Below are 57,671 nucleotides of genomic sequence, written 5' to 3'. Positions count from 1 at the left end.
GAGGCTTTATATATTCTAGGATATTTTATCCATTGTAAAGAGCCCTAACATTGCGTTTAGGCTCTTTTTGCTATACCATTGAGACATGATATATGATGGTTTATGGATTGTCATTGGAGGAGGAAATAAGTATGCCGAAGAAAGTAAAGGTAGCTGAACTTGTTAGACATTTCCAACTGGAAGTTCTATCGGGGGAAGATGGATTAAAACGATTAATTACCGTAGATGATTTGTATAGACCTGGCTTAGAAATGGCTGGCTATTTTCACTATCACCCAATCGAGCGCATTCAAATATTAGGTCGTACAGAGATTTCATTTATTAGTATGCTTCCGAGTGAAGAAAGACGCGAACGTATGCGCAAAATTTGTTTGGAAGAAACACCATGTATTCTTATTTCTCGCGGTTTGGAAGCACCAGCTGAGCTTATTGAATTTTCTAATGAAACTCAAATCCCTGTATTACGCAGTAATATTGCAACAACGATTCTATCTAGTCGCATTACAGATTTTCTTGAAAATAAATTAGCACCAACTGCCACCATTCATGGTGTACTAGTCGATGTGTATGGTGTAGGTATGCTAATTACTGGCGGTAGTGGTATCGGTAAAAGTGAAACTGCACTAGAATTAGTGAAGCGCGGACATCGATTAATTGCTGATGATGCGGTAGAAATTAGACAAACTTCAGATGGTAAGCTAACGGGTACAGCGCCTGAACTTATTCGTCATTTGCTGGAAATTCGTGGATTAGGTATTATCAATGTAATGACCTTGTTTGGCGCTGGTGCTGTTCGTACACAGAAACGGATTGGACTAGTTATTCGTCTGGAAAATTGGCAACAGGATAAACAATATGATCGTTTGGGACTTGATGAGGAAAAAACACAAATCATTGAGACGCATGTTCCACTTGTAACAATACCTGTAAGACCTGGACGTAACCTCGCTGTCATTATTGAAGTAGCAGCTATGAATTTCCGCTTGAAACGTATGGGCTACAATGCTGCCCTGCAATTTACGAATAAGCTAACGGAAACGATTGCCGATGATATGGAAGATTACGATTGAGTTAGAAGGTAAATGTTATTGCAATACGGTGATTAGAAAGGGTGAATGTAGTTGGAATTAGTGCTAAATCCGATTATGCTAGAAATCGGACCGTTGGTCATTCGTTGGTATGGTGTCATTCTCGCTTTAGGTGTAGTTGCAGGACTATTGTTAATAGTTCAAGAAGGTAAAAGGTTTGGAATTAAGTCTGATTTTTTTATGGATTTAGTATTAATAGGAGCCCCTACTGCAATTATTGCTGCACGGATTTATTATGTAGCATTCCAATGGGATCATTATAAAGATAATTTAATGGATGTATTCAAAATATGGGAAGGCGGCATTGCGATCTATGGCGCAGTAGCAGGGGCGCTTATATGTGGATACTTCTTCAGCAAAGCAAGAGGATATAGTTTCTGGAGAATTGCGGACATTTGCGCACCAGGTCTATTAATTGGTCAAATGATTGGACGTTGGGGTAACTTTGTTAACCAAGAGGCTTATGGTGGTCCAGTAGAGGAATCATTTTTAAGAGATACATTACATATTCCGGGCTTTATTGTAGAGCATATGTATATTGTTAAGGAAGGTGTATTTGTACACCCAACATTTTTGTATGAATCGTTATGGAGCTTAGTGGGACTAGTGATATTGTTTGTCATTCGTCGACGTAATTTCTTACGTGAAGGGGAAATAATCGCTACGTATATTGGTTGGTATTCTATTGGTCGTTTCTTCATAGAGGCGCTACGTACAGATAGTCTTGGCTTTGTTGGTCCAACGTGGTTAGCTAATCTAATTAATGGTTTGTGGACTCCGATGGAGCTTGTATTCCAACAAGGGTATATGTCACCATCATACGGAAATATTCGTAGTTCGCAGTTAGTAGCATTGCTGCTTGTTCTAGGAGCAATTATTTTCATTGTTGTGCGCCGTCTTAATATTAAATCAATTACGTACTACAATGATCCCCTTATTTGTACTAAGGTAGCCGCTGTTGTAGGAGTGGATCAAGTAGCAAATACAAATAGCGATACAAAGAAATCACCAAAGAAAAAAGCTGATAGTACAACTGCTATAGTTGATTCTAAAACGGATTCAACCAAGAAAACTGATAACCAAGGTTCAGATTCGAAGGCAGACCATCATTCTGATGGAGTTAGTCAAGCTGATTCATCAGGTGGAGATAGTGGTGGCGGAGAATAATTAACACAAATGATACGATTAAAGGATGGCATAAAATGAGAGCATACGATACTGTGCTATTTGATTTGGATGGCACAATACTAGATACAAATGAATTAATTATTAGATCATTTATTGAAGCGCTACAAGGTACGGTGGCTGATGATTTTAATCGGGATCATATTATTCCGTCGATGGGAGCACCGTTAGTAGATCAGATGAAACGTTTTTCAGGATTAGATGACGTCGAGCATCTTGTTGTGGCTTATCGTGAAGTTAACTTGCGTCTACATGATGAGTATGTAAAGGCTTTTGATTATGTAATAGAAGTGCTGGAACGTCTACAGACTGCTGGTGTGAAGATAGGTGTAGTAACTACGAAGATGCGTTTAACAACGGATCGTGGATTAGCCTTTGTTGATATCGCCAAATATATGGGGGCAGTCGTTACGATTGATGATGTTGTCAATGCTAAGCCTCATGCTGAGCCTGTTGAGAAGGCATTAGCGTTACTAGGCGTAGGTCCGGAAAAAGCATTGATGGTCGGTGATAGTACGGTAGATATACTGTCAGGCATTAATGCGGGAGTAGATACTGTAGCTGTAGCTTGGTCTATGAAGGGCGAACAGGTGTTGAAAGAAGCAGGAGCGACATATGTCATTCATGATATGCGCGATCTTTATGCGATAGTAGGATTGGAGATTAACTAATTTGCGGAAAATTACTCGGTATCCAGTAGAAGGACCTAATGCATTGTGGCAGGTCTATTCTACAGTGAGTTATTGGAAATCTATTCGTAACTTTATAGCTATTCAACTTGCGCGATACTGCCCTCATCTTCCGCTGAAAAATTGGATCTATCGGCGCATATTAGGTATGAAGGTCGGGAAACATACTGCATTTGCGTTAATGGTAATGGTGGATGTGTTTTTCCCTGAAAAGATTACTGTTGGTAACAATAGCATTATTGGATACAATACGACGATCTTGACGCATGAATATCTTATTAAAGAGTACCGCCTTGGTGAAGTGCATATTGGAGCTAATGTGATGATTGGTGCGAATTGTACGATACTACCAGGCGTTACTATCGGCGATAATGCTGTTATAGCGGCGGGCTCGCTTGTACATAAAGACGTAGTACCCAATAGCTTTGTAGGTGGTAATCCGATGACCGTAATAGCAAAGCAGAGGAACGAGTAAATGATATGCCCTTATTGCAAATATCTGACCATCAGATGTAGCGATAAGGGTATATTTGTATGCACTTGACTTTACTTATTATTACATGCTAAAATAGCAAAAACCTTTATTTTGTTAGCATGGTAATATAGCAACGCTTTAATATGATAAAGAACTGAGGAGAACGGATATGTCTAAGCCTAAAGTATTTGAAAAACCAATTGGTCTAAAGGATTATTTGCCGAGTGTTGTGAAAAAACTTCGTGCAGTTGAACATAAAGTATTGAATTGCATGGAAGGATGGGGCTACGAGCAAATTATTACCCCTACGATTGAGTTTTACGATACGGTCGGTGTCGCAAGCTCAACATCAGATGAGAAGCTATTTAAGTTGTTGAATAATCGCGGTACGACGCTTGTGCTGCGCTCTGATATGACGGCACCTATTGCAAGGGTTGTATCTTCTTTACTGAAAGATCAGCAATTTCCACTACGCTTATCGTATCATGCCAATGTGTTTCGTACGATTGAAGAAGAAGCGGGTCGCGAAGCTGAGTTTTTCCAGACAGGTGTAGAGCTTGTTGGAGATTCTTCGCCTGAGGCTGATGCTGAGGTTGTTGCATTAGCGATTGCTTCATTGAAAGCAGCAGGTGTGAAAAAGTTCAAAATTGCGATTGGCCATGTTGGTTTCTTGAACGGATTACTTGAAGAGGCATTGAAGGATCGTCTAGAGGATCAAGCTTCATTGAAGGAAAAGTTGTTAAGTAGAGATTATGTTGGTTATAGAGATCAGCTTAATGGGCTACAATTAACGGATTCCGTTCGCAAGGAGCTGTCAGATCTTCTGCGCTTACGTGGTGGAGAAGAAATTTGTGAACATGCATTAACAGTAAGCAGTAATGAGACAGCAAGAGAAGCTATTCAACATCTATGTGCGATTTGGGCAGTGCTTGAAGCGTATGGAGTGTGTGAGCATGTTCTCATTGACCTGACGATGATTGGTGACTTCTCCTATTATACAGGTATGACATTTGAAGGCTATGCAGCAGATCTAGGATTCCCGGTAGTAAGTGGCGGACGCTACGATAATTTGTTATCGCAATTCGGTAGACCGGCTCCAGCAACGGGATTTGCTTTGAAAACAACACGAATACTGGAATTACTAGGTAATGAACAAGAGGAACAAACAGACAAGACGTTAATTATATATGATGAGCAAGGTCGCTTAGAAGCGCTGCAGCAAGCTCAAGCATTAAGAAGTGAAGGAATGTATGTCATTACTAGTAAAGTGTCTGAGCTACCGGCAGGATTTGCGTTAGACGGCGAGATGTCATACCAAGGCGTAACGTACACTACGGTGAAGACATATATGGGCGAAGGAGGGAAAGCGTAATGAACGGAAATCATGAAAACGTGCTAAGAGTTGCCATGCCTAAAGGACGTATCTATAAGCAAGCATCCAAATTATTTCGCGATGCAGGGATACCAATTCCGACCGAATATGATGATACTCGTAAATTAATTATTGAACTTCCCGAAGCGAAGATGGAATTCATTATGGCGAAGCCTGTTGATGTTCCGACTTATGTTGAATATGGAGTAACAGATATCGGAATTGTCGGAAAAGATGTATTGATGGAAGAAAATAGAGATGTATACGAACTGCTCGATCTAGGTATTGCGAAATGCCGTATGAGTGTTATTGCCCTGCCAGATTGGAAGCAAACGTTTCATCCTCGAGTGGCGACGAAATATCCGAATGTTGCTTCTGCCTATTTCCGTGAGCTAGGTCAGCAAGTAGAAGTTATTAAATTAAATGGCTCTATCGAGCTAGCTCCAATGATCGGTCTTGCTGATCGCATCGTTGACATGGTCGAAACAGGCCAAACATTGAAAGAGAATGGTTTAGTGGAGCAAACAGAGATTTTCGAAATTACAAGTAGATTGATTGCCAATCGTGTGAGCTATAGAATGAAAAATGAACGTATTCAAAGCTTATGTGATTTGTTACAAGAGACGTTAGCAGCACGAGGTTAACTCATCATTTAGCAGGCAAAGAGTATGATCAATAAGTGATATATAGTATCATTACAGTTAGTGTATCTACATAATAATAAGACTAACTGTGAGTGGAAAGGAAGCATGATGACATGAGTATGCGATTATTAAAGCCTGAACAATTTGGCTTAAAGCGAGAAGTTGAATATGGCACACCAGAGCAAAATGCGGCGGTAGAGCAAATTGTAGCGGGTATTAAAATTAGTGGTGATGAAGCATTATTACAATATACAGAGCAATTCGATCATGTGAAACTAACAGCACAGCAGCTAAGAGTTACCGATGAAGAAATTCAAGCTGCCTATGCTCATGTCGAAGATGATTTTCTTATTGCGATACGTGAAGCAGCTCACAATATCCGGAAATTCCATGAAAAGCAACTGCGCAATTCTTGGATAGATCTGTCACCAGATGGTACGATGTTAGGGCAAATTATGCGACCGTTGAAGCGGGTAGGGGTCTATGTACCAGGTGGTAAAGCAGCATATCCTTCATCTGTATTGATGAATGTCATTCCGGCGCAAGTAGCTGGCGTTCCTGAAATCGTAATGGTCACTCCACCGTCAACTGGCGGCAAGGAAGGTATTGATCCTTATATCCTTGTAGCGGCAGCGGAAGCGGGTGTAAAGGAACTATATCGCGTTGGTGGTGCGCAAGCGATTGCGGCATTAGCTTATGGAACAGAAAGTATTACTCCAGTTGATAAAATATGCGGTCCAGGTAATATTTATGTTGCACTAGCTAAACGTACTGTATTTGGCGTTGTCGATATTGATAGCATTGCAGGACCTAGTGAAATTGTTGTATTAGCAGATGATACGGCTGATGTTCAATATATTGCTGCGGATCTACTTTCACAGGCTGAGCATGATGAGATGGCTTCTGCTATTCTAGTTACGCCATCTGTTGCGCTTGCTGAGGCGGTTATTGAAGAGGTGGAACGTCAGCTTGCGACATTGCCGCGTCATGATATTGCTCGAGCTTCCATTGATCAATATGGAGCTGTGTTACTAACAGAAAGCATTGAAGAAGGTATTAAAGTAGTGAATCAGCTTGCTCCGGAGCATCTTGAAATTATTACGGAAGATCCGATGAGCTTGTTAGCGTCTATTGAAAATGCAGGAGCGATCTTCCTTGGACCGTACAGTTCAGAGCCTGTGGGAGATTACTTCGCAGGACCGAATCATATTATTCCAACGAATGGAACGGCACGTTTCTCATCTCCTGTTAATGTAGACGACTTCTTGAAGAAATCAAGCTTAATCTACTATAGCAAACAAGCGTTAATGAGCAATGGAGACAAAATTATGACGCTTGCTCGTCATGAGGGGCTAGAAGGACATGCTCGCGCGATCGAAATGCGTTTGAATAAAGAAAGACAATAACCTATTTGCTAGCTTGTAGATGCCTATATAAAGCGTCTGTAAGCTAGCTTAACTTGGATGGAACGGATAAACCTACTTGAAAGCAAACATATAATAGAAAGAGGATGATTATAGATGACAGCACAATCTACTCGCGAAGCTTCTATTGTTCGCACAACGAAAGAAACAGATATTAAATTAGCCTTTAATGTTGATGGTCAAGGAGAATCAACTATTCAGACGGATGTTCCATTCCTTAATCATATGCTTGATGCATTTACGAAGCATGGTCATTTCAATTTGAATGTTGATGCAAGGGGTGATATTGAAATAGACGATCACCATACAGTTGAAGATATCGGCATTGTGCTTGGTCAAGCATTGCTGCAATCGCTAGGGGACAAATCCGGTATTAAGCGCTGTGCAAGTGTATTTGTTCCAATGGACGAAGCGTTAGCGCAAGTTATTGTTGATATTAGTAATCGCCCACACTTTGAATATCGTGCCCAGTATCCAGCTGCCCAAGTAGGAAGCTTTGCGGTTGATCTGGTTCATGAGTTTCTATGGAAATTCGCGCTAGAATCACGGATTACATTGCATGTTATCGTACATTATGGTTCTAATACGCATCATATGATTGAAGCTATATTCAAAGCATTAGGAAGAGCATTGGACGAAGCGACTAGTATTGATCCGAGGGTAAAGGGAGTTCCTTCCACAAAAGGCATCCTTTAATAAGGAAGTTCAAAAAATGGACTTTGATAACGATGGGTATGCTGACGTAGCATATTCGACATCGCATCTGAAGCGCTACTTGGAAAGTACGGTTCGCATGTACCAATAACGTACATTTGCGCTTCCGCCTTTCTCAAGTAGCGTTTCACCTGCTCGGTTCTGAAAGCCCACTTTTTGAACCTTCTTTGGAAGCCTATTGTAGGGGATGAAGAGTGAGAATAAGGAAAAAAGATTCCTTATTAGAGGAAGCTCAAAACATCCGACTGTGATCACGATGTAATACTGCGTAGATGATTTGGCGACGAATATGGAGCGAACACGCTCTACCTAGATAGAAAGTGGGATTTAACGATGATCGCAATTATTGACTATGGGATGGGTAATTTGCATTCTGTAAGTAAGGCAGTTGAGCGTCTGGGCTATGAAACGGTAGTAACAGGGGATGCTAACGCGATTATGTCTGCAGATGCTGTTATATTACCAGGAGTTGGCGCCTATGGTGATGCTATGCAGCATTTGCGTGAGACTGGACTTGCTGAGGTAACAAAGCAGTTTGCTGCAACGGGTAAGCCTTTGCTTGGTATCTGTCTAGGGATGCAATTGTTATTTGAGCAGAGCGAGGAATATGGTATACATCCAGGTCTTGGTCTGCTGCAAGGTGAAGTTATTCGCTTTAAGGGGGATTTCAAAATTCCCCATATGGGCTGGAATATGTTGCAGTTTTTGCAGCAATCCCCATTGTTTCATAACTTAACGGAAGGGCATGTATATTTCGTTCATTCGTATCATGTGCTACCGACTAATAAAGACAAATTGCTAGCGACTGGAGATTATTACGGACCGGTAACGGCAATCGTCGGCAAAAACAATATATACGGTATGCAATTTCACCCCGAAAAAAGTGGTGAGCTGGGCATGCAATTATTAAAAAACTTCTTAGCAATAGGTAGTTCAAAAAGCAGACTTTGATAACGATGATTATGCTATCGTAGCTTAGTCGACATCGCATATGAAGCTAATTTCCGAAAATACGGTTCGCATGTACCAATAACGTACACTTGCGCTTCCGCTTTTCAAAAATTTTCTCCATCTGCTCGGTTCTGAAAGCCCGCTTTTTGAACTTTTATTTTAAGCCTCGTGCAAGGGATTAAAAGACTTGTGCAAAAGATTAAAAGCCACGAGCAAGAACCATGGTCGCTCGTGTACTTGCAACGTACACGTTGCTGGGTAACTCGGGAAGTTGCAGAAAAAAATAGGAGGGGTAACGATGCTGGCTAAGAGAATTATTCCATGTCTCGATGTTAAGGATGGTCGTGTTGTAAAGGGAGTTAATTTCGTTAATTTGCGTGATGCTGGAGATCCTGTTGAACTAGCTGCAACGTACGATCAAGAGGGGGCTGATGAGCTAGTATTTCTTGATATTTCAGCTTCTGTAGAAGGACGTGCAACGATGATTGAGGTCGTTCGTCGTACGGCAGGGGAAATTACAATTCCATTTACAGTTGGTGGCGGGATATCAAGTGTTGATGATATGACACGTATATTGCGCGCCGGGGCAGATAAGATCGGGATTAATACGGCGGCTGTGCTTACACCTGAACTGATTACGGAAGGGTCACGCCGATTTGGAGCGCAATGTATCGTTGTTGCCATTGATGCTCGTTATAATAAAGAATGGCAGGACTGGGAAGTATATACACATGGCGGTCGCAAGCCGACGGGTATGCATGCTGTTGAATGGGCTCGCAAGGTTGAAGAACTTGGAGCAGGTGAAATATTGCTAACAAGTATGGATGCAGATGGTACGAAGGATGGCTTTGATATTGGCTTAACAAAAGCTGTTGCAGATGCGGTAGGCATTCCTGTTATCGCTTCAGGTGGAGCGGGTAAGGTTGAGCACTTTGCTGAAGTATTCAAAGAAGCAAATGCAGATGCCGGGCTTGCAGCGACAATATTCCACTACAAGGAAATGACAATAGCTGAAGTGAAGGAAGATCTGCGTTCAAAAGGAGTAGAGGTACGATGAGTTTGAACGATATTAAATGGGATAGTAACGGGTTAGTACCCACAGTTGTCCAGGATGCGCAAAGTAAAGAAGTGCTTATGCTTGCTTATATGAATGAACAATCATTATCGTTGTCTCAGGAGTCAGGCTACACTTGGTTCTGGAGCCGTTCTCGTAATGAACTATGGAATAAAGGCGCAACTAGCGGGCATAAGCAACGTATTGTAAGTATGTCTTATGATTGTGATGGTGACACTTTGCTTGTTAAGGTGATTCAGTCGGGTCCTGCCTGTCATACAGGTAGCTATAGCTGCTTTACGAATGAGCTTGAAATTGCTGATCAGCAAAGCGCACAACATGCACTAGTCAAGCAAGACCGTTTCAGTATGCTGACTCAGCTTGAGCAAACTATTGCACAGCGTCATGCTGAGCGTCCAGCAGGAACGTATACGACTTATTTATTCGACAAAGGTGTCGACAAAATTTTGAAGAAAATTGGCGAAGAAAGTGCGGAAGTTATTATCGCTACGAAAAATGATGATAATGATGAATTACGCTCAGAAGCGACCGATCTTATATACCATCTTTCGGTGTTAATGCGCGAGCGTGGGCTATCTTGGGATGATATTATGAGCGAGCTAAAATCGCGTGAAGGCAAGCAAACAACGAATAAAATGCGATAGTTTTTATTATTGTCGAAAAAAAGTATTAATCTCTTTTTGAATTATTGACAAATCAATGTATAATAAGACAAGAAGTAAGCTCATGTTTACATTTAATTTATATGGTTGAAACGCTCAGGAGGGTATCATGTTAAGCGACAAGGTGCGTATATTTTCGGGTTCATCCAATCCCGCTCTAGCTCAAAAGATTAGTGAACAACTTGGTGTACCGTTAGGGGCTATCAAACTTTCCCGCTTTAAGAGTGGTGAGATTTATGTCCACTATGAAGAGACGATTCGGAATTGTGATGTGTTCCTAGTACAATCTTTTTCTCATCCGATCAACGAGCACTTCATAGAATTGCTAGTTATGATCGATGCTGCGAAGCGTGCTTCAGCGCGTACGATTAATATTATTATGCCGTACTATGGCTATGCTCGTCAGGAGAGAAAAGCAGCTCCACGCGAACCAATCTCAGCTAAAATGTTAGCTGATGTATTAACGACTGTAGGAGCTACACGTGTAGTGACAATCGATTTACATGCACCGGCAATTCAAGGTTTCTTCAATATTCCAGTTGACCACTTGACGGCATTAGATCTTATTAGTTCTTATCTACAATCTAAGAATATTAAGAACCCGGTTGTGGTTTCACCAGATGCTGGTCGTGCATCTACAGCAGAAAAGCTAGCGAACTATTTGGATACATCATTTGCTATTATGATTAAAAAGCGTACGGCACACAATGAATCATCGATTACTCATGTTATTGGTGATGTTGCAGGTCAGACGCCAATCATTATTGAAGATATGATTGATACTGGTAGTACGATTGTTAATGTTGTGGAAAGCTTGAAGGAACACGGCGCTGAAGATGTGTATGTATGTGCGACCCACCCGTTATTCTCAGGTAATGCGATTACGAGATTAGATCACCCTAGTATCAAAGAAGTGATCGTAACCGATACTATTGCTTTACCAGAAAATACGCCAGATCGCTTCAAGATTCTGACAGTGGCACCACTATTAGCGGAAGCTACGAAAATTATTTTGGATGGTGGATCAATTAGTACACTATTCAAAAATAATGGTGTCTAGTAGCAGCGTTTCAAAAAAATGAGTTAAACATATAAGCCGCGGACGACTAGTCATCCGCGGTTTTTGTTTTCCAATTGTAGTTTTCAAGAGCGACTATGTTATAATCGAATCACTACAGAAGAAGGAGGTGCCTTGTTGATGAATAGAAACAAAAAGGTAGTAGGAGAAAATCGTAACATTATATCGATACAAATGGATGCTAACTTTTTCTATGAGCGAGCACTGCGCTCCTTGGATAGATTTCACTATGACAAGGCACTCAAATATTTTCAAAGAGCCGTCGATTATGAGCCAAGCAATCCTATTAACTATTGCAACATAGCCGGTGTATTATCGGAAATAGGTAAATACGGTGAATCCAATCACATTTTACAAAAAGTAATTGATGAAATAGATCCGAGTATGACGGAATGTCATTTCTACATGGCGAATAATTTTGCGAATATGGAGTTTTTTGAAGATGCTGAACGAGAGCTTATTCAATATTTGCAAAAAGACGAGGAAGGTCAATATTTAGAGGAAGCTGAAGAGATGATTGAATATCTTGAGCTAGAGCTTGAACGACCGACTTCAATAACGAAAGTAAAAGCAAGGGCAGGCGTCTATGAACATATTCACGCGCGTGAGTTGCTTGAGAAGGGTCAGTATGCTGACGCTATCCAATTACTTCAGACGATAACGAAAGAAAATCCTGATTTCCTTGCTGCACGTAACAATTTGGCGTTAGCGTATTATTATGTTGGCTTCAAAGCGGAAGGGAAACAAGCGATTGAAGAAGTTCTGATCGAGGAGCCTGGCAACTTGCATGCACTTTGCAATCTGGCATTGTTCTATCATTACGAAGGTGAAACAAGCGCACTGCATGCTTTACTGCAAACGTTGAAAAATATTGATCCCTTTTATCAAGAGCACACGTTCAAGATGGCTACTACAATGGGCATTTTGAAGGAGCATCGGATTGCACTTCGTCACTTTTCTCGGCTAATTAGAGAAGGCGAAGCGAAGAAAGATACTTGTGTCTATCATTTTGCAGCTATAGCGGCTTGTAATATTGCAAAGTATGATGTAGCCAAAAAATATTGGGAAATGTATAAGGCGATGGATGAACAATCCTCCATTCCGCAATATTTTTTGAAATTATTAAATATTATTAAGCATGAACCATTGAAATCGTCTCTTACCTATAGTTTTTATCATTCAGTTGAAGAGCAAATGGCAGCATGGGAGCATCAGGCCTCTGAACGTGGAGTAGCTATTGAACCACAATTGTTGAAAGCATTTTTCTATTGGGCACTGCAACATGGTAATTACGCTGCAAAGCTGAAAAGTATTCAAGCAATGGAGTCTTATGCAGATGAACAAGTAGCTATAGTGATGAGGCAGTTTCTATTGTTACCGGATGAAGATGATTATTTGAAACAAATTGCAATGTTTGTTCTTCGTTCGATGGGTGTGAATGAAGCATTCCACGTGATGATTAGTGGACAAAAAATAAATGTTGAAGCTGAGCGCGTACCTGCTATGCCATCTCCGGAGCTAATATATGCTGATCTGAACTGGGAAGAAGTTGCTCAACTTGCCATTACCAAAACGGCAAAGTATTTTAATGTAATAGAGCAGCATGATATGATTACGTTGTGGATTAACTTCTTAAGTAAAAGCTCCAGAACTGCACCGAAGTTGAATAAAATTGAAGCTTGGGCTGCAGCGATAGAGTATTTAACTGCAAAAATGTACAATCGATCGGTTACGTATCATGATGTTGCCCTTCGTTATGGCACGAGTATTTCTACAGTTAGCAAGCGTGTCAAACAAATTGATGAAATATGTGAAGTGAAGAGAAAGATGAAATCAATGGCATATTCTTGGATGATGACATGAAAGAAGTGCAACAAGCAGCAACCTTAATCTAGTAGTATTCGAGCGGCTGAAAAGACTATGCTATGTGAGAAAATCCATAGGCAATAGTCTTTTACTGTTTATAATATGGTAATATTAGATGGTAATTTACGATGCTTGACCATTGCGTTTACAACGCTTATAGTTGAAATGGAACTTTATATTATGAACGAGGTGACTTTGTCATGTCTGAAAAAATTTATGTTGGTGTTGACGTTGGCGGTACAACTGTAAAGCTAGGAATTTGTAATTCAGAAGGTACATTATTACAAACATATGAAGGACCAACAGAGGTTAACAAAGGATCAGATGCTATTCTTCATAATATTGCACAGTACGTCCAATTAATTGTTGAACAATCTGATTATGAATGGGAGCAAGTCAGCGGTGTTGGTATTGGTATCGCAGGCTTCTTAGATATCCCTAATGGAATAATAAAGCAATCACCGAATTTAAATCTAAATAATGTTGATCTTAAAGGCTTTTTGGAGAGAGAGCTTAATACAATAATAAGAGTAAACAATGATGCAAACGTTGCAGCGCTAGGAGAAGCTTGGGCTGGAGCGGGGCGTGGTATTGCCAATTGCGTAATGTATACACTTGGTACAGGCGTTGGTGGTGGAATTATTATTGACGGTAAAATTGTAGAAGGGTTCCAAAGCGTTGCCGGCGAGATCGGTCATATGGCCATCGTACCGGATCTTGAAGCAATTCAATGTGGCTGCAGTAAAATGGGTTGCCTCGAAACCGTTTCTTCTGCTACAGGTATTATTCGTATGGCTAAGGAAGCCGTTGCACGCGGGGATCGTACTTCTCTAGTAGATGTTGAAGAAATTATGGCTAAAGACGTTCTTGATGCAGCGAAAGCAGGCGATGAAGTAGCAACGCGTATCGTTGCGCGCGCAGCTTATTACCTTGGTCGTTCTATGGCAATGATGTCCGTTATTTTGAATCCAGAATATTACATTATCGGTGGTGGCGTTGCTAAAGCTGGTGATTTCTTATTTGATCAGATTAAAGAAGTATTTGAAAAATATACGCAAGAAGCTTCGAAAACCAGTGTTAAGATTGTACCTGCGGTGCTAGGAAATAACGCTGGTGTAGTTGGCGCTGCTGGTCTAATTCTAAGAGGATAGTAGGTGTTGCTAGGTGGGAGCGACAACGACTTTGTCACAACTTGTTATTATTACTGGGATGTCTGGTGCAGGAAAAACAATTGCGGTTCAAAGCTTAGAGGATCTAGGCTTTTTCTGCGTAGACAATTTACCACCAGTGCTTATTCCAAAATTTGCTGAATTGATCGAGCAGTCCAATGGAAAAATCGGCAAAGTAGCTTTAGTTATCGATTTGCGTGGTCGAGAATTTTTTACATCTCTATCTGAATCGCTTGATTATATAAGTGAGCATCATACAATTAATTCTGAAATTTTATTTCTAGATGCGAAGGACGAAACACTTATTCAGCGCTATAAGGAAAGTAGACGTAGACATCCCATGTCTCAGCATAGTATGCCATTAGAAGGTATACGCGCAGAACGAACATTGTTAGAGGATTTGAAAGGAAAAGCTTCATTAGTTATTAATACTAGCGATCTGAAGCCGGCCATGCTGAAGGAACGTATTATTAATCATTTTGGTCAGATGCAATCCAAATCTTTAACGGTAAATATTACTTCTTTTGGATTCAAATACGGTATACCACTGGATGCAGATCTCGTATTTGATGTACGTTTTTTGCCGAATCCACATTATATTGATGAGCTTCGTCCTAACACTGGCAAACATCCTGATGTATTCGAATACGTCATGAAATGGCCAGAAACGCAAAAGTTTTTGGGGAAATTAGTAGATATGTTAGAATATCTTATTCCTCAATATGATGATGAAGGAAAAAGTCAGATCGTAATCGGAATAGGGTGCACGGGTGGAAAGCATCGCTCAGTAGCTATATCTGAGTACTTAGGTACGGCTTTGAAACTTAAAGATTCAGAACAGATTCGAGTTAGTCATCGTGATTCAGAGCGCGACAGGCAGTAATGAGAGGAGAGCATGCTTATCGTGCAGAAGGATGTCGGACGCCCTAAAATAGTTGTAATTGGTGGAGGAACTGGCTTATCGGTTATGTTAAGAGGGCTGAAAGAAAAGCCTTTAGATATTACAGCGATCGTTACTGTTGCTGATGATGGTGGTAGCTCTGGTATTCTACGGAATGAACTACATATCCCTCCACCTGGAGATATTCGAAATGTGTTATCGGCGTTGGCAGATGCGGAGCCATTACTAACGGACGTATTACAATATCGCTTTACATCAGGGACAGGATTAGCGGGCCATAGCTTGGGTAATCTAATGTTAGCAGCGATGACGGATATTTCTGGTGATTTTGTAACGGGCGTGAAGCAGCTTAGTAAAGTTCTAGCTGTAAGAGGAACGGTATTGCCTGCTGCCAATGGTGCAATTGTATTGAAGGCTGAGATGGAAGATGGGACGATTATTACTGGTGAATCGATGATTCCAAAAGCTGGTGGAGCTATTAAGCGTGTCTTTCTAGAACCGCAGGATGTCGAGCCACTGCCAGATGCTGTTGAAGCAATCAAACAGGCGGATGCGATTCTTATCGGTCCAGGAAGTCTTTACACTAGCATCATGCCGAATCTAATGGTTCCTAAGCTAGCGCAAGCTATTGTAGAATCAGCAGCAGTAAAATTATTCGTTTGTAACGTTATGACACAGCCAGGTGAAACTGATAACTATTCTGTTAGTGATCATCTAGATGCGATCTACGATCATATTGGTCATCATTTGTTCGATTATGTTATTGTAAATAATGGTGAAATACCTCCTCACGTAGAAAGTAAATACGCGGAGATAGGTGCAAAAGCAGTGCAACTAGACATTGATGAAGTAACAAAGCGAGGTTATCATGTTATTGCGGATCAACTCGTATTATTCCGTACGTTTTTAAGACATGATGCGGAGCGATTAAGCCATCATATTTACAAACTAGTTGAGAACTGGATGCTTAGAAAGAGGTGAGATGAAATGTCTTTTGCGGCACAGACCAAGAAGGAATTAACGATGATTCAGACAGATAACTGTTGCGAAAGAGCAGAATTAGCAGCTCTTATGCGCATGAACGGATCTGTCAGTTTATCGAGCCGCAAGGTCGTATTAGATATTTCAACGGAAAACGCTGCGATTGCTCGTAGAATATATACACTCGTGAAGAAGCACTTTGAAGTACACGTCGAATTGCTTGTTCGTAAAAAAATGCGCTTGAAAAAGAATAATGTTTATATTGTTCGGATGCCTGAGCGCGTGCAAGAAATATTGAGTGAGTTGAAAATTGTGTCTGAAGGATTTATGTTTACCTCAGAGATAGATAAAGATATTATTAAGAAGAATTGCTGCAAGCGTTCTTATTTACGAGGAGCTTTTCTAGCCGGTGGTTCAGTTAATAATCCAGAAGGATCTTCCTATCATCTAGAGATATCATCGATGTATGAAGCACATTGTAAGTCATTAGTCGATCTTGCTAATAAATTTTATTTGAATGCCAGGTGCATTGAACGCAAAAAGGGGTTTATTTTTTACATCAAAGAGGGCGAGAAAATTATTGAGTTGCTTAACATAATCGGTGCGCATCAAGCCTTATTCAAATTTGAGGACGTAAGGATTATGCGTGATATGCGTAACTCAGTGAATCGAATCGTCAATTGTGAAACTGCTAACTTGAACAAAACGATTGGTGCTGCGGTAAGACAAATCGATAATATAAAGCTTCTTGAAAGAGAATTTGGTCTTGAAAACTTACCTGATAAAATTCGTGAGGTAGCTGAAGTACGCTTACAGCATCCTGATCTGAACTTAACGGAAGTTGGAGAGATGCTTAAAGTGAAAGTAAGTAAGTCGGGTGTTAATCATCGTTTACGCAAAATAGACGAACTTGCTGATAAAATACGAAATGGTTCAACTTTATCCTAGTAGAAACAGTGCGAAAATGGTATAATAATTTGTAAAGCTTTAATTATGAACGATTGTGAATGAATGAATTAGTGATTCAATTATATAGGGGGTATGTTTACCATGGCAAGGCTTCCAGTTGTTGTTCGTCTAAAAACAGGACTACACGCAAGACCAGCGGCATTATTTGTGCAAGAAGCAAACAAATTTTCCTCCGAGGTATTTGTTGAGAAGGACGATAAAAAAGTGAATGCAAAGTCGATTATGGGTATTATGAGTCTTGCAATAAGCTCTGGTACGGAAATTACAATTAGTGCCGAAGGTTCAGATGCTGAACAAGCAGTTAATGGCCTAATTGCATTAGTAAGCAAAGAAGAATTAGAAAATCAATAGTGATGTGGCATAAGCTCATTATGATTGATTTTCGATATGAACTTTGTATGTACAGTCATATGATCGAAAGTTATAGAAGGATACTTGATTATATTCGCATTCGCGGATATAAACAGGTATCCTTTTTGCTTTGGTTAAGGGATGGATCATTACTTAGTAAAAAGTAAAAAGTAAAAAGTCTGCATGAGAAGGGGAAGCGATTTGCTCCCTTCATGCAGACTTTTGTACATGGTGAAACTATAATGATCAATTACATTTTGTTGTAATCAAGTTCAAGATTCAAGCTATCAATCATGCCTTTAAGCTTATTGGCAGATTTCTCAAATAATTGTTGCTCCTCAGGAGTTAAATTCAACTCAAGTGGTTGACGAACACCGCTGCGATCAACGATACATGGAACGCCTAGATAGACATCAGACACACCGCAATAATTATCTAATAATGTAGATACGTTCAATACTGCACCCTCATCATCAAAGATGGCCGTTACAATCCGATCAATCGCGAGTGCAATGGCATAGTAAGTAGAGCCCTTTGCCTCGATGATCTCATAAGCAGCGTCGCGGGTATTCGTGAAAATAATTTGCTTCGTATCATCATGAAGCTCGAGATCTACTCCTGCAACGTTAGCTAAGCTCCATACTGGAAGTTCAGAATCACCATGCTCGCCAATAATATGTGCATGTACACTACGAGGATCGATATTCAATTCTTTACCCAGCAAGTAACGGAATCTTGCGCTATCTAGCAATGTACCAGATCCGATGACACGATGAACTGGCCAACCAGATTTCTTCAGTGCTACATAGCTCATAATATCTACTGGATTTGTTGCGATAAGCAGAATCGCTTCTTGGTTATACGGTAATATTTGTTTAATGATGCTATCAAAAATATCTGCATTACGTTGCAAAAGATCTGTACGAGATTCACCAGGCTTTTGTGCCGCGCCTGCAGTAATAATAATAATGTCCGCACCTACGCAATCAGCATAAGTACCTGCCCATAATTTTGCTCCGCCTACAAATGGCATTCCGTGATTCATATCTAGTGCATCACCTGCTGCTTTTGCGTGATTAGCATCGATAAGAACGAGTTCATCGACGCGATTGCGAAGCAATAGCGTATATGCCGTTGTAGAGCCTACTGCACCTGTGCCGATCATAACAAGTTTACGTGTTTTCATAGTTATTCCCCACTCTCTTTGAAATAAGGTTTGTTGAGATAATAATAGAACGTGGCCATAAGTACACTGCCGCCCATTATATTACCTAATGTTGCAGGGATGAGGTTGTGTAGTATATCTCCGATGCTAAGTACTCCCCAGCCTTGGGCTGCTATAGATATAGCGAAAACAGACATATTTGCGATACTATGTTCAAATCCAGCGATAAAGAAGCTGAATACCAACAATACCATGACGAACATTTTTGCTCCATCAGTTTTCATAAAGTATGGAATGAAAAATGCTAAACATACAAGCCAGTTACATAAGATAGCACGAAAAAAAATTTCAATTGTTGAAGCATCAATTTTTTTGTGAGCAACTTCCAGTAGAAAAGTATTCACATTAACATCAGCAAAAAGCTGTGTTAACCAAACGAGTATTGCGAACAGAATTGCACCAACAATATTTCCTATATAGCTGGATAATAGCATTTTTAACGTATCTATCCAAGTCATTTTACGACGTAATGCAGCATAGCTAAGATAAAATGTATTACCTGTAAATAGATCTCCACCAGCATAGTAGATTAGAATAATAGCCATACCGAATATCAATGCTGCAGCAGGGTATGCAAACGGTGATTCAACTTGATAGAAGAGAGATCCCGTCTTAAAGGCTGCAATAACACCAAATCCAATAAACATACTTGCCATAATTGATCTCAATAAGGAACGGAATTTATCCTGTTTGAAAATAGATAGTTTTTTTGCAGCTAGTTGTTCAATTTGAGCTAATGCTTCTGTTTCCATAATAGAATTCCTCCAAGTAAGCAAAATCTATTTGATGATATCTTTATCATATTGTGAACAGCTTATAATGTATGTGACAAAAATCACGAATAAGAAATATATGGAAAAATATCAAATGAAAAAGACGACAGTGGTTGGTTCACTAGAACAAAAAATGTTCAATGTGGATCAACCACTATCGTCTCTAGATAAGCGTTACAAAGCTGTAGGCATTAATCTATGCGTTCGATAACTTTATCGATCAAACCGTATTCAAGTGCTTCTTGAGCGCTCATGAAGTAATCGCGATCAGTATCCTTTTCAAGACGTTCAATCGGATTGCCAGAACGTTCTGCAAGAATACCGTTCAATTTCTCGCGCATTTTAATGATGCGGTTAGCGCGAATAGCGATATCACTTGCTTGACCTTCAACACCACCAAGCGGTTGATGAATCATAACTTCGCTGTTCGGAAGTGCAAAACGTTTGCCCTTCGCTCCAGCAGTAAGTAAAAATGCACCCATAGATGCTGCCATACCTACGCAAATTGTAGATACATCAGGCTTAATATATTGCATCGTATCGTAGATAGCCATACCTGAAGTGATAGAGCCACCTGGACTATTAATGTATAGATGAATGTCTTTCTCTGGGTCGTCGGCTGCTAAGAAAAGCATTTGCGCAATAATGGAATTGGCAACGACGTCGTTGACACCAGATCCAAGCATGATGATGCGATCCTTCAGAAGTCGAGAATAAATATCATAAGAACGTTCTCCGCGATTACTTTGCTCGATAACCATTGGTACAAAGTTCATTTTCACCAATCCTCCTAAAACTTTTCATGAATTACCTGATACAACTTCTTGTAAATGAAAAGTAGCGTCGCAAGCATCGACTTAAACTTTTCATGAACTACTAAGTACAACACCACATCACAACTATGTTGTGTAAATATCATAATAGAATTTTAATTAAAAGTCAAAGATAGTCAGACTTTATTTCCACTTCACCATTGTTACCTATATTGGTAGTCATTAAACATAATAAATGGCGAGTAAACGTATCGGTATCCTACATTAGCTTATGTATAAAATGATAGTAGCATGATTATAAAAATAAAAAAGCCCGTACAAGAAAATTCTCTTGTACAGGCTATAAGTAGAAGGTTTGGCGCGCCCGCTAGGAATCGAACCTAGATCTCAGGCTCCGGAGGCCTACGTCATATCCATTGGACCACGGGCGCTAATTTAAGATGACATTGTCGATTATATGGGATAATAGGAAGCGAAGCAAGTTTAAAATTCAAATAAATTATTCTGGCAATCGCTTACATGAAGAAACGGCACTTGCAGTACGTCAAAATATTAGGTAAACTAAAGGTGGGACTTAAATCACACCACAGGGACAGAAAATGTCCAATGAGTTCTAGAGTAATGTTGTATGTGGTACACGTGGACTCTTTCCGATGGAGTGATGGTATTTATGCGTCAGCTTATTGAACTGCAAAGACAGTTAGTACCAGAGCTTTTGGATGTCATGAGAAAGCGATATAAAATTATGCAGCAAGTGATGCTTGCAGGAACAATTGGTCGACGTGCGTTAGCAACAACGTTATCGATGACCGAACGAGTGCTACGAGCTGAAACGGAGCTGTTGAAAGAACAAGGACTTCTAATTATTCAATCTTCTGGCATGCAATTAAGCGAAGACGGCAAGAAAGTGCTTGAAGAAATGGAGCAACTTGGCGATCAAGTGTTTCGTAGCTCAGAAATTGAAGACAAGCTGAAGTCGATGTATGGGTTAAAGCAGGTTATTGTCGTTACTGGCGATTCTGAACAATCAGAAATTGCAAAGCGTGAATTGGGTCGTGCAGCAAGCCAGTTGCTGAAGCAAGCAATACGTTCTGGAGATGTTATCGCGGTATCAGGTGGAACGACAACTGCACAGGTTGCCAAGTACATGAGCTTACCCAATTCCATCAAAGATATTGTATTTGTACCGGCGCGTGGAGGTCTTGGTGAAAGCTTGGATTATCAAGCGAACACGATCGCATCTATGCTGGCGAAACGGACTGGTGGACATTACCGATTACTACATGTGCCCGATCATATTAGCTCTGACGCGTATGAATCGATCATTCAAGAACCTTCCATTAAAGAAATTGTTGAAGTTATTCGAAATGCACGAATTATTGTGCATGGCATTGGTGACGCTATTGTAATGGCGAGACGAAGAAAGACCGATCCTAAAGAATTGCAGGCTATGCAAGACGAAGGTGCAATGGCCGAATCATTCGGTTTTTATTTTAATCGTAATGGTGAACCCATTTACAAAATGAAAACAGTAGGTATGCGGCTTGAGGATATTGCTCAAACTGAAGTGTTGATAGCAGTTGCTGGCGGTGCTAGCAAAGCTGAAGCTATTGATGCAATCATGAAATTTGGTTATGATCACGCACTTGTCACTGATGAAGGGGCAGCGTTGCGGATGATCGAGAACTATGAAGCTAATCGGCATCACGACGAACTGTAATTTATTACACTCGTCTCAAATATATAAATCTTTTCAAAAACAAATTAACCTTAGGAGGATTTACTCATGATTAAAGTAGGTATTAATGGTTTTGGACGTATTGGTCGCTTGGCATTCCGTCGCATTCAAAATGTGGCAGGTATTGAGGTAGTAGCAATTAACGATTTGACAGATGCTAAAATGCTTGCTCATTTGCTTAAATATGATACAACTCAAGGCCGTTTCGATGGCGAAGTTGAAGTGCATGACGGCTTCTTCAAAGTTAATGGCAAAGAAGTTAAAGTTCTTGCTAACCGTAACCCAGAAGAACTACCTTGGGGCGAGCTTGGCGTTGATATCGTTCTAGAATGTACTGGTTTCTTCACAACTCTAGAAGGTGCTGAAAAACATCTTAAAGGTGGAGCGAAAAAAGTTGTTATCTCTGCTCCAGCTACAGGCGATATGAAAACTATCGTTTATAACACTAACCATGAAATTCTTGATGGTACTGAAACGGTTATCTCTGGTGCTTCTTGTACTACTAACTGTCTAGCTCCTATGGCTAAAGTTCTTAATGACCAATTCGGTATCGTTCAAGGTCTTATGACAACTATTCATGCTTACACAGGTGACCAAAATACACTAGATACTCCACACCCTAAAGGTGACTTCCGTCGTGCTCGTGCAGCGGCTGAAAATATCATCCCTAACACAACTGGTGCTGCTAAAGCAATCGGTCTAGTAATTCCTGAACTTAACGGTAAACTTGACGGTGCAGCTCAACGTGTACCAACAGCAACTGGTTCTCTAACTGAACTTGTTACTGTGTTGAACAAAAAAGTAACTGTTGATGAAGTTAATGCTGCTATGAAAGCTGCTGCTGACGAATCATTCGGTTACACAGAAGACGAAATCGTATCTTCTGACGTTATCGGTATTACTAACGGTTCTCTATTCGATGCAACTCAAACTAAAGTTCAAACTATTGGCGACCAACAATTGGTTAAAACTGTAGCATGGTACGACAATGAAATGTCATACGCATCTCAATTGATTCGCACAGTTGAACATTTCGCAAAACTTATTAAGTAATATTTGAGCAATATCAAAGAGCGGAAACAGTGATATTGTTTCCGCTCTTTATATATAATCGTGTCGTGAAGTTTCAACAATATTAGCATGACTAGGTTTTGTGGTTCTAAGCTATAGACAATATAAATGGTGCGGAGGAACGTCTAATGAATAAGAAAAGTGTACGTGATATCGAAGTAACTGGAAAACGAGTATTTGTTCGTGTAGATTATAATGTTCCGCTTGAAGATGGAAAAATTACAGATGACAAACGTATTCGCGAGACATTGCCTACAATCAATTTCCTAATTGAAAATGGTGCTAAAGTTATTCTTGCTAGTCACCTTGGTCGCCCTGATGGCGCAATAGTTGAAGAGCTTCGTCATACTGCAAGTGCAGTTCGTCTTGCTGAGTTACTTGGCAAACCAGTTGTTAAAGCTAATGAGTCAGTTGGCGATGCTGTTAAAGCACTTATCGCTGATATGAACAATGGTGATGTAATGTTGCTTGAAAATGTTCGTTTCAATGCTGGTGAAGAGAAAAATGATGCAGAACTAGCAAAACAATTTGCTGATCTTGCTGATCTATTCGTAAATGATGCATTCGGTGCTGCTCACCGTGCACATGCTTCAACAGAGGGTATCGCTCACTTCCTACCGGCTGTATCTGGTTTGCTTATGGAGAAAGAATTGGATGTGCTAGGCAAAGCGCTTAACAATCCAGCTCGTCCGTTCACAGCAATCGTTGGTGGATCTAAAGTTAAAGATAAAATTGCAGTTATTGAAAAAATGATCGAAATCGCGGATAACATTATTATCGGTGGCGGTCTTTCTTATACATTCTTCAAAGCTCAAGGTCATGAAATCGGTCAATCTCTTCTTGATAACAGTAAACTTGATCTTGCACTTGAATTCATTGAAAAAGCAAAAGCTGCTGGCAAGAACTTATACTTACCAGTTGATGTTGTAGTAACTGATGAATTCAGTGCTAAAGCTAATACAAAAATTGTTTCCATAGACAGCATCCCAGCTGACATGGAAGGTATCGATATCGGTCCTAAAACTCGTGAAATCTACGCTGAAGTTATCAAAAACTCTAAGCTAGTAGTATGGAACGGACCTATGGGCGTATTTGAAATCGAGCCATTCTCTCATGGTACTCTAGCAGTAGCTAAAGCAACAGCTGAAACTGATGCTTACACAGTAATCGGTGGTGGAGATTCCGCAGCTGCAGCTGAGAAATTCGGTCTTGCAGATCAAATGAACTTCATCTCAACTGGTGGCGGTGCTTCCCTTGAGTTCATGGAAGGTAAAGTTCTTCCAGGTGTAGTAGCTCTTAACGATAAATAAGAACGTAATGTTCTAACATAAGCGTTCGATATACTTTTCATATACTGGCTAAGTATATCGAACGCTAAAAAGTTTTGACTATGCTTTCGAAGTAACTTTTCATTAACCGGGAAGTGAACCGAGAAGCCATGAAAAAGTTTTGACTATGCTTCCGAAGTAACTTTTCATTAACTGAGAAGTGAACCGAGAAGCCATGAAAAGTTTTAGCGTATGCTTTCGAAGTAACTTTTCATTAACTGAGAAGTGAATCGTGAAGCCATGAAAAGTTTTTAGGAGGGTATATGATGAGTAGAACACCTATTATTGCAGGTAACTGGAAAATGTTCAAAACGATTTCAGAAGCGGTTTCTTTCTTCGATGCTATTAAAGGTAAAGCTGAAGTTGCTGGAGTGGAAAGCGTGATTTGTGCACCATTTACAAATTTACCAGCACTTGTTGAAGCTGCTAAAGGCACATCTATTGCTATCGGCGCGCAAAACCTTCACTTTGAAGATAACGGCGCATTCACTGGCGAGATCAGTGGTGTAATGTTGAAAGATCTTGGCGTGAAATATGTATTGATCGGACACTCTGAGCGTCGTCAATATTTCGCTGAAACTGATGAAACAGTTAACAAAAAGGTTCATGCTGCGATTAAACATAGCCTTGTACCCATCGTATGTATTGGTGAAAAGCTTGAAGAGCGTGAAGCTGGTACTACGAAAGATGTATGTAAAGTTCAAACTGAAGCTGCGCTTCAAGGTCTATCTGCAGCTCAAGTAGCGGACATCGTTATTGCATACGAACCAATTTGGGCAATCGGAACTGGTAAATCATCAACTTCCGCTGATGCTCAAGAAGTTATCGGTTATGTACGTAGCGTTGTTGCTGAATTGTATGATCAAGCAACTGCTGATGCTGTTCGTATTCAATACGGCGGTAGTGTTAAACCGGAAAATGTAACGGAATATATGGGTCAAGCTGATATCGACGGAGCACTAGTAGGTGGCGCAAGTCTTGAGCCAACTTCTTATATCGCACTTGTCGAGGGGGCCAAGTAAGATGGCTGATCGCAAACCAGTAGCACTTATTATTATGGATGGCTTCGGTCTTCGTAATGATGTTGTTGGTAACGCCGTGGCACAAGCTAATAAGCCGAACTACGACCGTTATTTGACTCAATACCCGAATACAACGCTAACAGCGTGTGGTGAAGCAGTAGGACTACCAGAGGGCCAAATGGGTAACTCTGAAGTAGGTCACTTAAACATCGGTGCTGGACGTATTGTATATCAAGATTTAACTCGTATTACGAAATCCGTTCGTGATGGCGATTTCTATGACAATGAAACATTGCTTAAAGCATTGCTTCATGCCAAAGAAAATGGCAAAAAACTTCACCTATACGGATTGTTATCCGATGGTGGTGTGCACAGTCATATCGAGCATCTATTTGCTTTGCTTGATATGGCGAAACGTAATGATTTCTCTGAAGTATATATTCATGCTTTCCTAGATGGTCGCGATGTATCTCCAGATAGCGGACTTGGCTATGTTGAGAGATTACAAGCGAAAATCCAAGAAGTAGGCGTTGGTAAAATCGCAACACTGCAAGGTCGCTACTATGCAATGGACCGTGACAAGCGCTGGGAGCGTGTAGAGAAATCTTATCGTTCTATGGTGTATGGCGATGGTCCTTCTGCAACAGATGCTTTGCAAGCTGTTAAAGCTTCTTACGCTGCCAATGTTTATGATGAATTCTTCGTACCTACCGTAATGCTACAAGAAGATGGTAGCCCTGTTGGTCTAGTTGAAACTGGAGATTCTGTGATCTTCTTCAACTTCCGTCCTGACCGTGCAATCCAGCTTTCTCAAGTATTTACGAATGAAGAATTCCCTGGATTTGATCGCGGTGAGAAATTGCCGAAGGATCTATTCTATGTATGTTTGACACTGTTCAGTGAAACCGTTGGAGGACTAGTTGCTTACTCGCCGAAAAACCTTGATAATACGCTTGGTGAAGTATTGGCGCAAAACAACTTGAAACAACTACGTACAGCTGAAACTGAAAAATATCCGCATGTCACGTTCTTCTTCAGTGGTGGTCGTGATAAAGAGCTTCCTGGTGAAACTCGTGTCTTGATTAACTCTCCAAAAGTTGCGACTTACGATTTGCAGCCTGAGATGAGTGCTTATGAACTAGCAGAATCTACTGTTCGTGAGATTGAATCAGACAAGCATGATGTTATTATTATTAACTTTGCAAATCCAGATATGGTTGGTCACTCTGGTATGCTTGAGCCGACAATTAAAGCGGTAGAAGCTACAGATGAATGTGTTGGTAAAGTAGTAGACGCTGTTCTTGCCAAAGGTGGCGTATGTCTAATTACTGCTGACCATGGTAATGCTGATATGGTGTTTGATGAAAATGGTCGTCCTCATACGGCTCATACAACAAACCCAGTTCCATTTATCGTGACTTCTAATGATGTGCAATTACGTGAAGGCGGAATCTTAGCTGATATCGCTCCTACGATGCTTTCATTGCTTGAAGTAGCAAAACCAGAAGAAATGACAGGTTCTACATTGATTAAGTAGTACCAAAACATGTACAATATAGATATAAAGTATTTAAATAATAATTAAAAACCTAAAGGAGTTGTAACTTAATGTCTATTATCGTTGACGTATACGCACGCGAAGTTCTTGACTCTCGTGGTAATCCTACTGTAGAAGTAGAAGTTTCTCTTGAATCTGGTGGCAAAGGCCGCGCAATCGTTCCATCCGGTGCATCTACTGGTGCATACGAAGCTGTTGAGCTTCGTGATGGCGACAAATCTCGTTACCTAGGAAAAGGTGTAGTGAAAGCTGTTGACAATGTTAACTCAATCATTGCTCCAGAAATTATCGGTCTTGACGCTCTTGATCAAGTTGCTATCGACCGTAAAATGATTCAATTAGATGGTACTGATAACAAAGCTAAGCTAGGTGCTAACGCTATTCTTGCAGTATCTATGGCTACTGCTCGTGCAGCTGCTGACGCTCTTGATGTACCTCTTTACACATATCTTGGTGGATTCAACGCTAAAGTATTGCCAGTTCCAATGATGAACATCATCAATGGTGGTGAGCATGCTGATAACAACATCGACGTTCAAGAATTCATGGTTCTTCCTGTTGGTGCTGAAAGCTTCAAAGAAGCTCTACGCATTGGTGCTGAAATCTTCCACAACCTTAAAGCAGTTCTTCATGACAAAGGTCTTAACACAGCTGTTGGTGACGAAGGTGGATTCGCTCCAAACCTTGGTTCTAACGAAGAAGCAATTGTTACAATTCTTGAAGCTATCGAGCGTGCTGGTTACAAAGCAGGCGAAGATGTATTCCTAGGTATGGACGTAGCTGCTACTGAGTTCTACAAAGATGGTAAATACGTTCTTGCTGGTGAAGGTAAATCCTTTACATCTGCAGAGTTCGTTGACCTTCTTGCTTCTTGGGTTGATAAATACCCAATTATCTCAATCGAGGATGGTCTTGATGAGGATGACTGGGCAGGTTGGAAACTTCTTACTGAAAAACTTGGTAACAAAGTACAATTGGTTGGTGATGACTTGTTCGTTACTAACACTGAGCGTCTATACGATGGTATCGAAAAAGGCGTTGGTAACTCAATTCTAGTTAAAGTTAACCAAATCGGTACATTGACTGAAACTTTCGATGCAATCGAAATGGCTAAACGTGCTGGTTATACAGCTGTTATCTCTCACCGTTCGGGTGAATCAGAAGATAGTACAATCGCTGACATTGCTGTTGCGACTAACGCTGGACAAATCAAAACTGGTGCTCCTTCTCGTACTGACCGTGTTGCGAAATACAACCAATTGCTTCGTATCGAAGATCAACTTGGTTCTACAGCTCAATACGCTGGTAAAACAGCATTCTACAACTTGAAAAAATTCAAATAAGTTAATCCAATAACTTATTATAAATAGGGAAGTACTTCTTACATCTTAACGGATGAGGGAGTGCCTCCCTTTTTTTGTTGCTGACACATGAAACAGACCACTCTAGGCAATAATGAACGTAATAAATACAGATGAGTGGGCGATAGTTCAATGAATAAACCAAATAGTAAAGAAAACAATGAGTCCAATAATGTAACAAAAAATGAGTCAACACATGAACCTAACAATGATTCAAAGAATGAACCTAACAGTGAATCAAAGATTGCAACAAAACAAGGTCCAATAATCGGTATGCAAATGTATTCGATGAGCCAGCTTGCAGAATATGATATGGAGAAAACGTTAGAGGAAATTGCGAACATCGGCTATCAAGCTGTGGAGATGACTGGATATTATACATATTCAGCTCAGCAGATTAGAAGAAATGTTAAACGTCTTAATCTTGTAATTCCATCGGTTCACGTTCCATTACGAATTTATGATGAAGAAAAAATTGTTGAGGATTTCGAGAAGTCTGCTGAGTATGCAGCAGAAGTAGGTGCGAAATATGTTGTTATTCCTTGGCTTCCGATTAGTGAAAAATTTAAAGAGAGTGAAATCCAATATCTTGTACATTTAATTGGTACTTGTATCTCGGTTGCGAAAAAGAATGATTTGCAGCTAGTTCTTCATAACTATTCAAGGGAATTCAAAAAAATCAATGGTGAATTTATACTTGAACAGCTCGTTGGACCATTCGACAAAGATCAATTACAGTTAGAGCTGGATTTTGGCTCTATTTATATCTCGGGATTAGATCCTTTTCAAATATACCGAGATTATGAGGAACGATCCCCTTTAATTCATTTGCGAGATGTGACTTATGGAAGAAAAGATTGTAATCTTGGAAAAGGTAAAATTGATTATGCAAGGCAGTTACATCGCTTGCCTCATCTTGAGGAGAAAATATTATATATCGATCAACAATTTGATAATGAACACGAACTAGAGCATGCTCGGCATAACTATCATTTTGTAAAAGAACAACTTCAAAAGCGACAAGTACCACTACAATATCAATTCCAATCGTAACCAGTCCTATTGTAACAGCGCCTAATTTATGTTAGAATCATATTATCTATTTTTGTATGGATTGGCTATGCTGGAGGTGGAAGAAATGGATGTTGCTTTGAAAATCTTGTTAATTGTTTTTGCGCTTGGTTTGATTGGAGCAGTATTGCTGCAAAAAGGTAAAAGCGCGGGACTTACTGGTGCAATCACTGGTGGTGCTGAACATTTATTCGGTAAACAAAAGGCTCGTGGTTTAGACCTATTTTTGGAGCGTCTAACTGTGGCTTTAGCTGCAGGTTTCTTTATTTTGGCGTTAGTAGTATCGTATTTCTTAAATGCATAATTAGAGCATTGAAAAGCGAGGGATTCCCTCGCTTTTTTTTGTTGGTATCTTACATATATTTAAGATTGATTTAATCACATATGGTGTATACTTAACAGTATGATGATATAAGAATAAGGGGGAAAGTTTATGGTGAACGAGAGTCAATTACTCGAATTTATGAAAGAAATAGCCTATAAACCGATGACATATCAAGAATTAGAACAGCATTTTGCAATTAGTGAAGCTACAGATTTCAAAAACTTTCTGAAAATGCTTGTTGCATTAGAGGATGAAGGGAAGATTCTTAGAACGCGGACAGAGCGTTATGGCGTGCCAGAGCGAATGAATTTATTGAGTGGGCGGATACAGGCACATGCTAAAGGTTTTGGATTTCTAATTCCAGATGACAAGGAACACGGAGATGTCTATATTCATGCCAATGATTTGAAAAGTGCGATGAATGGTGATATCGTCCTTATTCGCATTACAAGCAAAAGCGAAGCAGGCGGTCGTATGGAAGGGGAAGTCGAACGTGTTGTACAACGTGCGGTAACTCAAGTTGTAGGTGTTATTGAACACCATGAAGCCTTCGCATTCGTTATGCCAGATGATCAGCGAATTAATCGAGATATCTTTATTCCTAAAGGTAAAACAAAAGGCGCAGTTTCCGGACAAAAGGTTGTCGTGCAAATTAAGGTTTATCCTGAAGGAAGATCGGCTGCAGAAGGCGAAGTTATCGAAATTCTTGGTCATAAAAATGATCCAGGTGTAGATATACTATCCATCATACGTAAACATCAATTACCCGAAAAATTCCCTGATGAAGTTATGGCCGAAGCAGAAGCTGCTCCTGAAGTCATTACTGAAGATGAAATTACTAGTCAAAATCGTCGCGATCTTCGTAATGAAGTGATCGTAACGATCGATGGTGCAGATGCAAAAGATCTTGATGACGCTGTTCATGTAAAACGGTTAGACAATGGTAATCTGTTACTCGGAGTACATATTGCTGATGTAGGCTACTATGTAAAAGAACGTTCTGCGCTTGATCAGGAAGCGTTTCTTCGAGGCTGCAGTGTCTATTTGGTAGACCGAGTTATTCCGATGCTACCACATCGACTGTCTAATGGGATATGTTCCTTGAACCCGCAAGTAGATCGTTTGACGCTTTCTTGTGAAATTGAATTTGATGCGGAGTCGTTAAAGCAAGTTAAACATGACATATTTACTAGTGTTATTCGTACAACAGAGCGTATGACGTATACAGATGTTCGCGATATTCTTACAGCTACAGAAGAAGAACCTCATACGGAACTGAAAGAACGTTACGCTCCATTACTAGATATGTTCCAGTTGATGGAACAACTAGCTATGAGATTGCGAAAGAGCCGGATGAAGCGTGGAGCGATTGATTTTGATTTCCAAGAATCAAAAATAATTGTTGATGACGATGGTAAAGCTATAGATATCGTAAAGCGTGAACGTTCTGTAGCTGAGCAAATTATTGAAGAGTTTATGCTAGTAGCTAATGAAACAGTTGCAGAGCATTTCTATTGGATGAAAGTACCTTTCCTTTATCGTATCCATGAGGATCCAGATCAAGAAAAACTACAAACATTTATGACATTTGCTGCGAACTTTGGTCATGTAGTAAAAGGAAAAGGTAATTCGGTACATCCTCGTGCATTGCAGACGCTACTTGATAAAATTCAAGGTACGAAGGAAGCAACGGTTATCTCGACGATGATGCTTCGTTCGATGAAACAAGCGAAATACGATGCGGAAAGCTTAGGCCATTTCGGGCTTGCGGCTGAATATTATTCGCATTTCACATCGCCAATTCGTCGTTATCCTGACCTTGCCATTCATCGGGTCATTCGTGAAGTAATCGAAGGTGGCGGTTCACTAAGTAGCAAACGCCAGGAAACGCTAGCTATTCGTATGCCGGATATTGCCCAACATTCCTCACAACGTGAACGTATTGCTGTAGAGGCTGAACGTGACACTGATCGTTTGAAAAAATGCGAATATATGCTTGATAAGGTTGGTGAGACATTCAGTGGAATCATTGGCAGTGTGACAAGTTTCGGGATGTTTGTAGAACTTGAAAATTCTGTTGAAGGATTAATTCGTCTTGGAGATATGACCGATGACTATTACAATTTCCACCAGGATCATATGATTCTTGTCGGAGAACGTACATCGAAAATATATCGGATCGGCGATGAAGTAGAAATTACGGTTAATCGTGTAAATATGAGCGACCATACGATAGATTTTGTGTTTGCAGGTACGAAAGGGAATAGTGATCGTTACTCTGGAAGAGCGGGACGAAACCGTCAAGATACAGGTCAAGCAGGTGATCGCAAGCCGGCACGCGGCGGGAAGCCAGGCACAGCTGCTGGAGGAAGTAGTAATGATCGACGTAAGCCAAGAGCGGGTGGAGATCGTAATCCTCGACAAGGGGATAAACGTTCTGGAGCAACAGATTCTCGTGATAACAAAGGGAAGAAAGACTTCAAACGTGGTCCGCGGACAAGCGCAGTAATTGGCGATAAGTCGAAAAATCCGTGGGTGGAAGACAACCGCTTAATTCTTGACTTTGACAGTGTGGATAAAGAAAAGGCTGCGGCTCAGCCGAATCGTGAAGAGGACGGAACATATTACTCCAACCCATTTGCAGGAAAACCACCAAGAAAGAAAAAGTCTGCTTCAGCTCAAGGGGATAATAAGAGATACTATAAGAAGACATCAGCAAGTGGGGTGTTTAATGGCGGTAAAGATAGTTCAAAATCGTCTGGTATTGTGTTAGATCCCGCACAGAAGAAGGCGAAAAAGAAAAAAGATAAAGCCAAAAAAGCAATGGGTGGCTTCGTGCGTAAAAAGAAATAAGCGCAATTTCGATAACGAATAAAAATACATTCGGATGAATAAAGGGAGAAAGCAAAACAAGTAAAACGCTTGCTTTTTCCCAATTCCTATAGTAAACTCAAGCTAATTGATATGATTCACCTCTATTCACATATTGAAAAGGGTATCATCATCTTCATGAACCTTTTTCAATGTGTGAATTTTTTGTTTTACAACGAAATAGGCGCATATTATTTATTTCTTTATAAAGGAGGCTATTTCACATGCAACAAGGTACAGTTAAATGGTTTAACGCTGAAAAAGGCTACGGCTTTATCGAAGCTGAAGGCGGAAATGATGTATTCGTACATTTCTCCGCAATCACTGGCGACGGCTTCAAAACTCTTGAAGAAGGCCAACAAGTTGAGTTCAACGTAGTTGACGGCAACCGTGGACCACAAGCAGAAAACGTAGTTAAGCTTTAATAGCTTACTTGCGCTAATGCGTGAACGAAGGACCGACCTAGACCATTCGTGGCTAGGCGGTCCTTCTTGTCTCTATAACAATATTGCTTTTGTACAGTAAAATTGCTACAATATAGTTTCATGAGATTAGAAGTAGAGAGGTGAATGGTGTGAGTAAAAATGTAACGGAGAGTAAGCCATTAGCACGAAATAAAAAGGCATCTCATGATTACTTTATTGAAGAAACCTTGGAAGCTGGGATGGTGCTAACGGGTACAGAGATCAAATCTCTTCGTACAGGTAGGGCAAATATTAATGATGCGTTTGCGACGATTCGTAATGGCGAAATCTTTATTCACAATCTGCATATTAGTCCTTTCGAACAAGGGAATATTCACAATCCAACTGATCCAACTCGCGCTCGTAAGCTATTGCTTCACAAGTCTCAAATTCTTAAACTTCTAGGTCAGGCAAAGCAAGAAGGTTATTCTATTGTGCCATTGAAAATTTATGTGCGTAATGGGTATGCCAAATTGCTAATTGGACTAGGTAAAGGTAAGAAACAATTCGATAAACGTGATGCAGCAGCAAAACGTGATTCGCAGCGTGATATTCAACGTATATTACGTGAAAAGCAGAAAGTCATTCGCTAAGTAGAAAAGAGAGAGTATTCCCCTTTAACAGTGAATTTGATAATTTCCAACGATCATACAGTGTGAATTGATGAAAATCATGATATACTGAATATATTCCATTAGTTATGTATGAACTTGCAAGATGAATGCATATACTATAGTAGTAATCAAATCTTATTAGTCGGTGGCTAATGAGTACATTAATCCGTGCTTACTTCTTGTTGAAGCAAGCGTTCCTAAGCTAAAGCTTATTACGATAAGCTTGATGCCATTTAGGGGGCGTTTATGGATTCGACGGGGACTGGACGAGCGCGGGTTGCGAGTAGTGGGGCCGCGTCCGCTTTATCAACGCTAAAGCCTATTAAACGGCAAAACTCAAACAAACTACGCTTTCGCAGCCTAAGAAACTGTGTGCGTGCTTCTACCCAGCATCGTCCATGTGACTGGAATAGGGGCTAACAAGTAGTGGAATACGCTGTCTCATCTCCGCCTGGGGTGAGCAGAAGAAGACAATCAGGCTGGGCCTAGTAAAAGCCGGTTACGGGGCGTTTACTAGATCGACAATAAAACTGTGACTACACTCGTAGAAGCCTGTGTGGCGTAGTCTTCGGACAGGGGTTCAAATCCCCTCGCCTCCACCATGTAAATCCACAACCGCAAGAGGTTGTGGATTTTTGCTGTTAATATTTGATTTATTGCTTTGGTATGTATCCTTTCACAGTAATTTGCATATGATATAAAAAAGAGTTTGTATACGTCTACAAAATCAAGTATAATATTTGTATACAGTATAAGGTGGTGTTTGTATGAAAACACAGGAGATTGTAGTTGAAAAGGTTAGAGCCTGGTTAGAAGTAGAAGGTAAATCTTATCAATGGCTAGCTGATGAATTAGGGTTAAGTAAAGGTATGGTAGGACATCTGTTGTCAGGAAATCGAGTATTACAGCCGCATTACATTGAACAAATAGCAAAAATATTGAATATCAATTTGGTGGATCTCCTTAGGGATAAATCTGAGGAAAAAGGATTATTGACTGTTCATTTGAGAGGAACTTTTTCAAATCGTCGATCTAAAAGAGAGATGGATTCTTTATTATTTGCAATCGAAGATTATATCGGCTTGAAAAATCAGGTGAACTGATGAATCATAGAGAAAAAGCTGAAAAAGTTGCTGAGGTATATGCGGCGAGTTTCTTACAAGACGCAATAGGTCATGATATTTTCATTGGTTCACATATTGAACGTTTGCTTGCTGATAAAGTTAATTTGATCTATCAATATGTAGAAGACGAAAATTACTATGGTGCAGCAATTAAACGTCAGAATGGCGAGCAATTTGTTGTCTTGAATACCTTTCATTCATTACGAGCACGTTATTTTACAGCCGCTCATGAATTGTGGCATTTATCAGAAGGAAGTCTTATGCAAGATGGAAATTTTGATCATGAGCGTGCAGCGGACCGGTTTGCAGCAGCAATAATGTTACCTAAAGAACTCACTAAACAAGTATGGAATAAGTTTAAAAAGCAAGGTAATGAAGAAGCTATTCTTCAAATTGCAGACCTTGCCGATGTTCCGTATGTGGCGGTAGTACGGAGATTAAGTGAACTTGGTGAAAATGTACCAAATAAAAAGAATACCGAAATGGATTGGTTTGAAAAACGATCTAAATTAGGTTTTCCAATCTCAGTTTCGGATTATCCAAGCAAGGACTCAAGATTTGTAGCATATGAGCATGCAGTAAAAGAGAATGTTGAGAAAAAAGGTTTGGACATTCTTGTAGCAGCAAATAAACTTTCGAAGTTTGCTCCCAAGCTTGCAGAGCAATATCAATCGGTTGCTCTTTCAAGGGGTCATGAAGATGATGCGTAATGGAAAAGTATTTGTTGATGCCAATATATTAATTCATGCAGCAACTTTTAATTCTGCTGACGTCTTTTCATGGATTGATTCATTGTATGAAGATATCTACATCCACCAAGAAGTATTAGATGAATTATTAATATCAGATGTTAGGAAAAAAGTACAGAGTTATATTGACCAAGGAAAGTGGAAACTTTTTGATCCTGATGATGAAAACACATTGACAGAAAATGATTATGTAATCTATGAAAGTTATTTAAGAGATATGCGTAAAGCTTTTTCGAATTTAAATGAGAAGAAAATAAAAGAAGGGCGTCCCCTGAAAAATACTAATGATCTCGGAGAAATTCATAGTTTAGCTGCAGTACTTTTGATGGGGGCGTCAATTATTTGTAGCAATGACTATGACATACAGGAAGTAATTCAAGATACCCCCATATATACGACGAAAGGTGAGGCACTTACAAACACGTTGATCGAACAAGATACACTAGTTGATCTTTGCTATCATACAATTAAGGAAGGAATTGAGAGTCGGAGGGTTGTGCGGAAATATTTGAGTGTAGTTGCTTCTGATAAAGTAACTAATTTAGAGGGCCTTCTATTACGTACTGAAGTAGGAATATAGCATACATAAGTTAATTCACAATATTGCAAGTACTATATCTGATTAATAATAATTCGGCGAATTGTGGTTTTGCACAGCCAAGGTTCGCCTCCACCATGTAAATCCACGTTTACCTTCAAAATCAGCTCCACATACTCATCATATACGATTACCTTCTGGAGATAGCTGCCTATAAACTTTTTGATTTCTGGAATATCATGATTATTAATATGCTCACTATATTTCATCTGCACGCTGTAAATCATGGGTATCATTCATTATGTCACCTCATTCGATTAGTATCAATAAGTTCAATATCCGCAGGACAAAGGATATGCGTAAGAAATAGTATTGCATTTAATTGGAGCTCGCTATAACCAATTTTGCCTGTCCAGTAATCAATCATACGAACATGATCGGGAATGTACTGTTCTATAAACTCATTCCAATGCTTCGTTATGGATATAACTATTTGATTATATTTGAACGGTATATGCTTGTTCTGCCAATAACCGAAAGACCAAGATAACGCCTGTCTTAAAGTAATGGTATCAACAGACTCAGGAGAAGCAAACTGTTCTAGCAATGTATTGAGAGGTTCTCTTGGATATTTGGCATAGGGGAAGTAATGGAGTTGCTGTTCAATGGTTGATGTAACTGAACTAGCGATAGCATTCTTTTTTTGTTCGTTAATTTGAAGAGTCAATAGTAGTTGCCTCCCTTGATATTTCTAACTATCTATGGTTGTTATCATGAACATTATTTCTACTTATCGACGGTATCGACGATATTGACGGTTTCTTCCCATTGGTGTGGAAATTGAGTAATTAACAACGGATGTACATAGAATGGTTCGGTGAGTTGGTTGATCCATTTATGGATGGTTTCTAATGGACTACCTTCAATCATAGGAGCATCATCTTCCCATTCATCTTCAAGAACAAATTCCACGTTATTTGAATCGACGCTGACGTATACTTCGGTTCCATCGTAATAAGGATTAAGTCCATGCTCTTCAATAAAAGTAAAAGCTACCCGTACAATATATACAGGTAGCTCATTTGCTTTCAATTCTGTTTCTTTTGCAGCAACGGCAAGAAATGCTCCATCTTTTTCTGGATTAAACGTTTCATTAAGTAATTTGAGTAAGAGTAGATGTTGATGTGGGTTCATTGAGTGTTCTCCTTCATTATTAGATGGTTAAGAATACAGATTTGTTGTACCAGATGGCATGCTGACATTCGAGATTAGGTATCGCGGTCTAGATTTTATTAACACTTAATAGAAATATTTTTATGGTAGTAAAGTATACCCATGTGTAGTGCGATGAACAAAAGAAAAAGTACAGCGGGGGTCCTAATTGACAGGTAATATTCTTTACCACCGATGAATCTACTGTTGTTTGACGTTTCAACGATTTAGCGTTTGCAAACGCTACGTTATCTTTTAAGTGAATCACATACGATTACTTCTCGAATAGATAACGATATAAGCGCTCGATTTTTATAACTTTGTAATTTAGCCCAAAATTTAAAAATCTTTTTTGTAATTTATGATATAATCAATTGGATATTTATACCTACAATGCTGAATTGTAAACGATTGTATCCAAGAACAGAAAGGAAGAAATCAGGATGAAAAAACAGATAATTGCCCTTGCGCTCTCTCTGATGCTATTTTGCGCCATGCTTCCTTCTGCCGGAGCTTATAACATGGCTACTCCAGGAGAGTATACTACCATCAGCGGAGGGTGGGGTTACACTGCCGCTATCAAGTCCGACGGAACCCTTTGGACCTGGGGGTCAAATGTGTACGGCGAGCTGGGTGATGGTACCGATGTGAGTCGCAATACCCCAGTGAAGGTGTTGGATGACGTGATCTCTGTCAGCGCAGGTGAGAGTCATACCGCCGTTATCCGTTCCGATGGTTCCCTCTGGACTTGGGGAAGGAACGATTCTGGTCAGATAGGTGACGGAACTACTAAGGATCGTATGACTCCAGTAAAGGTGCTGAACGACGTTACCACTGTTAGTGCAGGGTATGCGGGGTTCACCGCTGCCATCAAGTCTGACGGCACCCTTTGGGTCTGGGGAAAGAACTCTGGTGGTCAGATAGGTGACGGAACCACTAAAGATCGTATGACTCCAGTAAAGGTGCTGAACGACGTTACCGCTGTTAGTGCAGGGCATGGGGGGTTCACCGCTGCCATCAAGTCTGACGGCTCTCTCTGGGCCTGGGGAGCTAATGACGACGGCCAGTTAGGCGATGGTGCCACAGTGCAACGCACTACTCCAGTCAAAGTGTTGGATAATGTAGTTTCTGTCAGTGCGGGGAGTAACTTTGCAGCAGCTATTAAGATTGATGGCTCTCTCTGGGTTTGGGGGGATAACTACTATGGCCAGCAAGGTGACGGTACAGATATGGGTACAGATACGGATCGTTATACCCCTGCCAAGGTAATGGACAATGTGGTCGCCGTCAGTGCACGGTACCTTCACATCGCCGTCATCCGCTCCGATGGCTCCCTTTGGACTTGGGGATACAATGGGGAGGGTCAGCTGGGTTTCGACACCACCACCACATGGGCCAGTAATACTCCGACCAAGGTGTTGGACGACGTTACTGCTGTTAGTGTAGGGGAGAGTTTCACCGTTGCCCTCAAGTCTGACGGCACCCTTTGGTCCTGGGGAGCCAACTATGGTGGACAGCTAGGCGATGGAACCTTCGCTGACACTACTACACCCGTTAAGACTATGATTTCCGGCGTCCGCGCTCCTGGTGCCCCGGTGCTAACTTTCAACAGCAATGGCGGTACGACAGTTACATCTTTCAGCGTATCGTATGGGAACAAGGCCGCACCGCCTACCTCGCCCGTGAAGAAGGATTCTAATTTTACGGGGTGGTTTTATGACAAGGCGCTCACTAATCCAGTGGATTTTAAGAGTGACGTATTCAAGATAGATACTTCCCTCTACGCCAAGTGGGATAGTTCCTTACATACCGTCACTTTCCAGACTAACGCCACAGCGGGAACTATTCCTGTTTCCGCCAACAACAACGGCACCGTGACGCCTCCCCAGATTTCTACAAAGGCGGGCTATTCCTTTGTGGGCTGGTATAAGGACGCAACTCTCACTAAACCTTGGAATTTCATTGTTGATAAGGCGATCTCTGACGTGACTCTCTATGGCAAGTGGTCGGTACTGGCCTCTGGCACTGTCAACGCTGTACCTAATCAAAGTAAGGTTCTAGTAGATGGCAAGCTTATTAACTTTGAGGCTTACACGATCAATGGCAATAATTACTTTAAGCTCCGGGATATCGCCTATGCACTCAACGGCACGGATAAACGCTTCTCCGTCGGCTGGGACAATTTCTATCAGTCCATTATCCTGCGCACGGACGCAGCCTACTCTAGCGTGGGCGGCGAACTAGCCAAGGCTAAAATAACAACGAAGCAGACCGTTTCCGCCGCGTCTACTACTATCTATCTCAACGACCAGGTGATTTTTCTATCTACCTATGATATTAATAACAACCACTTTTTTAAGCTTCGTGATCTGGGCGTCGCATTGAACTTCGGTGTGGAGTGGGATGGTTCCGTGGGAACCATCAGTATCAGGTCTAACGAGAGCTATTCCGTAGTTAATTAAAGATGTAGTGATATCGGCTGTTCTATCGAACAGCCGATATTTCGTTTGCTCAATGATTTTGTGTTTTCTTCCACTACTGAATTCTCCGAGATTATTCATTTCGATCAGCTTCCCATGTGGAGGTTTTTTTCGCGGTACGTCCTGGTGCTGACCTAGACTTAGTGGAAACACTAAGTGAAAAGTTAGCGGATGTCGAGACCACGACCTTTTAAGTTCAAAAGTAAGCATAAAAATAGCCCCCGCCTTTAAACAAAGTGAGGACTCGAATATGCTTATTTCTTGGGGATTTTGCATATCTCAGGCAGCGTATCTGACCATGGAAGCAATGCATCAATATTCTCAAGATGTTTTGTAATTATATTAGACAATTGCTCAATTAGATATTTAAGGTACTCAAAAGGATTCAGCCCGTCTTCTCCTAAAAAGCGTCAGTACTATCAGTTGCATTTAGTTACGCATTTGACGGTACTGACGTTTTTTGGATAGATTTAAGCAGCTATTGCTGTGGTGACGCATTCTTAGCTGGGTAGGAGCAACGCTATACATTGAATTTTTACGCTTGCTTCATCTAGAGGAAGGATTTAAGTATCTGCTCTAGAATATAATATTTTTGGGACACTTCAAAGTGGTTATGTGCATTTCTTTTCAGCGGTTTAAGTTGGGAGGTTCTGAATGGAGTTTTTTATGGTGGCGTTACAAGCACCTAAATCATACAACGCTGACAACAGAAAAAAGGTTCGGTACATCGAGAGACTTCAAGTACAGGCCAGACAAATTATCGAGAGGTGTCCAGAGGTATCACTTTTTCAGGACCCTCTATATATCAATATATATTACTTTCACAGGGTAAAGAGTCAGGTTGACGCTGATAACATGAGCAAACCGATTCTTGATGCTCTTAGAACAATTGTGTACACGGATGATTCGCAAGTCATAAAAAGAACCGCAATGAAGATTGATCTGAATGCATCTTACACTCTTTCCAACGAGAATTTGCCTGATGATGTGTATGAAGAATTGCTAGGTAGTATTAATAATGAAGAAGAGAGCCATATCCTTGTTATTGAAGTCGGTAAGATGCCTGACACGGAAATTCATTTCGGGAGGTAAGAATTTATGAATTATGAAGCCATTTTGAGGAAATATCTTCACGAGCTTAAGGTTTTCGAAATGATTGATAAGTTAAGAAATCAAGGGTATCAAGTATATCAAAACTATAAGGAGGGTAAGTTTGAATTTGATATTATGGCTGTAGCTGAGCATGATAAAATTTTATATATAGAAGTGAAATCAGGTAATTTTCCCAAAGTGCAGCAACAGCATATAGCGAGGATGGCCGAGTACGTTAAAACAATCCCAAATTCTAGGTTTGAGTTGGTAATTGCTAATCCCCCACGAACTAAGAACATCGAAATAATTGGATTAGAAGAAGTACTTTACGACTACATAAGTAATGAAACTCCCGAAGAATTGTCTGAACTTACATCACGCATCATTGTAAGCGGAGTTTGTGACGTCGAGGTAGATGATGTACAAATTGACAAAGACGAGATTACTGTCAGTGGCTCGGCCACCGTCGAGGTTATGTTTGATTTAGGTGATGACGACGAGAGATATGATTCGTTTCCCTTTAATTACTCAGTCACATTGGATCATGATTTAGAAATGATTGGTGATAACAATGGAATATCGATTGATACATCTTCCTTTTATGAATGAAAAGATAAGGGAGAAGATATGAATTGGGGGAAGGCAGCACACTAACCTACGCCACCTCCTCAAATAATCGAATCATCACACTGCGGCGAATTGTGGTTTTGCACAGCCACGGTTCGCCTCCACCATCATGAACACCATCCGCGTGAGGATGGTGTTTTTGTTTTAAACTATAGTAATATAAAGAGGATAATATTAAGAGAGGTGTTAATGAATGGATAAAGTTTTTGATCCTTCTATTGCTTTTTCTGGGTTTATTGGAGCTATTCTAATTACACTTTTAACAAGTACACTATTTACTAATAATCCATTTCGAATATTTATAGCATCTGAGGAAATTTTATTTATGAGTAACTGGATGAAATTTATGAGAAGAGTTTATTTAGCAATTATTATAACATTATTAGTAAGTGCCTCTTCAATTGCTATAACTAGTATCGATAGAGAGTATAAGTATGCATGGGTATATAAATTTATAGTGAATTATATTACACCAACTAGACTTTTCGTTATTTTCATAGTGCTTTTCTTTATAATGATAACTTTATGTTTTTCAAAGGTACAGAAATTAATAACACAATTTGTTTTTAAACAGGCAAAAAGAAGTATAGGATTAATTATATTATTACTTCTCCTTATAACAGCGTTATATAGTATGTCATTAATGTTGTTATACGGAAGTATGGTTAATGAGATTCTAATAGAAGGAAATAACAAAAATATTGAATATGAAGAGTCTGCATATTTATTATTAAAGTTTTACTCATATGATAAACAAGTTGTAAATAGGATTTTGTTGTTAACAATTCTTAATTATTTACTGTTGTATCCTGTTACTAAGTTATTCAAGTACGCAAATACAAGTGAAATACTTATTGATATTCATTGCAATAATGGTCAGATATTTAAAAAGAAATATTTACATGGTAGTAATGTTGATGGATTCCTTTTGGTTAGTGATTCCTCAAATATATTTGATACAAATAAGTATTTAATCGATAAAAAAACAATAACCTATATCAAATTTATTTCTGAATTTTATATATTTGGAAAAAGAAATTTAGGCAATAGATCTTCTGAAATAATAATGCCAAGTGATTTTACAGAAGAGGAAAAGAAGAGATTTAATTATGAATAATCTTAGTATCCAGATTATACTGAGTTGAAATTTATTATGTAAATTATGAGAGATAATAAATTAGTAGTTTTATATTTTATTGTTCGTAAATTCAAAAGTATTTCATATAAAAAGGATGAATTTGTAATTTATAAAGCCTTACTTAATCAGTAGTAAATAAAGGTCGTATCGATTACATAGTAAACAGAAAAAGAAACCCGCAAGATGTTTTGCTTGAAAAAATATTGGAAGTGATATTAGAGTTTTTAAATGTTAATTTGTCAGTAGAAATTCTTAAAGGGATGACGCAGAATGCCAAGCTCGGATATAACAATGGTGGTACGCCGCTCGAACGGAGCATGTAGCAATGGGAAGTCAGAAGACGAAAGCGATATGGGTGCTCGGTCCAAGGGATGAAATAAATACAATCCGATGGATGTTTAACTAATATGCATATGAAAATGTAGGTTATAAGAAAATTGCATCGTTACTTAATGAGCGTGGGGTGCCAACGCAGAAGGGCGGACAATGGTCAGCAACAATGATAAGAGCGATGATCCACAATGAGTCCTACATCGGACGGAAAATATGGAATAAGCAGGATTATCAAACGAAAGGGAAGAAGTGGCGTGATCGTTCTGAATGGATCATCACGAAGAATGCCCATCCAGCAATTATTAATGAAGAGTTATTTAGTCTTTGTCAGCAGAAGGTTGAGGAGCGAAAGAACGGCGGCGGTGTGACATATAATCCATTTCAGACAAAACCAAACTCTCCATTTTGGCTAAGAGGTATTTTTCATTGCGATAAGTGTGGCACTAGAATGATTGGTAACGTGACGGCAACGACAAAGAAATATGGTGGTCAAAAATACTATGTATGCGGCGGTTACATGCGGAAGGGCAAGGAGTTCTGTACGTATGTGAGCTGGAGAAAGGAAAAGGTTGAAGGGATAATAGTTATCAAGTTGCGGAGTACATTGTTACGGCTAACGTTTGATAATCAGATCGGGGAAGAGATTCGCAAGTACCATAATGAAATGAATAAGCATGTTTTGGTGGCAGTGTCTAATCTCGAATCAGAGATTTTGTATTTGAATCGACGAATCGGTCAAGTAGAAATGGAATTGCAAACTGGCGGTGGTAAGAGCTACTATGCAGACATGATTCAGGAGTTAAAAGATGAGTTGACGACAAAGCAAGCCGAACAAGTGGATTTACAAAAGTCATATCATGAATTGGAACTGTCGGAAACATTTCTACAAACAGTGATGCATGACATTCGTGTGATGATCAACATGTTAGACGATGAAATGAAGAATCCGCAATTGATGAATGAATACATCCGTAAATTCGTGTCGAACATCTGCGTGTACAGAGATACAAAGACTATGCATATAACGGTGCAATTGAAGGATGACGATGAGGTGCTGTATCAGAAGGTTGTTGTTGCAGAGTGGGAGTAGTGGTGAATTAGCATAGCAAGACAGACTTGGATTATTGCTACTTAGTGTAAATACGTTTTAAGTCAGCCGACAAATGCTTTGACAGTAAATTGGCAATGTGAGAACATATGTATAATCATGGATATTGTCGAAGGACTGATAAGATTGTCGGCTGAGTTTTGTATGCGCATTCAAGGTGAGAACCCGTCTTCATGGGCAAAAGGAGATCAAAGTGGTACGTACTTTTCGTATTATGAGAATGAACATGGGGAGTAGTGAGTGGCGAAGCTAGATGGACAAACTCTTCATATTTCCAGGCTCGATACTAATTGTAGTCAATATAATTGTCAACAAGGAGGATATCATTTTGTTACTAGGGGAAATAGTGAAATTTGATAGCATGAAGCATTTCAGATACATTTCACCATTGGGAACAGGAGGAACAGGTGATGCACATCTTTTTAATGATGAGACAACAGACATGTTGTTTGCATTCAAAAAGTACGCTCCTAAGGGCATGAATGGTATTGATGAAAACTACAAACGTTTTGTTGATGAGATAAAGATACTATTCAACATATCGCATCATAACATTGTGAGGGTCTTCAATTATTACCTTTATCCAGAAGCGAAAACTGGTTATTTACAAATGGAATATGTAGAAGGAAAGGCTATTCATGAATTTGAACCAAGCTTTAGGAAAGATTGGGGCGACATTTTTAAAGAAGTTGTATATGCGTTTGAGTATTTAGAAGAAAGAAAAATATTACATAGAGATATTAGACCCTCCAATATTTTGATAGATAAAAATCAGAATGTAAAAATCATAGATTTTGGATTTGGAAAGAAACTAGAAATTGAAGAAAAAGAGGGGAAGAGCGTATTTCTGAATTGGCCGGTTACACAATTACCAAATGAAACGCAATTAGAGGGCATTTACAATCATCAAACAGAGATTTATTTTATTGGTAAGCTATTTCAAAATATTTTTAGAAACAGTGGGGATGAAGCTCAATTTAAATTTAATTATATTCTAGAAAAAATGGTGAGAATCGACCCGAGTGAACGATACGCAACATTCAATGATATCTCTCAAACTATATCAGCGGGTGTAATAAGCGAAATAAGCTTTTCTACATCGGAGAAGGCCACGTATAAAAACTTTGCTGATGCTTTAGTTAGTCACATTTTTTATTATAATGAAAAATATGAACCAATTAGTGATATTGACACTATACTTAATAGGTTAGGAGTTTTAATACGCAGTAGTTCACTGGAAACATTTATTCAGGATAATGCTCAGCTTATCAGATGCTTTATTAAGGGGAGTTATGCACTTAATAAAAATTGTGATATACATGTAATCCATGTAAAAGACTTTTATCAATTATTAGTAAAGCTAGACCCGTACAGACAAAAAATAGTATTGGATAATATACAAACGCGTCTAGCTGGCGTGAAGACTGCTGTTGTTGATGATGATGATTTACCGTTTTAGAGTTAGGAACGTTTATTGGGTAGAGAATGCTTATTTCGTTGGAAATATTAGAAATGAGATTCTTATAGAGTATCAAGGTGAACTAATTGAAATGGATCTTGAAAGGTTGTTTTACTTTAATGATGATACAATCGTTAAGAGGCTTTAAATAGATTGTTGAAATAGACACAAGAAGATAATGCAAACTATCCAGATAGGAGTAGCAGAAAAAAAGAAGTATTGTGAAAAACATATGGTGGGTTGTAGCTGTTGAAGGGATTTTGAATTTTCATGTCTTCAACAATAATAACGCAAGGAGGGGGAGTACTAGAAGGTGATGAAGCATAACATTACACCGAACGTTTTTCTATCGTATAGTTGGACTTCGACAGTTCATGAAGATTGGGTAATAAATTTAGCAACAAGACTCCGCAAAGATGGTGTAGATGCATTTATTGATAAATGGAGGCTAAAACCAGGGCATGATAGATTTGTATTCATGGAAGAAATGATCGAATCTGAAGACATACATAAGGTATTGGTTATTTGTGATAAAGGATATAAAGAAAAGGCAGACCAACGAAAAGGTGGAGTAGGAGTAGAGACACAAGTTATATCAAAGAATGTTTATACTCGTGTTCGTCAAGAAAAATTTATACCGGTGATCTCTGAACGTGGTGAAAACGGAGAAGAGTTCGTACCTTCTTATATGTCTTCACTTATCTATATTGATTTATCCGATGAAAATTATTACGAAGAAGGATACAAGCAATTACTCTATGCTATTTTTGAAACTGCTCTTCATGAAGAACCAGAGCTAGGCAATATTCCAAACTATATCTTGAAAAAGAAGTCAGGACTGAAAGAGCAACTTTCAACTAATGAGAAGACTCCTGATTTAAACGATAGTGTGTGTTTTGAACCCCTATTTGTGTCTGATAATAGAAATCATAAACATAATATTAGAAATGTTAGTGTGACTGCCTTTTTACCCAATAAATATGATTTAGGTTCTTGCCTTGTTTTATTTGCAAATAAAGAGATATCAGGATGTATGCTCACGCTCGATGGCAGAAATCTTATCGAGACCTTTTTTAATGGATTAAACACACCTGTGAAAGAGTGTAAAAGAAAATTTTTAGTAGGCTTTGATGAAAAAGATAATAGATATGTTGTTCAGTTCCCACACAATCGATTTTATTTAAAGGCCGACGAAACAGAGGAGCTTTGCAAAATAATCGATGTGTTTTTTCCATATTATCTAAGTTCAATGCGTAAGTATCGTCCCGCAAAATCTGATAATATAACAAACGTAAATGAGCTAATGCATCTAGTACAGGAAATTCAAAGTTTCTATACTATGCATCATGGTATAACTTTAGCAGAAGACGTGAAAAAAGCATATGAAGCATTAAAATTAGCTTTGTTTCGGTCAAAATTAAGAGAAGATGTGTTTGGCTACATCTCTTCAAAATTAACATTAAAAGGTTTGACAGAGGATAATGTTTGTTTGGAAATTGCAGAACACCAAAATACACTTACTGAAGGATTCCGTCATAATGGGGAAGTAGATATGATCTTACGTTCACTAGTTGTGCTGTTAAGGGACTGCAAAAGTTTATTGTCTCGTGATGAAATTAAGGAAATAACAGTGTTACTGCAAACATTTGAAAATACGAAAGATCTGTTTGACTTTAATGAATAATGATTTAAATGGAGATTTAAGACATAAGTTATTAAGGACGCTAACCTATATTACTGGATAGGGAGATAGTAGTGGGAGTATAGTTGGGTTGTAACGCAAGTCAGCCGGCAATTACTTTGACGTAATTTGGAAAATGTAAAAATATATGTGTGTAAGCATGTTTTCAAAGAGACTGATAAGATTGTCGGCTGAACTTTATATACGCATTCAAGGTAAGAATCCGCCTTCAGGGGCTAAAGGAAATCAAAGTGATGCGTACTTTTCAGATTATGAGAATGATCATGGGGAGCAATGGGTGGCGAAGCAAGATGGATAAACTCTTCGTATTTCTGGGCTTGTTATTGATTGGGAAGAACTTGAGCATAATGCAGAGCAAGCTATAGTTGAAAATAATAGAAGTATTGATCAAATTGTTGCAGGTACGTTGGTACAGTCCAAGGATATTCCAGGGAGTGTTGGAAAGGCGTATCTGGAGGTAGTGGCTTCACATCTGCGTGAGTATCAAGGGAAGCTTCCGCTTTCTCATATCATGTTCGGGTCTGATGAATTGCTGTGGTTGGCATCGGTGTTTAATGTAGCGATTACTCAGTTGAAATGAACAAGAATAAATTGTTGATTGCTTGTTGTAAGAAATTCAACAAATGTACTTAAATTGGAGGGATTATTATGACTACTAAGACAAAGTTTACTCCGCAAGTAAATCCCAGCCGGGAGTTCTTAGAGATTGCGGCTGATTTTTCTAATCCCTTAGACATAGTGAGAGAAGCAATATCTAACTCAATTGATGCTAAGGCTACTGAAATACATATTTCATTCACAATACAACCTCAATACGGACAGCGTAAACTACAGATATTGATCCGTGATAATGGCTCCGGTATGGATTACGAGGGATTAAAGTCGTTCTTTGATCTAGGTAATTCATTGAGACGAGAGGCAAAGATTGATGATACTTCTCTTATTGGAGAGAAGGGCCATGGAACAAAAATTTACTTTAACTCAGAGCGTATTGGAGTTATTACTGGAAGGCATGGGAAGCAATATTCATGTCATATGCAAAATCCAATAGGTTCACTTTATGAAGGTATTGTTCCTGAAGTTGAGGTTGAAGAATTAACTGAAAACTTCGATGGGACTTTTATAGACGTTCTAGGCTACAATAATAATGAGCGTGATATATTCAATCATGAACGAGTAAAAGACTACATCTATTGGTTTACTAAACTTGGCTCTTTTGAGGGAGAGTTTGATCCCGAGCATAAATATAAAGATGTGAAACTATATCTACAAGGAATAGATAGAAAAACACCAGAAGAGTTGAGTTTCGGACATACATTTCCTACTATTGCTGATAACTTAGATGAACTACTCAATAAACATATTGCAGATGCTCCAGACCATTTTGTGAAAAAGCTAGTGTACTCTGGTACACTTAGAAAGTTCCCTGATATACCTTATGATGCTGTATTCTATATAGTTGGTAATAAAGCTAAACGAGCAAATAAAATGCTTAAGCGTAGTGGCTACACTGCTCCTGCTGGAGCATATACAGTGCAAGAACGTTATGGAATTTGGCTTGCTAAAGATTACATTCCAGTACAGAGAAAGAATGAGTGGATTAACAAACGAGGAAGTGAATATACAAAATTCGAGGCGTTTTTTAATTGCCAAGAGTTAAAACTTACTGCAAACCGCGGATCAATCGACAATACACCCGGAGATATATTAGATGAGATTAGAGCAACTGTTGAACATATTTATGCTGAAATTTCTGAAAGCGAGGATTGGGGAAATTTAGAGTGGCTTGAAGAACAATCTGATGCATATCAAACTGAGCGCAAAGAGGAAAAAGACCTTGAAAAACGGCTAAAGCAACTACGAGGTGTAAAAACTGCGGATTATAAAGAGATAACATTTCGTGAGCCTCGGCAGGAACATGGTGTTTTTTCAATTTATCATGCAATAGATATTTTGGAAAAGGGACTATTTCCTTTTGAGATTGTTGATTATGACACTCATGCAGGGATTGATGTACTAGCAAGAAAAAGGGATCAAGGTATTGACCTAGAACGTTCTCATCTTAGATTCGTTGAGTTTAAGTATCGTTTAAAAAGTAATTTCAATCATTCTTTCAAAAGATTATATGGAATTGTATGTTGGGATCTACAAGTAAATCATGATGAGGTAGTGATAGATTCGTTTGATAATAAACGTAAACTTCGATGTGTGCCTCGCACTGTTGAGGGAACCTATACTCAATATTTCCTAGAAGATGAAAGAGATCCTCACAAAATTGAGATTATTGTGTTAGAAGAATTCCTTGAGGAACGCTTAGGAATAGTTTTTAAACGAACACGTTCTTAGGAGTCACTTTATTTAGAGGAAAGTTACGTATGATTAATCTCAATAAGTGATAAACTCTTGGTAGCGAAAAGATGGATACAATTTTTCTGAAAAGAAGGGATTTCAGAAAAATTGTAGAATTGGAATCTTAAGGTTGTATAAGGTGTTCTAGGAGGAAAAATGTCGAATAATAAAACAATTTCAATAGCAGATACGATACATGGTACTATTCAGCTAAGTGTCTTAGAGAAGCAGATTATATCTACACAGTTATTTAATCGCTTACATAACATTATGCAAAACTCAACTGCATATTTGACGTATCCCTCAAATAAAACAAAGCGATTTGAACATTCATTGGGTGTAATGCATTTGGCAGGAAAAATGTTTTATCACTCAATAGCCAATGCAGAGCAGAAAGTTAGGGACAAATTTCTTGATGGTATTAATAAAGAAATTGACGAGTATAGAAAAAATGAATATGCAGAAACATTAAGATTTACTTTAACAGATAGATACGCCGATTTAATTCACAAATGTCATGAAATTGTGATTGATGACCCGTTGTATAGATTGAACACACCGCATATAATTAAAGACACACACATTTTTGCTTATTTAATTGCTTATCAATCAGTGAGAGTTTCTGCATTACTGCATGATATTGGTCATCCTCCATTTAGTCACATAACAGAATATGCATTAGAGGAGGTGTGGAATCATATCAATAGTATAGAAGGAAAAGACAGGAATAAAGCACATAATGAGTTTATGAGTGCAACTAAATTCTACTCTGAGAGTAAGTACGCCTTACATGAGCAAATTGGTAACAATATCTCTGACAGATTGTTGGAGTCTGTATCGTTTGTACCTGACAACCAACAAAGTGCAGAATTAAGACTTTTTTATTGGTTAAATAGAAAGTTCGTAAAATCCATATTTGATGAAATCGGTATATTTAAAGACCTCCATCATATCGTTGCGCATTCAATTGATAGTGACCGTCTAGACTATATAACAAGGGATTTTAATAATTCAGGTTTAAACGCAGGTAAAATTGAGTATGACCGTTTGATTTCTTCAATGAAACTTGTTGAAGAAAAGGATAATTATTATTTTGCTCCTAGTATTAAGGTTCTAAACACTATTGAAGATTTTTTCCAAAGAAGATGGTTACTTTATAAAAATGTTATTTTCCATCATAGAATAATAAAAACGGATTATATTTTGGGAAGAGCTATTGTGGCCCTTGCTAAAGATTCACTTTCTTCAAATCATACAAATCAAGATCAAGTACTTTCTCTGAATATATCGGGGTTATGGGAAGCAATAAGGGATGCTAATTCAAATGCAAAATACTTTAATACTATAATTCAATGGGATGATTCTTGGTTATTAACAGTATTGAGGAAGCACTATTTTAGTGATTACTTAACATTGGATCCAGCAGGGTTGAATGATGAGAAAAATATTGTGAAACTGCAATTAGAAGAACTATTGGCTAATAAGAAAAATTATCAATCTATGATCAAAGGTATGGATGATTTTCTTATTTTGGACGATAGCATTTTTGAAAATATTGAAATAGATTATGAAAGTATTGAAAAAGTGATATCTGAAGGTTTTCAAAGCCTTTTAATCCCACTTAAGAAACATAATGTTTCAGAAAATGGTTTTTATTTAACCAAGATGGTAAAATTCCTTGAAGTGCTTAATGAATTATTCTCTAGTAGTTTGATTAAGGGGAAAAATCTTCAAGAATTGATTCAACGAGTTGTAAGTAAAGTTGCAAAAGAAAAATATCATGTTAATGATTCCTTTGTTGTTTTCAAAAAAATGAAGACAGGACTAGAGGATGGATTTCCGTTATTATATCGTGGACATGGAGAGTTAGTTTATTTGAATGAAGTTTCGAGAATCAATAATGAATTGAGAAATAATCAATCAGTATTCCCTCCATGTTTTATTTATCTAACATGCGAGGTCAAAATTGATCATAATCAATTTCTTTATGACCTTGGGCTGGAGATTGCAAAAGAATTAAAAGAGCTTATAGAAGGGTTACTTGATGATAAGGAAGAATAATTAATCGGCTAATCCAGCATATTATAAGGAGTGTTATTATGTCTGTTACAATAGATAAAGCAAGTTACAAATTAGGAGAAATAGTTCTTTCTAAAAGTGGACCATTTACAATTGATGAAATATTCAATGATTTACGTTCAAACGGTGTTGAAAAAGATCTCTCAGAATTAAATATTGCAATAAGTCGTTTGAAAGCCAATGGAGTTATCGGGCAATGGGGTTCAATGTATTCTGTGTTCAGATAATGGAATTTAGATGCATGGGTTGCGAGTAGTGGGGCCGCGTCCGCTTTATCAACGCTAAAGCCTATTAAACGGCAAACAACAAACAAACTACGCTTTCGCAGCCTAAGAAACTGTGTGCGTGCTTCTACCCAGCATCGTCCATGTGACTGGAATAGGGGCTAACAAGTAGTGGAATACGCTGTCTCATCTCCGCCTTGGGTGAGCAGAAGAAGACAATCAGGCTGGGCCTAGCAAAAGCCGGTTACGGGGCGTTTGTTAGATCGACAATAAAACTGTGACTACACTCGTAGAAGCCTGTGTGGCGTAGTCTTCGGACAGGGGTTCAAATCCCCTCGCCTCCACCATCATGAACACCATCCGCATGAGGATGGTGTTTTTGTTTTGTTTAGCACCATCCCAATAAACTAACTATATCCGTGCTTAACCTGATAATAGAGCCAATAGAAATAAACTTCAAGAAAATTGGTAGATATATATATATTTGTACTTAAAAATGTAATAAAATTAGATTAAGCGCTTACATGTATCTATATTAAGATTTTATGTTAACTAAATCATAGTTTGAGAGGAGTATATAAATGAGAGAAAGTAAAAAAGCAATTATTGTTGGTGCTGGAATTGGCGGCTTAACGACAGCTTTATATCTACATCGTGCTGGAATGGATGTTCAAATCTATGAGTCTGTGACAACGATTAAGGAGTTAGGTGTAGGCATTAACTTATTGCCACATTCTGTAAGGGTATTATGGGATTTAGGGTTACAAGAGGCGTTGGATAAGTCATCATTACGAACGAAGCAGTTAGCTTATTACAATAAATTCGGTCAATTAATATGGCAAGAAGCTCGTGGAGTTGATGCGGGTTACAATTGGCCGCAATACTCCATCCATAGAGGGAGGTTACAAGGGATATTACTTAATGAAGTAAAACGAGTACTGGGAGAAGCTTGCATTCATACTGGAAAGCACTTATCTCATGTTGAACAGCAAAACAATAAGGTACAAGCCGCTTTTATAGACCGGAAAAATGAACAAGAACTCCAATTGGTAGAGGCAGATTTTTTAGTTGGAGCAGATGGTATTCACTCTGTAATGAGAAGGCAGCTGTATCCACTTGATGATAAACCTAAATATGGTGGCAGAATATTATGGCGAGGGATGACGAAGGCTAAACCATTTTTATCTAGTAATACGATGGTGATGGTAGGAAATATTGATGAAAAATTCGTAGCATATCCAATTACTGCCCCGGATGATTCAGGATTATGTGATATTAACTGGATTGCAGAATTAGAGGTTAAGGAAGCACCCAATCGAAATGATTGGAATAGGCTTGCTAATCACGCCGAGTTCTCACAAAAATTTCAAGCTTGGACATTTGATTGGTTAGATGTACCAAACTTAATCGCAGGGGCTGAATATGTATATGAGTTTCCACTTGTAGATAGAGATCCGTTACCTCAGTGGACTTTTAATAGAGTAACATTACTAGGCGATGCGGCACATCCGATGTATCCAATTGGTTCTAATGGAGCTTCACAAGCGATATTAGATGCTGAAGCTTTATATATAGCACTCAAAGAAAATCAGAACATTGAGGAAGCTTTATTATCTTATGAGCAGCAACGTATCCATAAAACGGCATCTATTGTACATAGTAATCGACAACATGGTCCAGAAATTGTGATGCAAATGGTTCACGAACGTGCTCCTAATGGATTTACATGTTTAGAAGATGTCATTACGCAAGCTGAATTAGAAGAAGTAGCTAACCGTTATAAGCAAATTGCTGGCTTTGATAAGCAACAGCTTAACCAATTAGAGACGAAGGTGATACAGTGATTACACTTAACCCAGCATTTGAAGCTAAGATTGAAGTCGGCGCTGTTCAAGAGATTGGTGTCACTGCTAAAGGAATTCGTAAAATGATTCCAATTTTAGGCGGAACATTTGTAGGTCGAGAGATAAGTGGTGTCATATTGCCTGGAGGTGCAGATTGGCAACTTGTAAGACCTGATGGCGTAGCAGAAATTGAAGCGCACTATACGATGAAAACGAATGATGAGGTTTATATTTATATTATTAATAAAGGCTATCGTCATGGTTCTCCAGATATTATAGAAAAACTAGCTCAAGGATTAGAGGTAGCATCTGACCAGTATTATTTCCGTTCCACGCCTACATTTGAAGTGGAACAAGGAAAGTATGACTGGCTTACGAAGAGTATATTTATTGGTACAGGAGAACGTCATAAACAGCATGTCTTGTTTAATTTTTATAGTTGTTAATAGACTTTAATAATAGTGAGGAGATTAGCTATGAAATCAATAATTGAGACAAATAGAAGGTTTTACAGAAGATGGTGTACAGAAGTGGTTAGGCATTCCCTATGCTGAGCCCCCTGTTAATGAGTTAAGATTTCGTAGAGCTGTGGAATGCAGGCATTGGGACGGGGTAAGGTCGTGTAAAGAGTATGGTAATAAGCCTATACAATTTTCGGTGATGGCGTCAAAAAAGAAAGCTAAGCATGTGTTAGACCGCGAAAGTGAAGATTGTTTATATATGAATATTTGGCGGCCCGATTCTGATAAAAAGAATCTTCCTGTTTTTGTATGGATATATGGTGGGGCTTTTCATATGGGCGAAGGAAGTGATTTAACCTATAGCGGTGTATCATTTGCGAAGCAGGACGTTTTATTTATTACTTTTAATTATCGTGTTGGTGTACTAGGTTTTTATGATTTTACGATGTATAATGCCGAAAACTTTGATTCTAATTGTGGTCTATCTGATCAGATTGTTGCTGTGAAATGGATTAAGCAACATATTGAGCGTTTTGGTGGTGATCCACATAATATTACCATTGCAGGTGAAAGTGCTGGTGCCTCAAGCTGCTGTGCATTACTTGCTTCACCAGCCTCACAAGGCTTAGTTAATAAAGCAATTATTCAAAGTCCGGTTGTAGAATGTGCTGGCTCTACGTATAGTATGAAATTAAATATTGATTTGTTTTTAGAACAAATGAATATACAACCTGAGCAAGTAGCTAGTTTACGTCAACTATCTGCCGAGCAGATGTTAGCAGCAAGTAGATATGTACAAACAAAAGCAACAAATGTGTATCCTGGCATATTAGTTCCTGCACCAACGTTTGATGATTTATTGCCAGAACATCCCGTAAATGCTTTTGCGAATGGTGCTGCATCTGATGTGAAAATGATTATAGGTACAAATAAAGATGAAGGTAGCTTGTTAAATAAGGGAAGTATGTTTCCTACGACGTGGGAATTAATTTCAAAAATGTTAGATGATAATCAGCACGGACATAAGTTAGAAGAGTTAAAAAGCTTATATAAGGATAAAGGTAAACATGGCTATCAGATGAACTTGTTGACTGCGGATCGCGCTTTTCTTATTAATACGATTAAAGCAGCAGATGCTCAGAGTGCATATAATAGCGTATGGCTATATCGCTTTGATTACGCTCCGCTTTTAATGAAATTAATCGGCTTTGGAGCAATGCATGGCTGTGAAGTTCCATTAGCCCTAAATACATTAGATGTTTCACAAGGGTTTTTAAGTAGTGCATGGAAAGGAACAAGTAAACAAGCGAAGTCTTTGCTAATTCGATATTTACATGGTTGATGGATACAATTTGCGAAAACAGGTAATCCAAATGGTGAACATTTACCAATCAATTGGGAGCGGTTTAACAAAAAAAACGCCCTACATTAATTATTAATAAGGAACCAACTATTGTGAATAATCCGAATGAGAAAAATTATGACGTATGGGAAGATATTGCTCTTTATCAAGGATAAAGTCTATACCGAGCATGGCTTAAACTTCAAAGTACGAAAAAATATTGCAATATTAAATATCGCGGTCGTTTCTCTAACAGACGTCCCGTATTCGATCATATAATTAAGTACGTCTAGTTTAATCTGTGCAGGGTACGAAGTATAGCCTTTTTTAAAAGCTTTTTCACCATGATGCTCATATAGTCTAATCCAGTTTGAAAAGACAGAATGGTGAAGCCCTATGGATTTTGCGATGGCTTTCAAGCTCTCTGATCCCTTTTGATAACGCATAACGGCTTGAATTTTTTCGTTTGTACTGAATCTGGACATGTAAAAACTGCACCTCCAAAAGTTAGATGGTGTCTAACTTTTGGGGTGCGGTTCACATGAGGTCGGTTTTTTTGTTTTATCTTTAGGAAGTAGACATTTACTAGACATTGGTTTTATAGATTAACAATTACGATGAATATAAGTAGACAAAATGTCTACTAAACTGTAATGTATTTAATTATTTGCAATAGGGTGAACCGTATCAAGTAGTGTTAAATCAGAAATATGTATTAAGGGTAGAAGCGTCGATGTTTTATATCCATTTAGGGGGTTAAGTATACACATTCGATGCATATTGAGTGCTGTTCGTAGATGATTTACGTCGGTACGTAGTGGTCAAGAAGAGGAAACTGATAAATAAGTAGCAGTTTTTCTCGTTCTGTGACCTCGATTCGTTTTACGAATTCAGATACTAAAAAGTCGAGAAATTCACCCTTTTTTGATTGTTTTCGAGCTGTTCAGAGTTGTCAGCTTGGCTAATAACAATAGCAATATGATTGAGTTGTTCCATAATCGTGCGACTAAGCTCGATTTCAGCGATAAAATGCTGAGAACAAGCAATTCGACCATGCTTTTCGTAATATCCACAAATATAGCCTCTTCTATTAGGACGATACCACATTCCTCATACGAATTCATGACAGAAGAGAAAGTTAGTAAAAAGATGCTGGCTAGACTGTGGACGATTTTCACTCCGTTCTCCCATCAGTTTTTGAACTACATCGAATAGTTCTCGAGAGATGATGGGTGTGTGTATCTTTGACCACAATATAATCACACTTCGGAACTTTCCTACGAATAATAGAAGTAACGCTAATCGTTTTTTCTCTTTCTTGTACAAGCTCACCTACATAGTGTGGATATATAAGTATCCGCTTTATCGTTGATCCATACCAGAATTTTGATTAAATCGATTTACTAGCATATTTTGAAGGAATTGGAATTGCACGTTTGGAAAGTGAACGAGCAAAAGTCTCAAATCAGTTAGAAGCTTACTATCAAGAAAATGTAACAGTGCCTTAAATGTAATAATTATGTTTATAGAAAAAAATATAAATTCAATATTATTCATTAATAATATTGAACTAACACATCATCTAGTGTTAATTTGTAGTAATACATCATGATATAGTATGAAATAAAATAATAATAAAAAAGCTTGCAATGTTTATAAGTTCTATGGTAAATTATTTCTTACCGCGACAAGAGATTGCGGGACACACACGAAAACGAAATGCGAGTCACACTTACGTAAGTAAATGAGAAACGCTTTGATATTTTCACATTGATCTTTGAAAACTGAACAACGAGTAAGAACTGCCATTAACAATTTCACCTTTGTGAAGTTGTTAATAACAAGCGAAACACGAAGATCTTTCCGAGCACGTTGTGCATCGAAAAGACTTCACTAATGAGCAAGTCAAACAACACCTTAATGGAGAGTTTGATCCTGGCTCAGGACGAACGCTGGCGGCGTGCCTAATACATGCAAGTCGAGCGGAGTTTGAAAGAAGCTTGCTTCTTTCAAACTCAGCGG

General features: G+C 38.9%; 55 protein-coding genes, 1 tRNA gene, 1 rRNA gene, 2 other RNA genes and 2 pseudogenes. 50 read left to right on the top strand and 11 right to left on the bottom strand.

Features of this window, described 5'->3' with window-relative positions; genetic code table 11:
- The first annotated feature begins 131 nt into the window (after nucleotides 1–131).
- From hprK to AC1TPB_RS22030, 18 genes are all read left to right on the top strand, one after another.
- Complete coding sequence (gene hprK, locus AC1TPB_RS22115) at nucleotides 132–1,070, top strand: HPr(Ser) kinase/phosphatase (RefSeq protein ID WP_482064643.1); 939 nt, start codon at nucleotides 132–134, stop codon at nucleotides 1,068–1,070.
- Nucleotides 1,071–1,145: 75 nt separating this feature from the next.
- The gene (lgt, locus tag AC1TPB_RS22110) at nucleotides 1,146–2,255 is read left to right on the top strand and encodes a prolipoprotein diacylglyceryl transferase (RefSeq protein WP_482078477.1); all 1,110 of its coding nucleotides are present in this window, start codon (nucleotides 1,146–1,148) and stop codon (nucleotides 2,253–2,255) included.
- 35 nt (nucleotides 2,256–2,290) lie between these two features.
- The gene (gene ppaX, locus AC1TPB_RS22105; RefSeq protein WP_482064644.1) at nucleotides 2,291–2,944 is read left to right on the top strand and encodes a pyrophosphatase PpaX; all 654 of its coding nucleotides are present in this window, start codon (nucleotides 2,291–2,293) and stop codon (nucleotides 2,942–2,944) included.
- A 1-nt stretch (nucleotide 2,945) separates the two neighbouring features.
- Nucleotides 2,946–3,437 (top strand): acyltransferase, encoded by a 492-nt coding sequence (locus AC1TPB_RS22100; RefSeq protein WP_482078470.1) that lies wholly within the window; start codon nucleotides 2,946–2,948, stop codon nucleotides 3,435–3,437.
- Nucleotides 3,438–3,606: 169 nt separating this feature from the next.
- Nucleotides 3,607–4,809 (top strand): ATP phosphoribosyltransferase regulatory subunit, encoded by a 1,203-nt coding sequence (locus AC1TPB_RS22095; protein ID WP_482078469.1) that lies wholly within the window; start codon nucleotides 3,607–3,609, stop codon nucleotides 4,807–4,809.
- Nucleotides 4,809–5,453, top strand: coding sequence for an ATP phosphoribosyltransferase (gene hisG, locus AC1TPB_RS22090; RefSeq protein WP_482064647.1), 645 nt, complete (start codon nucleotides 4,809–4,811; stop codon nucleotides 5,451–5,453). Before AC1TPB_RS22095 ends, hisG begins: the two co-directional genes overlap by 1 nt.
- 119 nt (nucleotides 5,454–5,572) lie before the next feature.
- Nucleotides 5,573–6,859 carry a histidinol dehydrogenase gene (gene hisD / locus AC1TPB_RS22085; RefSeq protein ID WP_482078476.1) on the top strand — a complete coding sequence of 429 codons (1,287 nt, stop codon included), beginning with the start codon at nucleotides 5,573–5,575 and terminating at the stop codon, nucleotides 6,857–6,859.
- A 114-nt stretch (nucleotides 6,860–6,973) separates the two neighbouring features.
- Nucleotides 6,974–7,573 carry an imidazoleglycerol-phosphate dehydratase HisB gene (hisB, locus tag AC1TPB_RS22080; protein WP_482064648.1) on the top strand — a complete coding sequence of 200 codons (600 nt, stop codon included), beginning with the start codon at nucleotides 6,974–6,976 and terminating at the stop codon, nucleotides 7,571–7,573.
- Between the two features lie 351 nt (nucleotides 7,574–7,924).
- Entirely contained in the window at nucleotides 7,925–8,542 is a 618-nt protein-coding gene (hisH, locus tag AC1TPB_RS22075) for an imidazole glycerol phosphate synthase subunit HisH (protein WP_482078468.1), read from the top strand.
- A 298-nt stretch (nucleotides 8,543–8,840) separates the two neighbouring features.
- On the top strand, nucleotides 8,841–9,599 hold the full coding sequence (hisF, locus tag AC1TPB_RS22070) for an imidazole glycerol phosphate synthase subunit HisF (protein WP_482078467.1): 759 nt from the start codon (nucleotides 8,841–8,843) through the stop codon (nucleotides 9,597–9,599).
- Entirely contained in the window at nucleotides 9,596–10,261 is a 666-nt protein-coding gene (hisIE, locus tag AC1TPB_RS22065; RefSeq protein ID WP_482078466.1) for a bifunctional phosphoribosyl-AMP cyclohydrolase/phosphoribosyl-ATP diphosphatase HisIE, read from the top strand. The genes hisF and hisIE overlap by 4 nt, the downstream gene beginning before the upstream one ends.
- Nucleotides 10,262–10,388: 127 nt before the next feature.
- Nucleotides 10,389–11,339: a ribose-phosphate diphosphokinase gene (locus AC1TPB_RS22060; protein ID WP_482064652.1), complete on the top strand. Its 951-nt coding sequence runs from the start codon at nucleotides 10,389–10,391 to the stop codon at nucleotides 11,337–11,339.
- Between the two features lie 138 nt (nucleotides 11,340–11,477).
- Nucleotides 11,478–13,220: a tetratricopeptide repeat protein gene (locus AC1TPB_RS22055; protein WP_482078465.1), complete on the top strand. Its 1,743-nt coding sequence runs from the start codon at nucleotides 11,478–11,480 to the stop codon at nucleotides 13,218–13,220.
- Between the two features lie 203 nt (nucleotides 13,221–13,423).
- Nucleotides 13,424–14,374: an ROK family glucokinase gene (locus AC1TPB_RS22050; RefSeq protein ID WP_482078464.1), complete on the top strand. Its 951-nt coding sequence runs from the start codon at nucleotides 13,424–13,426 to the stop codon at nucleotides 14,372–14,374.
- 13 nt (nucleotides 14,375–14,387) lie between these two features.
- Entirely contained in the window at nucleotides 14,388–15,275 is an 888-nt protein-coding gene (gene rapZ / locus AC1TPB_RS22045) for an RNase adapter RapZ (RefSeq protein WP_482078463.1), read from the top strand.
- Nucleotides 15,276–15,287: 12 nt separating this feature from the next.
- Nucleotides 15,288–16,274, top strand: coding sequence for a gluconeogenesis factor YvcK family protein (locus tag AC1TPB_RS22040; protein ID WP_482078462.1), 987 nt, complete (start codon nucleotides 15,288–15,290; stop codon nucleotides 16,272–16,274).
- A gap of 6 nt (nucleotides 16,275–16,280) precedes the next feature.
- Nucleotides 16,281–17,222 carry a DNA-binding protein WhiA gene (gene whiA, locus AC1TPB_RS22035; RefSeq protein WP_482064657.1) on the top strand — a complete coding sequence of 314 codons (942 nt, stop codon included), beginning with the start codon at nucleotides 16,281–16,283 and terminating at the stop codon, nucleotides 17,220–17,222.
- A gap of 102 nt (nucleotides 17,223–17,324) precedes the next feature.
- Nucleotides 17,325–17,594 (top strand): HPr family phosphocarrier protein, encoded by a 270-nt coding sequence (locus AC1TPB_RS22030; RefSeq protein ID WP_258202682.1) that lies wholly within the window; start codon nucleotides 17,325–17,327, stop codon nucleotides 17,592–17,594.
- 250 nt (nucleotides 17,595–17,844) lie between these two features.
- On the opposite strand, the gene AC1TPB_RS22025 is transcribed toward AC1TPB_RS22030, so the two are convergent.
- From AC1TPB_RS22025 to AC1TPB_RS22010, 4 genes are all read right to left on the bottom strand, one after another.
- Nucleotides 17,845–18,780, bottom strand: a complete 936-nt coding sequence (locus tag AC1TPB_RS22025; protein WP_482078461.1) for an L-lactate dehydrogenase — start codon at nucleotides 18,778–18,780, stop codon at nucleotides 17,845–17,847.
- Nucleotides 18,781–18,782: 2 nt separating this feature from the next.
- Nucleotides 18,783–19,571, bottom strand: a complete 789-nt coding sequence (locus tag AC1TPB_RS22020) for a formate/nitrite transporter family protein (RefSeq protein WP_482064659.1) — start codon at nucleotides 19,569–19,571, stop codon at nucleotides 18,783–18,785.
- Between the two features lie 212 nt (nucleotides 19,572–19,783).
- Nucleotides 19,784–20,368 carry an ATP-dependent Clp endopeptidase proteolytic subunit ClpP gene (clpP, locus tag AC1TPB_RS22015; protein WP_482078460.1) on the bottom strand — a complete coding sequence of 195 codons (585 nt, stop codon included), beginning with the start codon at nucleotides 20,366–20,368 and terminating at the stop codon, nucleotides 19,784–19,786.
- Between the two features lie 353 nt (nucleotides 20,369–20,721).
- Nucleotides 20,722–20,796 (bottom strand) — tRNA-Arg (locus AC1TPB_RS22010).
- Between the two features lie 197 nt (nucleotides 20,797–20,993).
- Here AC1TPB_RS22010 and AC1TPB_RS22005 point away from each other — a divergent pair.
- The 15 genes from AC1TPB_RS22005 to AC1TPB_RS21935 all read left to right on the top strand — a co-directional run bounded on the left by AC1TPB_RS22005 (nucleotide 20,994) and on the right by AC1TPB_RS21935 (nucleotide 36,241).
- Nucleotides 20,994–22,085 (top strand): sugar-binding transcriptional regulator, encoded by a 1,092-nt coding sequence (locus tag AC1TPB_RS22005; protein WP_482078459.1) that lies wholly within the window; start codon nucleotides 20,994–20,996, stop codon nucleotides 22,083–22,085.
- Between the two features lie 66 nt (nucleotides 22,086–22,151).
- Complete coding sequence (gene gap / locus AC1TPB_RS22000) at nucleotides 22,152–23,156, top strand: type I glyceraldehyde-3-phosphate dehydrogenase (protein WP_482078458.1); 1,005 nt, start codon at nucleotides 22,152–22,154, stop codon at nucleotides 23,154–23,156.
- Between the two features lie 146 nt (nucleotides 23,157–23,302).
- Nucleotides 23,303–24,484 (top strand): phosphoglycerate kinase, encoded by a 1,182-nt coding sequence (locus AC1TPB_RS21995; RefSeq protein ID WP_482078457.1) that lies wholly within the window; start codon nucleotides 23,303–23,305, stop codon nucleotides 24,482–24,484.
- 284 nt (nucleotides 24,485–24,768) lie between these two features.
- The gene (gene tpiA / locus AC1TPB_RS21990) at nucleotides 24,769–25,524 is read left to right on the top strand and encodes a triose-phosphate isomerase (RefSeq protein ID WP_482064679.1); all 756 of its coding nucleotides are present in this window, start codon (nucleotides 24,769–24,771) and stop codon (nucleotides 25,522–25,524) included.
- 1 nt (nucleotide 25,525) lies between these two features.
- The gene (gene gpmI, locus AC1TPB_RS21985) at nucleotides 25,526–27,061 is read left to right on the top strand and encodes a 2,3-bisphosphoglycerate-independent phosphoglycerate mutase (RefSeq protein WP_482078456.1); all 1,536 of its coding nucleotides are present in this window, start codon (nucleotides 25,526–25,528) and stop codon (nucleotides 27,059–27,061) included.
- A gap of 71 nt (nucleotides 27,062–27,132) precedes the next feature.
- Nucleotides 27,133–28,425: a phosphopyruvate hydratase gene (gene eno, locus AC1TPB_RS21980; RefSeq protein ID WP_482078455.1), complete on the top strand. Its 1,293-nt coding sequence runs from the start codon at nucleotides 27,133–27,135 to the stop codon at nucleotides 28,423–28,425.
- Nucleotides 28,426–28,575: 150 nt separating this feature from the next.
- Nucleotides 28,576–29,496 (top strand): sugar phosphate isomerase/epimerase family protein, encoded by a 921-nt coding sequence (locus tag AC1TPB_RS21975; protein WP_482078454.1) that lies wholly within the window; start codon nucleotides 28,576–28,578, stop codon nucleotides 29,494–29,496.
- Between the two features lie 85 nt (nucleotides 29,497–29,581).
- Nucleotides 29,582–29,818: a preprotein translocase subunit SecG gene (gene secG / locus AC1TPB_RS21970; RefSeq protein WP_482064667.1), complete on the top strand. Its 237-nt coding sequence runs from the start codon at nucleotides 29,582–29,584 to the stop codon at nucleotides 29,816–29,818.
- A gap of 129 nt (nucleotides 29,819–29,947) precedes the next feature.
- Entirely contained in the window at nucleotides 29,948–32,692 is a 2,745-nt protein-coding gene (rnr, locus tag AC1TPB_RS21965) for a ribonuclease R (protein ID WP_482078453.1), read from the top strand.
- 242 nt (nucleotides 32,693–32,934) lie between these two features.
- Nucleotides 32,935–33,135 (top strand): cold-shock protein, encoded by a 201-nt coding sequence (locus AC1TPB_RS21960; RefSeq protein ID WP_482064669.1) that lies wholly within the window; start codon nucleotides 32,935–32,937, stop codon nucleotides 33,133–33,135.
- A 149-nt stretch (nucleotides 33,136–33,284) separates the two neighbouring features.
- Nucleotides 33,285–33,767 (top strand): SsrA-binding protein SmpB, encoded by a 483-nt coding sequence (smpB, locus tag AC1TPB_RS21955; RefSeq protein WP_482064670.1) that lies wholly within the window; start codon nucleotides 33,285–33,287, stop codon nucleotides 33,765–33,767.
- A gap of 257 nt (nucleotides 33,768–34,024) precedes the next feature.
- Nucleotides 34,025–34,390, top strand: a transfer-messenger RNA (tmRNA) gene (ssrA, locus tag AC1TPB_RS21950).
- Nucleotides 34,391–34,555: 165 nt separating this feature from the next.
- Complete coding sequence (locus AC1TPB_RS21945; protein WP_482078452.1) at nucleotides 34,556–34,891, top strand: helix-turn-helix domain-containing protein; 336 nt, start codon at nucleotides 34,556–34,558, stop codon at nucleotides 34,889–34,891.
- Nucleotides 34,891–35,622, top strand: a complete 732-nt coding sequence (locus AC1TPB_RS21940) for an ImmA/IrrE family metallo-endopeptidase (RefSeq protein WP_482078451.1) — start codon at nucleotides 34,891–34,893, stop codon at nucleotides 35,620–35,622. The genes AC1TPB_RS21945 and AC1TPB_RS21940 overlap by 1 nt, the downstream gene beginning before the upstream one ends.
- On the top strand, nucleotides 35,612–36,241 hold the full coding sequence (locus AC1TPB_RS21935) for a PIN domain-containing protein (RefSeq protein ID WP_482078450.1): 630 nt from the start codon (nucleotides 35,612–35,614) through the stop codon (nucleotides 36,239–36,241). Before AC1TPB_RS21940 ends, AC1TPB_RS21935 begins: the two co-directional genes overlap by 11 nt.
- 32 nt (nucleotides 36,242–36,273) lie before the next feature.
- Here the strand turns inward: AC1TPB_RS21935 and AC1TPB_RS21930 are convergent, their stop codons facing one another.
- Genes AC1TPB_RS21930 through AC1TPB_RS21920 form a run of 3 tightly spaced genes read right to left on the bottom strand, consistent with a single transcriptional unit; the run spans nucleotide 36,274 to nucleotide 37,393 of the window.
- On the bottom strand, nucleotides 36,274–36,495 hold the full coding sequence (locus tag AC1TPB_RS21930) for a hypothetical protein (protein WP_482078449.1): 222 nt from the start codon (nucleotides 36,493–36,495) through the stop codon (nucleotides 36,274–36,276).
- Between the two features lie 8 nt (nucleotides 36,496–36,503).
- Entirely contained in the window at nucleotides 36,504–36,926 is a 423-nt protein-coding gene (locus AC1TPB_RS21925) for a hypothetical protein (RefSeq protein WP_482078448.1), read from the bottom strand.
- 59 nt (nucleotides 36,927–36,985) lie between these two features.
- Nucleotides 36,986–37,393, bottom strand: coding sequence for a hypothetical protein (locus AC1TPB_RS21920; RefSeq protein WP_482078447.1), 408 nt, complete (start codon nucleotides 37,391–37,393; stop codon nucleotides 36,986–36,988).
- A 461-nt stretch (nucleotides 37,394–37,854) separates the two neighbouring features.
- Between AC1TPB_RS21920 and AC1TPB_RS21915 the strand changes: the two genes are divergently transcribed.
- Nucleotides 37,855–39,873, top strand: coding sequence for an RCC1 domain-containing protein (locus AC1TPB_RS21915; protein WP_482078446.1), 2,019 nt, complete (start codon nucleotides 37,855–37,857; stop codon nucleotides 39,871–39,873).
- Between the two features lie 272 nt (nucleotides 39,874–40,145).
- Here AC1TPB_RS21915 and AC1TPB_RS21910 read toward each other — a convergent pair whose 3' ends face one another.
- Entirely contained in the window at nucleotides 40,146–40,280 is a 135-nt protein-coding gene (locus AC1TPB_RS21910) for a hypothetical protein (protein WP_482078475.1), read from the bottom strand.
- A 265-nt stretch (nucleotides 40,281–40,545) separates the two neighbouring features.
- Here AC1TPB_RS21910 and AC1TPB_RS21905 point away from each other — a divergent pair, with 265 nt between their 5' ends.
- The 15 genes from AC1TPB_RS21905 (at nucleotide 40,546) to AC1TPB_RS21835 (ending at nucleotide 55,649) form a co-directional block, all read left to right on the top strand.
- Nucleotides 40,546–40,983: a RusA family crossover junction endodeoxyribonuclease gene (locus AC1TPB_RS21905; RefSeq protein WP_482078445.1), complete on the top strand. Its 438-nt coding sequence runs from the start codon at nucleotides 40,546–40,548 to the stop codon at nucleotides 40,981–40,983.
- A gap of 6 nt (nucleotides 40,984–40,989) precedes the next feature.
- Entirely contained in the window at nucleotides 40,990–41,592 is a 603-nt protein-coding gene (locus tag AC1TPB_RS21900) for a pPIWI-associating nuclease domain-containing protein (protein ID WP_482078444.1), read from the top strand.
- A gap of 211 nt (nucleotides 41,593–41,803) precedes the next feature.
- The gene (locus tag AC1TPB_RS21895) at nucleotides 41,804–42,727 is read left to right on the top strand and encodes a hypothetical protein (RefSeq protein ID WP_482078443.1); all 924 of its coding nucleotides are present in this window, start codon (nucleotides 41,804–41,806) and stop codon (nucleotides 42,725–42,727) included.
- A gap of 484 nt (nucleotides 42,728–43,211) precedes the next feature.
- The gene (locus tag AC1TPB_RS21890; RefSeq protein WP_482078442.1) at nucleotides 43,212–44,171 is read left to right on the top strand and encodes a recombinase family protein; all 960 of its coding nucleotides are present in this window, start codon (nucleotides 43,212–43,214) and stop codon (nucleotides 44,169–44,171) included.
- Nucleotides 44,172–44,517: 346 nt separating this feature from the next.
- Nucleotides 44,518–45,648: a protein kinase family protein gene (locus tag AC1TPB_RS21885; RefSeq protein ID WP_482078441.1), complete on the top strand. Its 1,131-nt coding sequence runs from the start codon at nucleotides 44,518–44,520 to the stop codon at nucleotides 45,646–45,648.
- 316 nt (nucleotides 45,649–45,964) lie between these two features.
- Nucleotides 45,965–47,332, top strand: a complete 1,368-nt coding sequence (locus AC1TPB_RS21880; protein WP_482078474.1) for a toll/interleukin-1 receptor domain-containing protein — start codon at nucleotides 45,965–45,967, stop codon at nucleotides 47,330–47,332.
- Nucleotides 47,333–47,513: 181 nt separating this feature from the next.
- Nucleotides 47,514–47,648: a hypothetical protein gene (locus AC1TPB_RS21875; RefSeq protein ID WP_482078440.1), complete on the top strand. Its 135-nt coding sequence runs from the start codon at nucleotides 47,514–47,516 to the stop codon at nucleotides 47,646–47,648.
- A 108-nt stretch (nucleotides 47,649–47,756) separates the two neighbouring features.
- Entirely contained in the window at nucleotides 47,757–47,930 is a 174-nt protein-coding gene (locus tag AC1TPB_RS21870) for a hypothetical protein (RefSeq protein WP_482078439.1), read from the top strand.
- 68 nt (nucleotides 47,931–47,998) lie between these two features.
- A complete protein-coding gene (locus AC1TPB_RS21865; RefSeq protein ID WP_482078438.1) occupies nucleotides 47,999–49,696 on the top strand; it encodes an ATP-binding protein in 1,698 nt (565 codons plus the stop codon).
- A gap of 159 nt (nucleotides 49,697–49,855) precedes the next feature.
- Complete coding sequence (locus AC1TPB_RS21860; protein WP_482078437.1) at nucleotides 49,856–51,760, top strand: HD domain-containing protein; 1,905 nt, start codon at nucleotides 49,856–49,858, stop codon at nucleotides 51,758–51,760.
- A 38-nt stretch (nucleotides 51,761–51,798) separates the two neighbouring features.
- Complete coding sequence (locus tag AC1TPB_RS21855) at nucleotides 51,799–52,005, top strand: hypothetical protein (RefSeq protein ID WP_482078436.1); 207 nt, start codon at nucleotides 51,799–51,801, stop codon at nucleotides 52,003–52,005.
- Nucleotides 52,001–52,349: a transfer-messenger RNA gene (gene ssrA, locus AC1TPB_RS21850) on the top strand. The genes AC1TPB_RS21855 and ssrA (AC1TPB_RS21850) overlap by 5 nt, the downstream gene beginning before the upstream one ends.
- 234 nt (nucleotides 52,350–52,583) lie before the next feature.
- A complete protein-coding gene (locus AC1TPB_RS21845; protein WP_482078435.1) occupies nucleotides 52,584–53,846 on the top strand; it encodes a flavin-dependent oxidoreductase in 1,263 nt (420 codons plus the stop codon).
- On the top strand, nucleotides 53,843–54,292 hold the full coding sequence (locus tag AC1TPB_RS21840) for a DUF3237 domain-containing protein (protein ID WP_482078434.1): 450 nt from the start codon (nucleotides 53,843–53,845) through the stop codon (nucleotides 54,290–54,292). The genes AC1TPB_RS21845 and AC1TPB_RS21840 overlap by 4 nt, the downstream gene beginning before the upstream one ends.
- 43 nt (nucleotides 54,293–54,335) lie before the next feature.
- Nucleotides 54,336–55,649, top strand: coding sequence for a carboxylesterase/lipase family protein (locus tag AC1TPB_RS21835; protein ID WP_482078433.1), 1,314 nt, complete (start codon nucleotides 54,336–54,338; stop codon nucleotides 55,647–55,649).
- A 194-nt stretch (nucleotides 55,650–55,843) separates the two neighbouring features.
- On the opposite strand, the pseudogene AC1TPB_RS21830 reads toward AC1TPB_RS21835, so the two are convergent.
- From AC1TPB_RS21830 to AC1TPB_RS21820, 3 genes and pseudogenes are all read right to left on the bottom strand, one after another.
- Nucleotides 55,844–56,134 (bottom strand): annotated as a pseudogene (locus tag AC1TPB_RS21830) (transposase); the annotation flags it as partial.
- Nucleotides 56,135–56,546: 412 nt separating this feature from the next.
- On the bottom strand, nucleotides 56,547–56,756 hold the full coding sequence (locus AC1TPB_RS21825) for a hypothetical protein (RefSeq protein WP_482078432.1): 210 nt from the start codon (nucleotides 56,754–56,756) through the stop codon (nucleotides 56,547–56,549).
- Between the two features lie 67 nt (nucleotides 56,757–56,823).
- A pseudogene (locus tag AC1TPB_RS21820) lies at nucleotides 56,824–57,024 on the bottom strand (hypothetical protein); the annotation flags it as partial.
- A 542-nt stretch (nucleotides 57,025–57,566) separates the two neighbouring features.
- Here AC1TPB_RS21820 and AC1TPB_RS21815 point away from each other — a divergent pair.
- A 16S ribosomal RNA gene (locus AC1TPB_RS21815) occupies nucleotides 57,567–57,671 on the top strand; the annotation flags it as partial.

The organism is Paenibacillus sp. Y951 (assembly GCF_056786395.1).
The sequence above is the reverse complement of the archived record's forward strand: the minus strand, read 5'-3'. Positions and strand labels throughout refer to the sequence as shown.

Coding starts and splice junctions, on each gene's coding strand:
- AC1TPB_RS21895 (WP_482078443.1), top strand. CDS start 41,804: ATGGATAAAGTTTTTGATCCTTCTATTGCTTTTTCTGGGTTTATTGGA.
- AC1TPB_RS21900 (WP_482078444.1), top strand. CDS start 40,990: ATGAATTATGAAGCCATTTTGAGGAAATATCTTCACGAGCTTAAGGTT.
- AC1TPB_RS22055 (WP_482078465.1), top strand. CDS start 11,478: ATGAATAGAAACAAAAAGGTAGTAGGAGAAAATCGTAACATTATATCG.
- hisH (WP_482078468.1), top strand. CDS start 7,925: ATGATCGCAATTATTGACTATGGGATGGGTAATTTGCATTCTGTAAGT.
- AC1TPB_RS21915 (WP_482078446.1), top strand. CDS start 37,855: ATGAAAAAACAGATAATTGCCCTTGCGCTCTCTCTGATGCTATTTTGC.
- hisD (WP_482078476.1), top strand. CDS start 5,573: ATGCGATTATTAAAGCCTGAACAATTTGGCTTAAAGCGAGAAGTTGAA.
- AC1TPB_RS21930 (WP_482078449.1), bottom strand. CDS start 36,495: ATGATACCCATGATTTACAGCGTGCAGATGAAATATAGTGAGCATATT.
- AC1TPB_RS21880 (WP_482078474.1), top strand. CDS start 45,965: ATGAAGCATAACATTACACCGAACGTTTTTCTATCGTATAGTTGGACT.
- whiA (WP_482064657.1), top strand. CDS start 16,281: ATGTCTTTTGCGGCACAGACCAAGAAGGAATTAACGATGATTCAGACA.
- AC1TPB_RS21825 (WP_482078432.1), bottom strand. CDS start 56,756: ATGTGGTATCGTCCTAATAGAAGAGGCTATATTTGTGGATATTACGAA.
- AC1TPB_RS21920 (WP_482078447.1), bottom strand. CDS start 37,393: ATGAACCCACATCAACATCTACTCTTACTCAAATTACTTAATGAAACG.
- AC1TPB_RS22025 (WP_482078461.1), bottom strand. CDS start 18,780: ATGAAAACACGTAAACTTGTTATGATCGGCACAGGTGCAGTAGGCTCT.
- AC1TPB_RS22095 (WP_482078469.1), top strand. CDS start 3,607: ATGTCTAAGCCTAAAGTATTTGAAAAACCAATTGGTCTAAAGGATTAT.
- eno (WP_482078455.1), top strand. CDS start 27,133: ATGTCTATTATCGTTGACGTATACGCACGCGAAGTTCTTGACTCTCGT.
- clpP (WP_482078460.1), bottom strand. CDS start 20,368: ATGAACTTTGTACCAATGGTTATCGAGCAAAGTAATCGCGGAGAACGT.
- tpiA (WP_482064679.1), top strand. CDS start 24,769: ATGAGTAGAACACCTATTATTGCAGGTAACTGGAAAATGTTCAAAACG.
- AC1TPB_RS21945 (WP_482078452.1), top strand. CDS start 34,556: ATGAAAACACAGGAGATTGTAGTTGAAAAGGTTAGAGCCTGGTTAGAA.
- AC1TPB_RS22050 (WP_482078464.1), top strand. CDS start 13,424: ATGTCTGAAAAAATTTATGTTGGTGTTGACGTTGGCGGTACAACTGTA.
- hprK (WP_482064643.1), top strand. CDS start 132: ATGCCGAAGAAAGTAAAGGTAGCTGAACTTGTTAGACATTTCCAACTG.
- hisB (WP_482064648.1), top strand. CDS start 6,974: ATGACAGCACAATCTACTCGCGAAGCTTCTATTGTTCGCACAACGAAA.
- AC1TPB_RS21865 (WP_482078438.1), top strand. CDS start 47,999: ATGACTACTAAGACAAAGTTTACTCCGCAAGTAAATCCCAGCCGGGAG.
- gap (WP_482078458.1), top strand. CDS start 22,152: ATGATTAAAGTAGGTATTAATGGTTTTGGACGTATTGGTCGCTTGGCA.
- AC1TPB_RS21860 (WP_482078437.1), top strand. CDS start 49,856: ATGTCGAATAATAAAACAATTTCAATAGCAGATACGATACATGGTACT.
- AC1TPB_RS22030 (WP_258202682.1), top strand. CDS start 17,325: ATGGCAAGGCTTCCAGTTGTTGTTCGTCTAAAAACAGGACTACACGCA.
- hisIE (WP_482078466.1), top strand. CDS start 9,596: ATGAGTTTGAACGATATTAAATGGGATAGTAACGGGTTAGTACCCACA.
- secG (WP_482064667.1), top strand. CDS start 29,582: ATGGATGTTGCTTTGAAAATCTTGTTAATTGTTTTTGCGCTTGGTTTG.
- AC1TPB_RS22005 (WP_482078459.1), top strand. CDS start 20,994: ATGTGGTACACGTGGACTCTTTCCGATGGAGTGATGGTATTTATGCGT.
- gpmI (WP_482078456.1), top strand. CDS start 25,526: ATGGCTGATCGCAAACCAGTAGCACTTATTATTATGGATGGCTTCGGT.
- AC1TPB_RS22060 (WP_482064652.1), top strand. CDS start 10,389: ATGTTAAGCGACAAGGTGCGTATATTTTCGGGTTCATCCAATCCCGCT.
- AC1TPB_RS21960 (WP_482064669.1), top strand. CDS start 32,935: ATGCAACAAGGTACAGTTAAATGGTTTAACGCTGAAAAAGGCTACGGC.
- AC1TPB_RS22040 (WP_482078462.1), top strand. CDS start 15,288: ATGCTTATCGTGCAGAAGGATGTCGGACGCCCTAAAATAGTTGTAATT.
- lgt (WP_482078477.1), top strand. CDS start 1,146: ATGCTAGAAATCGGACCGTTGGTCATTCGTTGGTATGGTGTCATTCTC.
- AC1TPB_RS21905 (WP_482078445.1), top strand. CDS start 40,546: ATGGAGTTTTTTATGGTGGCGTTACAAGCACCTAAATCATACAACGCT.
- ppaX (WP_482064644.1), top strand. CDS start 2,291: ATGAGAGCATACGATACTGTGCTATTTGATTTGGATGGCACAATACTA.
- AC1TPB_RS21975 (WP_482078454.1), top strand. CDS start 28,576: ATGAATAAACCAAATAGTAAAGAAAACAATGAGTCCAATAATGTAACA.
- hisG (WP_482064647.1), top strand. CDS start 4,809: ATGAACGGAAATCATGAAAACGTGCTAAGAGTTGCCATGCCTAAAGGA.
- AC1TPB_RS21995 (WP_482078457.1), top strand. CDS start 23,303: ATGAATAAGAAAAGTGTACGTGATATCGAAGTAACTGGAAAACGAGTA.
- rnr (WP_482078453.1), top strand. CDS start 29,948: ATGGTGAACGAGAGTCAATTACTCGAATTTATGAAAGAAATAGCCTAT.
- AC1TPB_RS21935 (WP_482078450.1), top strand. CDS start 35,612: ATGATGCGTAATGGAAAAGTATTTGTTGATGCCAATATATTAATTCAT.
- AC1TPB_RS22020 (WP_482064659.1), bottom strand. CDS start 19,571: ATGGAAACAGAAGCATTAGCTCAAATTGAACAACTAGCTGCAAAAAAA.
- AC1TPB_RS21940 (WP_482078451.1), top strand. CDS start 34,891: ATGAATCATAGAGAAAAAGCTGAAAAAGTTGCTGAGGTATATGCGGCG.
- AC1TPB_RS21855 (WP_482078436.1), top strand. CDS start 51,799: ATGTCTGTTACAATAGATAAAGCAAGTTACAAATTAGGAGAAATAGTT.
- hisF (WP_482078467.1), top strand. CDS start 8,841: ATGCTGGCTAAGAGAATTATTCCATGTCTCGATGTTAAGGATGGTCGT.
- AC1TPB_RS21845 (WP_482078435.1), top strand. CDS start 52,584: ATGAGAGAAAGTAAAAAAGCAATTATTGTTGGTGCTGGAATTGGCGGC.